This is a genomic window from Prevotella falsenii DSM 22864 = JCM 15124, from assembly GCF_000613945.1.
Classification (GTDB): domain Bacteria; phylum Bacteroidota; class Bacteroidia; order Bacteroidales; family Bacteroidaceae; genus Prevotella; species Prevotella falsenii.
Genome location: NZ_BAJY01000004.1, coordinates 57,672 through 115,342, shown reverse-complemented (window position 1 = coordinate 115,342; position 57,671 = coordinate 57,672). Strand labels below are relative to the sequence as shown.

39 protein-coding genes, 3 tRNA genes and 7 pseudogenes (2 of these 49 cut by a window edge) are annotated in these 57,671 nt (G+C 43.5%); 36 read left to right on the top strand and 13 right to left on the bottom strand.

Annotated features, from left to right (window positions below; all coding sequences use genetic code 11):
- Positions 1-23, top strand: the final stretch of a protein-coding gene (locus JCM15124_RS02935; RefSeq protein ID WP_024998224.1) for a helix-turn-helix transcriptional regulator. Its footprint begins 934 nt before the window's first position; only the last 23 of its 957 coding nucleotides appear in the window; its start codon lies beyond the left edge, outside the window; its stop codon occupies positions 21-23.
- A 73-nt stretch (positions 24-96) separates the two neighbouring features.
- Positions 97-708: a helix-turn-helix transcriptional regulator gene (locus JCM15124_RS02930; RefSeq protein ID WP_024998223.1), complete on the top strand. Its 612-nt coding sequence runs from the start codon at positions 97-99 to the stop codon at positions 706-708.
- 470 nt (positions 709-1,178) lie between these two features.
- Here JCM15124_RS02930 and JCM15124_RS12980 read toward each other — a convergent pair.
- From JCM15124_RS12980 to kdsA, 3 genes and pseudogenes are all read right to left on the bottom strand, one after another.
- Positions 1,179-2,422: pseudogene (locus JCM15124_RS12980) on the bottom strand (phospholipase D-like domain-containing protein).
- A 140-nt stretch (positions 2,423-2,562) separates the two neighbouring features.
- A complete protein-coding gene (locus tag JCM15124_RS02920; RefSeq protein ID WP_024998222.1) occupies positions 2,563-3,513 on the bottom strand; it encodes a KpsF/GutQ family sugar-phosphate isomerase in 951 nt (316 codons plus the stop codon).
- Between the two features lie 21 nt (positions 3,514-3,534).
- Positions 3,535-4,293 carry a 3-deoxy-8-phosphooctulonate synthase gene (gene kdsA, locus JCM15124_RS02915; protein ID WP_024998221.1) on the bottom strand — a complete coding sequence of 253 codons (759 nt, stop codon included), beginning with the start codon at positions 4,291-4,293 and terminating at the stop codon, positions 3,535-3,537.
- A gap of 643 nt (positions 4,294-4,936) precedes the next feature.
- Here kdsA and JCM15124_RS02910 point away from each other — a divergent pair.
- From JCM15124_RS02910 to JCM15124_RS02890, 5 genes are all read left to right on the top strand, one after another.
- Positions 4,937-5,809, top strand: coding sequence for an ATPase (locus JCM15124_RS02910; protein ID WP_024998220.1), 873 nt, complete (start codon positions 4,937-4,939; stop codon positions 5,807-5,809).
- Between the two features lie 206 nt (positions 5,810-6,015).
- Complete coding sequence (locus JCM15124_RS02905; RefSeq protein ID WP_024998219.1) at positions 6,016-6,858, top strand: MotA/TolQ/ExbB proton channel family protein; 843 nt, start codon at positions 6,016-6,018, stop codon at positions 6,856-6,858.
- A gap of 3 nt (positions 6,859-6,861) precedes the next feature.
- The gene (locus JCM15124_RS02900; RefSeq protein ID WP_024998218.1) at positions 6,862-7,371 is read left to right on the top strand and encodes a hypothetical protein; all 510 of its coding nucleotides are present in this window, start codon (positions 6,862-6,864) and stop codon (positions 7,369-7,371) included.
- Between the two features lie 8 nt (positions 7,372-7,379).
- Positions 7,380-7,919 carry an ExbD/TolR family protein gene (locus JCM15124_RS02895; protein WP_024998217.1) on the top strand — a complete coding sequence of 180 codons (540 nt, stop codon included), beginning with the start codon at positions 7,380-7,382 and terminating at the stop codon, positions 7,917-7,919.
- Entirely contained in the window at positions 7,916-8,380 is a 465-nt protein-coding gene (locus tag JCM15124_RS02890; RefSeq protein ID WP_024998216.1) for an ExbD/TolR family protein, read from the top strand. The genes JCM15124_RS02895 and JCM15124_RS02890 overlap by 4 nt, the downstream gene beginning before the upstream one ends.
- A gap of 313 nt (positions 8,381-8,693) precedes the next feature.
- Here JCM15124_RS02890 and JCM15124_RS02885 read toward each other — a convergent pair whose 3' ends face one another.
- Complete coding sequence (locus JCM15124_RS02885) at positions 8,694-9,092, bottom strand: DUF8479 domain-containing protein (RefSeq protein ID WP_024998215.1); 399 nt, start codon at positions 9,090-9,092, stop codon at positions 8,694-8,696.
- Positions 9,093-9,225: 133 nt separating this feature from the next.
- Between JCM15124_RS02885 and lepA the strand changes: the two genes are divergently transcribed.
- The 10 genes from lepA to csx28 all read left to right on the top strand — a co-directional run bounded on the left by lepA (position 9,226) and on the right by csx28 (position 23,101).
- On the top strand, positions 9,226-11,007 hold the full coding sequence (gene lepA, locus JCM15124_RS02880; RefSeq protein ID WP_024998214.1) for a translation elongation factor 4: 1,782 nt from the start codon (positions 9,226-9,228) through the stop codon (positions 11,005-11,007).
- Between the two features lie 21 nt (positions 11,008-11,028).
- Entirely contained in the window at positions 11,029-11,622 is a 594-nt protein-coding gene (locus JCM15124_RS02875; protein ID WP_024998213.1) for a Crp/Fnr family transcriptional regulator, read from the top strand.
- 44 nt (positions 11,623-11,666) lie between these two features.
- Complete coding sequence (locus JCM15124_RS02870) at positions 11,667-12,947, top strand: DUF3078 domain-containing protein (RefSeq protein WP_198019115.1); 1,281 nt, start codon at positions 11,667-11,669, stop codon at positions 12,945-12,947.
- A gap of 231 nt (positions 12,948-13,178) precedes the next feature.
- The gene (sppA, locus tag JCM15124_RS02865; RefSeq protein ID WP_024998211.1) at positions 13,179-14,948 is read left to right on the top strand and encodes a signal peptide peptidase SppA; all 1,770 of its coding nucleotides are present in this window, start codon (positions 13,179-13,181) and stop codon (positions 14,946-14,948) included.
- 50 nt (positions 14,949-14,998) lie between these two features.
- Complete coding sequence (gene lpxK / locus JCM15124_RS02860) at positions 14,999-16,186, top strand: tetraacyldisaccharide 4'-kinase (RefSeq protein ID WP_024998210.1); 1,188 nt, start codon at positions 14,999-15,001, stop codon at positions 16,184-16,186.
- The gene (locus JCM15124_RS02855) at positions 16,071-16,880 is read left to right on the top strand and encodes a purine-nucleoside phosphorylase (protein ID WP_084608823.1); all 810 of its coding nucleotides are present in this window, start codon (positions 16,071-16,073) and stop codon (positions 16,878-16,880) included. The genes lpxK and JCM15124_RS02855 overlap by 116 nt, the downstream gene beginning before the upstream one ends.
- Positions 16,881-16,977: 97 nt before the next feature.
- A complete protein-coding gene (locus tag JCM15124_RS02850; RefSeq protein WP_024998208.1) occupies positions 16,978-18,078 on the top strand; it encodes a thiamine-phosphate kinase in 1,101 nt (366 codons plus the stop codon).
- Between the two features lie 264 nt (positions 18,079-18,342).
- A tRNA-Phe gene (locus tag JCM15124_RS02845) sits at positions 18,343-18,415 on the top strand.
- A gap of 740 nt (positions 18,416-19,155) precedes the next feature.
- Positions 19,156-22,557 carry a type VI-B CRISPR-associated RNA-guided ribonuclease Cas13b gene (gene cas13b / locus JCM15124_RS02840; RefSeq protein ID WP_036884929.1) on the top strand — a complete coding sequence of 1,134 codons (3,402 nt, stop codon included), beginning with the start codon at positions 19,156-19,158 and terminating at the stop codon, positions 22,555-22,557.
- A 4-nt stretch (positions 22,558-22,561) separates the two neighbouring features.
- Complete coding sequence (gene csx28 / locus JCM15124_RS02835) at positions 22,562-23,101, top strand: type VI-B CRISPR accessory protein Csx28 (protein ID WP_024998206.1); 540 nt, start codon at positions 22,562-22,564, stop codon at positions 23,099-23,101.
- A 403-nt stretch (positions 23,102-23,504) separates the two neighbouring features.
- On the opposite strand, the gene JCM15124_RS17215 is transcribed toward csx28, so the two are convergent.
- From JCM15124_RS17215 to JCM15124_RS02820, 3 genes are all read right to left on the bottom strand, one after another.
- Positions 23,505-23,789 (bottom strand): hypothetical protein, encoded by a 285-nt coding sequence (locus JCM15124_RS17215; RefSeq protein ID WP_444543837.1) that lies wholly within the window; start codon positions 23,787-23,789, stop codon positions 23,505-23,507.
- An 886-nt stretch (positions 23,790-24,675) separates the two neighbouring features.
- Positions 24,676-24,924: a hypothetical protein gene (locus JCM15124_RS15720; protein ID WP_156930621.1), complete on the bottom strand. Its 249-nt coding sequence runs from the start codon at positions 24,922-24,924 to the stop codon at positions 24,676-24,678.
- A 196-nt stretch (positions 24,925-25,120) separates the two neighbouring features.
- The gene (locus tag JCM15124_RS02820) at positions 25,121-28,141 is read right to left on the bottom strand and encodes a T9SS type A sorting domain-containing protein (protein ID WP_024998204.1); all 3,021 of its coding nucleotides are present in this window, start codon (positions 28,139-28,141) and stop codon (positions 25,121-25,123) included.
- Positions 28,142-28,866: 725 nt separating this feature from the next.
- On the opposite strand from JCM15124_RS02820, the gene JCM15124_RS15715 reads away from it, so the two are divergent.
- Positions 28,867-29,064 carry a hypothetical protein gene (locus JCM15124_RS15715; RefSeq protein WP_156930619.1) on the top strand — a complete coding sequence of 66 codons (198 nt, stop codon included), beginning with the start codon at positions 28,867-28,869 and terminating at the stop codon, positions 29,062-29,064.
- A 4-nt stretch (positions 29,065-29,068) separates the two neighbouring features.
- Here JCM15124_RS15715 and JCM15124_RS02815 read toward each other — a convergent pair whose 3' ends face one another.
- Positions 29,069-30,586, bottom strand: a complete 1,518-nt coding sequence (locus JCM15124_RS02815) for a DUF4301 family protein (RefSeq protein WP_024998203.1) — start codon at positions 30,584-30,586, stop codon at positions 29,069-29,071.
- Between the two features lie 153 nt (positions 30,587-30,739).
- Between JCM15124_RS02815 and JCM15124_RS12975 the strand changes: the two are divergent.
- A pseudogene (locus JCM15124_RS12975) lies at positions 30,740-32,937 on the top strand (RelA/SpoT family protein).
- Between the two features lie 115 nt (positions 32,938-33,052).
- On the opposite strand, the gene JCM15124_RS17140 reads toward JCM15124_RS12975, so the two are convergent.
- Complete coding sequence (locus JCM15124_RS17140) at positions 33,053-33,370, bottom strand: hypothetical protein (protein ID WP_198019114.1); 318 nt, start codon at positions 33,368-33,370, stop codon at positions 33,053-33,055.
- A 42-nt stretch (positions 33,371-33,412) separates the two neighbouring features.
- Between JCM15124_RS17140 and JCM15124_RS02800 the strand changes: the two are divergent.
- Positions 33,413-33,619 (top strand): annotated as a pseudogene (locus JCM15124_RS02800) (KilA-N domain-containing protein); the annotation flags it as partial.
- A 606-nt stretch (positions 33,620-34,225) separates the two neighbouring features.
- On the opposite strand, the gene JCM15124_RS17085 reads toward JCM15124_RS02800, so the two are convergent.
- Together JCM15124_RS17085 and JCM15124_RS17080 are read right to left on the bottom strand one after the other, a co-directional pair.
- Entirely contained in the window at positions 34,226-34,498 is a 273-nt protein-coding gene (locus tag JCM15124_RS17085) for a hypothetical protein (RefSeq protein WP_306303128.1), read from the bottom strand.
- A gap of 70 nt (positions 34,499-34,568) precedes the next feature.
- Positions 34,569-34,844: a TetR/AcrR family transcriptional regulator gene (locus JCM15124_RS17080; RefSeq protein WP_306303127.1), complete on the bottom strand. Its 276-nt coding sequence runs from the start codon at positions 34,842-34,844 to the stop codon at positions 34,569-34,571.
- 136 nt (positions 34,845-34,980) lie between these two features.
- Between JCM15124_RS17080 and JCM15124_RS02790 the strand changes: the two genes are divergently transcribed.
- The 4 genes from JCM15124_RS02790 to JCM15124_RS02770 all read left to right on the top strand — a co-directional run bounded on the left by JCM15124_RS02790 (position 34,981) and on the right by JCM15124_RS02770 (position 38,969).
- Positions 34,981-37,269: an NADP-dependent malic enzyme gene (locus tag JCM15124_RS02790; protein WP_024998201.1), complete on the top strand. Its 2,289-nt coding sequence runs from the start codon at positions 34,981-34,983 to the stop codon at positions 37,267-37,269.
- 436 nt (positions 37,270-37,705) lie between these two features.
- Positions 37,706-37,778: transfer RNA gene (locus JCM15124_RS02785), tRNA-Thr, on the top strand.
- Between the two features lie 65 nt (positions 37,779-37,843).
- A tRNA-Gly gene (locus tag JCM15124_RS02780) sits at positions 37,844-37,914 on the top strand.
- Between the two features lie 500 nt (positions 37,915-38,414).
- Positions 38,415-38,969 carry a hypothetical protein gene (locus tag JCM15124_RS02770; protein ID WP_198019113.1) on the top strand — a complete coding sequence of 185 codons (555 nt, stop codon included), beginning with the start codon at positions 38,415-38,417 and terminating at the stop codon, positions 38,967-38,969.
- Positions 38,970-39,243: 274 nt separating this feature from the next.
- On the opposite strand, the gene cmk is transcribed toward JCM15124_RS02770, so the two are convergent.
- The gene (gene cmk, locus JCM15124_RS02765; protein ID WP_024998199.1) at positions 39,244-39,936 is read right to left on the bottom strand and encodes a (d)CMP kinase; all 693 of its coding nucleotides are present in this window, start codon (positions 39,934-39,936) and stop codon (positions 39,244-39,246) included.
- A gap of 36 nt (positions 39,937-39,972) precedes the next feature.
- On the bottom strand, positions 39,973-40,917 hold the full coding sequence (gene porQ, locus JCM15124_RS02760) for a type IX secretion system protein PorQ (protein WP_024998198.1): 945 nt from the start codon (positions 40,915-40,917) through the stop codon (positions 39,973-39,975).
- 150 nt (positions 40,918-41,067) lie between these two features.
- Here porQ and JCM15124_RS02755 point away from each other — a divergent pair, with 150 nt between their 5' ends.
- The 12 genes and pseudogenes from JCM15124_RS02755 to JCM15124_RS12945 form a co-directional block, all read left to right on the top strand.
- Entirely contained in the window at positions 41,068-41,862 is a 795-nt protein-coding gene (locus tag JCM15124_RS02755) for an energy transducer TonB (protein ID WP_024998197.1), read from the top strand.
- A gap of 63 nt (positions 41,863-41,925) precedes the next feature.
- Positions 41,926-42,899, top strand: a pseudogene (locus JCM15124_RS12960) (polyprenyl synthetase family protein).
- Between the two features lie 34 nt (positions 42,900-42,933).
- Complete coding sequence (locus JCM15124_RS02745; protein WP_024998196.1) at positions 42,934-43,629, top strand: hypothetical protein; 696 nt, start codon at positions 42,934-42,936, stop codon at positions 43,627-43,629.
- A 68-nt stretch (positions 43,630-43,697) separates the two neighbouring features.
- Positions 43,698-44,471, top strand: a complete 774-nt coding sequence (locus JCM15124_RS02740) for a TatD family hydrolase (protein WP_024998195.1) — start codon at positions 43,698-43,700, stop codon at positions 44,469-44,471.
- A gap of 696 nt (positions 44,472-45,167) precedes the next feature.
- Positions 45,168-46,040 (top strand): sigma-70 family RNA polymerase sigma factor, encoded by an 873-nt coding sequence (locus JCM15124_RS02735; RefSeq protein ID WP_024998194.1) that lies wholly within the window; start codon positions 45,168-45,170, stop codon positions 46,038-46,040.
- A gap of 349 nt (positions 46,041-46,389) precedes the next feature.
- Positions 46,390-47,883 (top strand): THUMP domain-containing class I SAM-dependent RNA methyltransferase, encoded by a 1,494-nt coding sequence (locus JCM15124_RS02725; RefSeq protein WP_024998193.1) that lies wholly within the window; start codon positions 46,390-46,392, stop codon positions 47,881-47,883.
- Positions 47,873-50,077, top strand: coding sequence for a S9 family peptidase (locus JCM15124_RS02720; protein WP_024998192.1), 2,205 nt, complete (start codon positions 47,873-47,875; stop codon positions 50,075-50,077). Before JCM15124_RS02725 ends, JCM15124_RS02720 begins: the two co-directional genes overlap by 11 nt.
- Positions 50,078-50,144: 67 nt before the next feature.
- Entirely contained in the window at positions 50,145-51,413 is a 1,269-nt protein-coding gene (gene purD, locus JCM15124_RS02715; RefSeq protein WP_024998191.1) for a phosphoribosylamine--glycine ligase, read from the top strand.
- A 268-nt stretch (positions 51,414-51,681) separates the two neighbouring features.
- A pseudogene (locus JCM15124_RS12955) lies at positions 51,682-52,616 on the top strand (hypothetical protein).
- A 397-nt stretch (positions 52,617-53,013) separates the two neighbouring features.
- On the top strand, positions 53,014-54,240 hold the full coding sequence (locus JCM15124_RS02705) for a spore maturation protein (RefSeq protein ID WP_024998190.1): 1,227 nt from the start codon (positions 53,014-53,016) through the stop codon (positions 54,238-54,240).
- A gap of 16 nt (positions 54,241-54,256) precedes the next feature.
- A pseudogene (locus JCM15124_RS12950) lies at positions 54,257-55,748 on the top strand (lipopolysaccharide biosynthesis protein).
- A 39-nt stretch (positions 55,749-55,787) separates the two neighbouring features.
- Positions 55,788-57,671: pseudogene (locus JCM15124_RS12945) on the top strand (S46 family peptidase); it runs 239 nt beyond the window's last position.

Here is a 57,671-nt window from a genome sequence, read left to right as displayed (position 1 = left end):
ATATAGGTGCCGTTAGCCTGTAATAGCATTTACGGATACCTAAAAAGTAGTAGTCTCCTTTCATCTCTTAAGAGAATACTTGTAAATTTGTCCGCTATGGATATGGGAAAAATGATGAACGGGCGACCGCGTGTTGCGGTTATCGACCCTAATATGCTCGCTATACTTGGATTGAAGAATATTCTTCAAAATGTAATGCCAATAATAGAAGTAGAAGCTTTCTCTACTTTCGATGACTTTTTTGCGGCTAATCCCGACTTGTTTTTTCATTTTTTTGCGGCTCAAACCATTGTTTTGGAGAATAGAGCATTCTTTACCGAACGCAGACAGAAAACAATATTGCTGACCATTTCCAAAGACCCGAACTCGCAATTGTCAGGTTTCCATAGCATCTGCGTTAATGTTAGCGAAGAAGAATTGGTGCGCAGCCTGCTTACGGTAGAGCAACACGGACATGCGGGAGGTAGGAATTTGCCCGAAATGCCGCAGGTTTTGAAGAATAAAATATTGAGCAATCGCGAAATAGAAGTATTGTCTTTAGTGGTACAAGGCTATATAAATAAGGAGGTTGCGATTAAGCTCGGCATTAGTTTAACCACTGTTATAACGCACCGAAAGAACATTATGGAAAAGCTGGGTATGAAGAGTGTCTCGGCTCTGACCATCTATGCCATTATGAACGGATATGTAGATATAAATAAAATCTGACTTTACGTGAGTTCGGTATAAGTATTATGCCCGCATATTCTTCATTAAGATACTTAAAGAAAGAAGTGATTATGCTTTAATGTGCTTATAATCAGAAAGAAATAAAATATCTTCGTCATCGAAATCTTACACCGAACCCACTTTATTTCATAAGCGAAAAGAAGACAATAAAAACGTAAACATTTTTCGCAATCGTAACTTTCACGTAACCATCTATCCTCCAGTGCATTACAAAACCTATTGTTTCGCGTTCCAAAACCGTAGGTTTTGCACGGTAAAAGCGTAGGTTTTACACTGCAAAACCTACGGTTTCGCAATGCCAAAGCGATTATATCACTTTTTAACAGAATTATCTTTACAAGATTAAACCGAAAAACTCACATTGTTTCATCAGCGGAACTTGTTTAAAAACATCTATGAGATAGCTTGCTTTACCTGCTTTCTTATGCCGAATTTACGTAACTTTACGATTATAGGAAAGGAGAGAGGAGGAAACCCAGCCAGCCTTTAAACCTTTGCCAAGGGGTTCTCCATTCTTTCCATTTCTCTTCCGTTAATTTAAAACACTCTCTCTTCTGACTTTCAAAAAGATTGTCTAATTTTTTCGTTGTCTCTTTATCTATAATCACAGCGTTTACTTCTCGGTCCCATCTTAAGCTGCGAGCATTCAGGTTTGCCGAACCTACGGTGCAGATTTTCCCATCTACAAGTATGATTTTTGTATGGTGAAAGCCCGGCTTGAACAACCAGATTGTACAACCGTTCTTCATCAGCTTATGTGCATTATAGTATCCGCAGTCGGGTGTCAGCGGAATATCGCTCTTGACACTCAGCATTATTTCTACCTTCACTCCACGTTTTGCAGCATTCTTTAACGCCCTTCTTAGCCTCGGATTGAGTGTGAAATAAGGGTTTATAATCTTTATGCTATCTTGTGCATCATCGATAGCTTTCTCATAGAAAGTTCTGATAATGTCTTTTGAAACATGAGGTTCTCGGTCGATAATGCCTACCATTTTATGGTTTGCAGAATGGCAAGTGTCCGATTTTAGTCCTTTTACATAGTCGGCATTGCTTATGCCTCGATAATATTTTGCGCCATGAATATTTTGCCCCGACACCTTATACCACATTTGCAAGAATATCTTTTGCAGTGTGTTTACGGCATCGCTTCTATCCTGCAATGCATATCGTGCCATTCTCCAACAGCTTTCGTTCCTTTAATATAGTAGTCGGCAACGTTCATACCGCCTGTATATGCTATCTTTCCGTCGATAACAACAATCTTGCGGTGGTCGCGATTGAACACATCGTGTATCCAAGGGAAAGCTATTGGCTTAAATTCGTATATTTCAATGCCCTTCTTTCTGATTTCTTTTAAATGCCTTTTACGCATCGGACGATTATTACTGGCATTGCCAAACCCATCGAATATCGCCCTGACCTCTACTCCTTCTTGTACTTTCTTCGCAAGACGAGTAATCAGTTCGTTATTAATCGAGTCGTTTCTGAAGTTGAAATACTCTAAGTGAATGCTTGAATGAGCCTGCTCAATGGCTTTAAACAGGTCGTCGAATTTCTCTTGACCACTTGCCAATAGTATTACCGAATTGTTGTTGCTGAACTGTATGCCTTTCTTTTTCAGCTGTTGCACAAGCAAAGAATCGGAGCTTGTTTGCAGAGAATGCTGCTTGTCGGTTGCAGAACTTGCCATTATAGGCTGCCAAATAGCAGCAAACCATAGTAATAACAAGGTAAATAAAGGTGATTTTCTTTCTGTTTTCTTCACACTATTCGCCTTTTGTGTTCTTTTTTATTAGTCTTTTGTATTCTTCTTTGCTTTGAAACGCACCGTTAAATCATACAACTGTAATGGTCTACAACGCCCAATAGCCTTTGTTCTTTATCGCAAACCAACACCGTATGCACTTTGTATTTTTGCATAATACTTTGAATTTCGGTGATTTTGGTATTAGGAAGAACGGTCTTAGGCGTTCTTGTCATGATGTCTTCCACAGTGTGATCGAAAAATTCAGCTTGCCATTTCTCCATCGCACGGCGTATGTCGCCATCGGTAATAAGTCCGATAATCTTGTCGTTTTCAATGGAAACGCCTAATCCCAACTTACCGTTGCTGACGTGAATGATGGCTTCTCCCAAGTGCATTTCTTTGGGAATGATAGGCAAATCCTCTGAACGCATAACGTCTTGTGCAGTCGTTAGCAAGCGTTTGCCTAATTCTCCGCCGGGGTGGAACTGTGCAAAGTCTTTCGGACGGAACTTTCTGACTTCCATTAGGGCAATGGCAAGAGCGTCTCCCATTACGAGTGCGGCTGTCGTAGAGCTTGTTGGAGCTAAATTCAGTGGGCATGCTTCTTTCTCCACCCATACCTTTATATGTGTTGTAGAGTATTTTGCCAATAACGAATTAGGGTTGGCACTCATGCCAATGATAGGAATGTTCATGTGCAACACCATCGGAATAAAGCGCAGAAGTTCGTCGGTCTGCCCCGAATTAGAGAGTGCCAACACGACATCGTCCTTTGTCATGGCACCCAAATCGCCGTGGAAGACATCTAACGGGTTAGCAAAGAAGGCAGGAGTGCCCGTCGATGACAGTGTGGCAGCTATCTTGGCACCTATGTTTCCGCTTTTGCCAACCCCCGTAACAATAACTTTTCCTTTGCAGTTGTACATCAAGTCCACTGCCTTATCGAAGTTTTCGTCCAACTGTTCTATTAAAGCTAATGTGGCTTTGGCTTCGTCTTTTATACATTGTATGGCGTAATCTCTAACACTTTCCATCTTGCTTTTCTCCCTTTCGCTTTATTGTAGTTGTACGATTAGACTTTCAAGGTTGGCTAATTCCAGCATATTGGCAGCATCGCTGAGCCCTTTGTCCGGGTCGGGGTGTACTTCAAAGAAGTAGCCGTCCGCCCCAAACGCCTTGGCAGCCAATGCCATTGAAGGTACAAACTTGCGGTCGCCGACAGTCTTTCCATTGCCTGCGCTCGGACGCTGAACGCTGTGTGTGCAGTCCATAATTACGGTTTGGCTAAATTCCTGCATATCGGGAATGTTCCTAAAGTCCACAACAAGATTGTTATAACCAAAGCTGTTCCCGCGTTCTGTAAGCCAAACCTCTTTCGCACCGCTTTCTTTGCATTTTTCAACCGGGTATTTCATATCCTTTCCGCTAAGGAATTGTGCTTTTTTAATGTTCACAATCTTTCCCGTTTTGGCAGCTGCAACCAGCAAATCGGTTTGTCTGCACAGGAAAGCAGGTATCTGAACGACATCTACAACTTTGCCTACTGCTTCTGCTTGATAGCTTTCGTGAATGTCGGTGAGTAGCCGTAAGCCGTATTTGTCTTTTATTTCTTGCAGCATTTCAAGCCCTTTTGCCATTCCCGGTCCACGGAAAGAGTTCAGACTGGTGCGGTTTGCCTTATCGAAACTGGCTTTAAAAATTATGTCTATGCCATATTTATTATTCAAGCGCACCAATTCGGCAGCGACAGTGTTCAGGAGTTCTTGGCTTTCAATGACGCAAGGACCTGCGATATAGATGTTTTTACTATTCATTTGCGGAACAATATGAAGTATAGAATGTTGAGAAAGTAGCTTCCCCAAAGCTGTTTAATAATGCAAAGGTATATATAATAAGGTGAATATGCAAGCTATCCGCATAAGTTTATTAATACTTTATTATGTGATTTCGATATAATAATTATGCGGGTATATTATTTATAAGATGCTTAAAGAAAGAACCGGTCGCGATTTAATATGCTTATAATCAAAAAGAAATGGAGTTTCTTCGTCCAATTCTTACACCAAAATCACGTTATTTAATGAACGAAAAGAAGGTAATATATATGTAAATATTTTTCGCAAGCGTAGCTATTGCATAACTATCTCTGCATCAATGCATTACAAAACCTATTGTTTTGCGTTCCAAAACCGTAGGTTTTGCACGGTAAAAGCGTAGGTTTTACATCGCAAAACCTACGGTTTCGCAACGCCAAAACGATTATATCACTTTTTAACAGAATTATCTTTACAAAATGAAACGGAAAGAAATGCTCTCTATTGCATTATCGAGGCTTGCCGGAAAATACCTGCGAGATGGTCTGCTTTAAATGCTTTTTATACCGAACTAACGTTTTATAATACTATGAAAGTATTTTATTTTGAAGTTTTTTGTACTTTTGCAAGCAAAACAAAGCGTATGATACTGATAGCGGATAGTGGCAGTACAAAAACCGATTGGATAGTTTCGGGCGGAGAAGCAAACAACGATAAAGTGATTTCAACGCAGGGAATTAATCCTTTTCATCAATCAGACAGCGAGATAGAACTTATTTTAAAGAACGAAGTACTACCTCGGTTAATATCTGTTTTAGCGGATACCGATGCAGCAAACCTGATTAAATCGGTTGCATTCTATGGGGCAGGGTGTACGGAAAGCGTGCAACCCAAGATGAAAAATTGCTTGTCTGAAACCTTTGTAGAAGCGAAAGTGGAAGTTGCCGGCGACTTGCTGGGCGCAGCCAGAGCCTTGTGTGGCAGCACATCGGGCATCGTTTGCATATTGGGAACAGGCTCGAACAGTTGTTTTTACGATGGAAAAACGATAGTAAAAAATGTTCCGCCGTTGGGTTATATCTTAGGTGACGAAGGCAGTGGGGCTGCTTTAGGGAAGCTCTTTATAAACGGAATGTTTAAAGGCGGACTGCCCGAGGCTATCCGAGAGTTATACCTTCGCGAAGAAAATCTTACCTATCAGGACATCATTGAAAACGTTTATCGCAAACCATTGGCAAACAGATACTTGGCTTCTACCGCAAAATTCATAAACCGACATTTTGATTTGCCCGAATTGGAAGCATTGGTACGGCAAAACTTTGAGCTTTTCTTTGAGCGCAATGTCTGCGAATATGCCTCGTATGGAGCGAAGAACGTGTCGGCGATAGGCAGCATAGCCTACCACTTCCGCAGTACTTTTGAGAAGGCAGCTGCAAAGTTTGGCTTTGAAGCAGATAGGGTAGAGCAGTCTCCCATTCGTGGAATGCTGGCTTATCATCACTCCAAGCAGGCATAGAAATGTAGCTTTGACGATGAATGTATTCTGCCGAAATGCTGTTATAGAAGATATTCTGCCAATCGTTTGGCGGTTATTCATAAAATTAGTACTTTTGAATTTCAAAAATATAAGGGCTGTATCGTAGGGTAAAAGAACATTGTTTCGATACTTCAAACAAGCTCTTTCGGCATTAAATAATAAGACTTTAGAAAAGGAATATCAGTATGAAAAGAATATTTGCTTGTCTTGCAATCTTCGCAATCATCTTGTTTTCCTGTCCGATGGGCAGTATTGCGCAAAACGCTGATGCAGCGCAGCCGAAACCAAATGTGGAGGCTAATGCGGTCGGAGGTGTACAAAGCAGCGATGCACTCGACGAGCTCGAAATGGAAGAAAATGCTCCGAAGGTACAAAAAGCATCGACAGAAAGTGTTGGTTTCCACCAATCGCTAAAGCGAAAGTTCATCGACGGCAATGCAGGTTTTATGTCGCTTGTTGCCTTGGCTTTGGTGTTGGGTTTGGCTTTCTGTATAGAGCGCATTATCTATCTAAGCCTTTCGGAGATTGATGCAAAGCGATTTATGGGGAAACTGACCGACCTGATAGTTGCAAAAGACATAGAAAAGGCGAAAGAACTCAGCAGAAACACCCGTGGTCCTGTAGCTTCTATATGCTATCAAGGGCTTCTGCGCATCGACAGTTCTATTGAAGACATAGAGCGAAGCGTGGCTTCTTACGGCAGTGTGCAAAGTGCAAACTTGGAAAAAGGCTGCTCGTGGGTAACGCTCTTTATTGCTATGGCACCGTCGTTGGGTTTCCTCGGCACGGTCATAGGTATGGTAATGGCTTTCGACCAAATACAAATTGCGGGCGACATCAGTCCTACCATTGTGGCTTCGGGTATGAAAGTGGCTTTGATAACCACCATTTTCGGTATCATTGTGGCTTTGGTCTTGCAAGTATTCTACAACTATATACTTTCCAAGATAGAGCATCTGACGGCTCAGATGGAAGAGTCGGCAATCTCGTTGTTGGACGCTATTATGGTGTATAAACTGAAACGATAGGTTATGAAGTTAAAGAATAGGTTTGCAAACTTGGCAGAAGAACGAATATCGCAGCGCGTCTTGTACGTGCTGACAGGCATTGCTGCCCTTATTTTTGTTTTGTTCTTTTCCGTTGGCTTCTATGTTCCGCTTGCCGAAAATCCGGCTTTCAATGCGCCTTTGCTTACCGATGCCCTTATTGTTTTTATGTGGATACTCTTTGGTCTGACAGTTCTTGTCATGCTGTTGTCTGTGTTTCATACAGTGAAAACAATCTCCGTGAAGCAGAGAGTGGTGAATGGAATTCCTACTTATAGAATAACGACAGTCGTTTTTGGTACTACTTTCGTGTGCCTTGTGCTGTCGTTTGTATTCGGTTCTTCCGATTCGATGGTCATAAACGGTGCAACCTACGCCGATAAATTTTGGCTGAAGGCTTCCGATATGTTCGTTACCTCGTCGCTTGTGTTGCTGCTTGCTGCCATTGGAGTAACTGTTTTTGGTGCAACACGCTATTATAGGAAGAGAAAATAAACAGGCTTATGTTTAGACGTGCCAAACGAAAAGTTCCGGGACTGAACACTTCTTCAACAGCCGATATATCGTTTATGCTGTTGATACTCTTCCTTGTTACCACCTCGATGGAGGTGGACGAAGGCTTGGAACGACAACTTCCACCTATGGAAAAGGAAAAAACGGAAACTCAGTCGATAGTCGATGAACGCTTGGTGCTGAAGTTCCGGATACTTGCCGATAATGAATTGATGCTGAACGATAAACCGATAGCCTTGCAAAATGTAAGGCAAACGGTGGGGAACTTTGTTGCATCGAAAGGGAAAAAGCACATCATTCAAATTCAGGCGGATAGAAAAGCAGCTTACAACACTTATTTTTCGTTGCAAAACGAGATAGTTGCCGCCTACAACAACTTGCGAAACAAGCGAGCCGAACAGCTATATGGAAAGCAATATCTGCTTTGTACTGCCGAAGAGAAAATGCAGATAGCCGAAGAAATACCGCAGCGCATTTCGGAAGTCTACGAAGTAAGACGCCCTGACGGCGGGGAAGGAGGCGCACGATGAGCATTTACCGACGACGCAAGCGAGGTATTCCCGAACTGAATACGGCTTCTTTGCCCGACCTTATTTTTACGATTTTGTTTTTCTTTATGCTTGTTACCCACATGCGTAAAACCACTGTTAAGGTGAAGTATCAAGTGCCGCAGGGAACCGAACTCACCAAGTTGGTAAAGAAATCAGCCATATCCTATATATATATAGGTGAACCCATGACTGCCACAGACGCAGTTTCGGGCGACAGCCTATGCGTGCAACTCAATGACAAGATAGTGGACTTGAAAGATGTAAAAGGCTATTTGTCTAAGGAACGCCATACAATGTCGGCAGCCGATAGGAAGCAAATGAGCGTCAGTGTGCGTGCCGACAAAGCCACGCCGATGGGTACAATCAACGACTTAAAGCAAAGTTTGCGCGAAAGCAACGTGCTGAAAGTAAACTTTGCAGCTACTCATAAAAAGCAATAAACAGTTGTTTTTCTTTGTGCAACCCTATCTATAATCAGCAGGAATTTAAGTGCAAACAACTTGTTTTCCGGGCGAAGACCGGGTGGTAAAAGTGTAAATGTTTTTCATAAGCATAGCTATCATGTAACTATCTTATTGTCAATGTATTATAAAACAGGCTCTTTCGCAATGCAAAAGAGCCTGTTTTGCACGGTAAAACCGTAGGTTTGACATTGCAAAACCTACGCTTTTGCAATGCCAAATCGATTATATCGTTTTTTAACAGAATTTTCTTTACAAGATAAGGGCGTTTTCAGCGTCTTTTGCGACAGTCTTAATATTCGCCTTTCTTGTAAGTCTGGTCGAACAGAACCGTTTGTGGAGCTTTGCCCGAATGGTAAGTGTAGCGGAAGTTGAAGCCGGCTTCTTTATATATCTTTGTGCCCATATCCTTCTTTACCGCTGCAAGCAGTGTTTGGCGGAGCTCCTGTTCGTGTGCAGCAATGATGTCTTTGTTGTCGGCTTTGTTGAAAAACGAGTGATAGTAGTGTATGGTGCGCGTGTCGGCTTCGTACACCATGCTGTCCATTCGCGTGTTTTCTACAATCGGCGTAGGGCATTTTTTCAGCGTGTAATCTTTGCATTCCTTCGCTGCACGTTCTTCCAAACTCTCGTGGCAGCCCACAAGTGGAACACAAACAATTGATATAAAAAGAGCTTTGTTTAGTTTCATTTTCTTGCCTGATAATGTGCTATCTTTACCTAATATGATGCAAAGGTAAGCCTTTTTGTGTAATTTTATGATTGGTTCTTTTGTTTTTCTCGCTTTTATTGTTAATTTTGCATATTAAAAGACGAAAATTTTAATGAACCAAATAAGAAATTTCTGCATCATAGCGCATATAGACCACGGTAAGTCTACACTTGCCGACCGACTGTTGGAATATACCAAGACCATTCAAGTTACAAGTGGACAAATGCTTGACGACATGGACTTGGAGCGCGAACGTGGCATAACCATCAAAAGCCACGCCATACAGATGGAGTACGAACAAGACGGACAAAAGTACATTCTTAATCTTATAGATACTCCGGGGCACGTAGACTTTTCTTACGAGGTATCAAGAAGCATTGCAGCGTGCGAAGGAGCGTTGCTCATAGTAGACTCTACGCAGGGCGTACAGGCACAAACCATATCTAATCTCTATATGGCAATCGACAACGACCTTGAGATTATACCCGTAATCAACAAGATTGACATGCCGAACGCTATGCCCGAAGAAGTGGAAGACGAAATTATCGACCTTATCGGCTGCGAACGAAGCGATATAATTCGTGCCAGCGGAAAAACAGGCGAAGGCGTGCCGGAAATCCTGCGGGCTATCGTTGAACGTGTGCCCACTCCGAAAGGCGACAAGAACGCCCCCCTGCAAGCACTTATTTTCGACTCTATTTTCAATTCGTTCCGGGGCATTATAACCTTATGTAAGGTAACGAACGGCACCATTCGCAAGGGCGATAAGGTGAAATTCGTGCAGACCGGAATGGAATACGATGCCGATGAAGTAGGCGTTTTGAAAATGGAAATGAAGCCTAAAAACGAACTATCGACAGGCGAAGTGGGCTACATTATATCGGGAATAAAGAATGCGCGCGAAGTTAAAGTGGGCGATACGGTTACCCACATAGACCGCCCTTGCGAGAAAGCCATAGAAGGTTTTCAGCTGGTAAAGCCGATGGTGTTTGCCGGAGTTTATCCTATCGACCCTAACGACTACGAAAACCTGCGGGCATCGCTCGAAAAGCTCCAACTAAACGATGCTTCGCTCACCTTCTCGCCCGAGAGTTCGCAAGCCTTGGGCTTCGGTTTCCGTTGCGGTTTCTTAGGTTTGCTGCACATGGAGATTATCCAAGAGCGACTCGACCGTGAGTTCAATATGGACGTTATTACCACCGTGCCGAACGTTAGCTACATGGTGTACGACAAATTGGGCGAAAGCAAGGAAGTGCACAACCCCTCAGGGCTGCCCGAACCAACAATGATTGAGCACATCGAAGAACCTTATATAAAGGCATCAATCATTACATCGAGCGACTATATCGGTCCGATAATGACACTTTGCCTTGATAAACGTGGCGAGCTTGTTAGTCAAAACTACGTCAGCGGCAACCGTTTGGAGCTTATTTTCATGATTCCGTTAGGCGAAATAGTTATCGACTTCTACGATAAACTAAAGAGCATTTCCAAAGGATATGCCTCTTTCGACTATCACATCGATTCGTTCCGCCCGTCTAAATTGGCAAAGTTGGACATTCTTTTGAACGGTGAACCGGTAGACGCACTTTCTACTTTGACCCACGAAAGCAATGCCGTAACATTTGGCAGACGTATGTGCGAGAAGCTGAAAGAACTGATACCACGTCAGCAATTCGACATTGCCATACAGGCAGCCATTGGCGGAAAGATTGTAGCACGCGAAACAGTGAAGCAGGTTCGTAAAGATGTTACCGCAAAATGTTACGGCGGCGACGTCAGCCGTAAACGCAAACTGTTGGAGAAACAAAAGAAAGGCAAGAAGCGTATGAAGCAAGTGGGCAATGTGCAAGTACCGCAAAAAGCATTCTTGGCAGTATTAAAGTTAGATTAAACCCAATAAGGAGGCATAGATATGAAAGAAACCTTTGAAACCAGAGACATAGCACGCGAGTTGGCTCGGAAGTACAGCACCATGACCCACGAGGAACTTGATGTGATCGAAAGCATTCTCGTACCTATGAAATATGCAAAAGGCGAGATGATTTTGAGAGAAGGAGAGGTATGCGAGAATATCTATTATATAGAACACGGGCTGATTCGCCAGTTCTATTTTAAGAATGGAAAGCAGATAACGGAACATTTGGGCGAAGACCGAACCATTTTTATGTGCATCGAAAGTCTGTTCCGCGAAGAGCCTACCAAGTTGCAGGTAGAAGCGATAGAACCTACAACAGTGTATGCATTGCCCAAGCAGCGACTTGAACAAGTGGCACTGCACAATGTGAATATACAAATTCTCTATCGCAAGATATTGGAAGAAAGTCTCATTATCTCGCAAGTACATGCCGACCTTGTGCGCTTTGAAACTGCACAAGACCGTTATAAGAAGATGTGTAAACTGAGTCCGCAGGTTATTTTGCGTGCACCGTTGGTTTATATTGCCAGCTATTTGCAAATGACACCGGAGACGTTGAGCCGTGTCCGTGCTGCTACATTGTTAGATTAAATGTGTACTTTGTAAAGAGGAAAATAGCAAGGCTACAATTTAAAATGATGCGTAAAATTTACTTGTTTTTATTTGCAATAAATTTCACGTTGGCAGTTTCTGCGCAAGTGAATGGCTCCTTGTCTGTAAAGCAAATGAATAATGATGGTTCGAACGGCTTGATTCGGACTTATATGGACTCTTTGTCTTCGGCAAAAAATAAAATCTTTAGCGAGGCGGGCAGGAAAAGAGCGGCTTATAAAGGCGACATTTTCCGGCTTGCCCGATTGTTTTTGCCCACCACCTATTATAAAGATATTGTAAGCAATGCGTTTGCTTTGAAGGAGAACGATGCTTATAATAAGCAGCTTTTAGATATTTATCTGCACCGCCCATCGCTGGTAAGAGTTACCGATGACGAACTTCGGGGAAGCCAAACGGCAACGGTAGACGTGGAAATGCCTATACAGCAGGATGTGGAAATTGTAGATAAAGTTGCACCTTCGCCCGTAGAATCTACCTTTTCGCCCATTGAAGTGCTCATAAGGAAGCCCGACTTCTGGACTTATAAGGGCGATTACTCTTTGCAGTTGTTACAGAATTATGTTTCCGGAAACTGGTATAAAGGTGGCGAAAGCAACTATTCGGTGTTATCATCGGCATTATTGGAAGCCAATTATAACAATAAACAGAAGGTGAAATGGGACAACCGTTTGGAACTAAAGTTTGGTATTCAGAGTAGCAAATCTGATTCGTTGCATAGTTTTAAAACTACGGAAGACTTGATACGCCTTACTTCCAAATTCGGTTTACAGGCTACCAAGAGATGGTACTATTCGGTTCAGTTCGTTGGTTATACGCAGTTTACCCATTCTTACCGCTCCAACGACCCTGCGTTGTATTCGGATATTCTCGCTCCATTGAACATTAACCTGTCGTTGGGTATGGATTATACCATCGACTGGTTAGACCATAAGTTGAAAGGAAATATACATTTAGCTCCTTTGGCTTACAATATAAAATATACTCGCTTAAAGAATTTGGCAGGCAGATTGGGCATAGAGGAAGGTAAACATGCCCGGCACGATTTCGGTTCTGAATTTACGGTAGACTTTGAGTGGAAGTTGATGGAAGCCCTTACTTGGAAAACGCGTCTTTATGCTTATGCTACTTACAAACGAACCGAATTTGAATGGGAGAATACATTTAAGTTACAGTTTAATCGATATATAGGCGCACAGCTCTTTATCTATCCAAGGTTTGACGATGGCGTAACACGAGATGGGCGTCGCGGCTATTGGCAGCTGAGAGAATTTGCCTCTATTGGATTTCAATACAGCTTTTAAGTTGAATATATTGAGAATTAGCACATTGTCGTATAGCAAGAGATGTTCGTTCTTGGTGTCTTGTTTTTGTGAATAAAGCTTTCAAAAAGTAAAGAATTATCCTAAAATTTGGAATATTAGCTATTTATGCTTATCTTTGCATAAGATAATGTTTACACGGTGAAATAGTAAAAAGAGAAGTTTTACCGAATTTACAATACTTTAAATAGAAACATATAAATACTTGTCTTTATGAAGGACTTTTTTAAGAATGTCTTTGCCACCTTTGTTGGCGTATTCCTTTTTGGTTTGGTAACGTTGCTGATTGGTTTCGCTTGTATATTCGGAATGATATTATCAAGCGATGAAACAGCGGAAATAAAAGATAATTCTGTATTGGTAATAGACTTGTCAGGACCACTGAGCGAACGCTCCGAAGAAGATTTTCTGGCTAAATTTACAGGCAGAGTAGCAGGTGGAGTAGCCTTGGAAGATGTACTTTCAGGGTTGAAGAAAGCCAAAACCGATGATAAAATTAAAGGTATCTATCTTGAAGCGGGTGCTTTTGCGCCGAGTTCTTATGCGTCGTTACAAGAAATAAGAGATGCTTTGGTAGATTTTAAGAAAAGTAATAAATGGATAGTTGCTTATGGCGACACCTACACACAGAGTGCTTACTATTTGGCTTCGGTAGCCGATAAGATTTATCTGAACCCACAAGGAATGTTGGATTGGCACGGTTTGGCATCGCAACACGTATATCTGAAAGATATGTTGGCTAAGTTTGGTGTAAAAATGCAAGTATCTAAGGTGGGTAGATACAAGAGTGCTACCGAAACTTTTACCGAAGAAAAGATGAGCGATGCAGACAGACTGCAAACTACCGCATACTTGAATGGCATTTGGAAACATTTGACAAAGGCAGTCAGCGAAAGTAGAAACGTGCCGGTTGCAAAACTCAATGAGTATGCCGATAGCTTGATAACGCTTGATGCGCCAAGCGACTATGTTAAGATGAAACTCGTAGACCGGCTTCTTTATACCAACCAAGTGAAAGGTGAAATAAAGAAACGATTGGGTCTTGATGACGATGACGAAATCCGTCAGGTATCGCTTGCCGACCTGAGTACGATAGATGAGGAAAAGAAAGGCGAAGAAATTGCAGTTTACTATGCGTATGGCGATATTGTTGATGCACAGGTATCAGGAGCTTTCTCTAATAAAGCTGTCATCGTCGGAAAGGACGTTTGCAAAGATATAGAGAAACTGATGAAGGACGATGATGTAAAAGCTGTTGTCATTAGGGTTAATTCCGGTGGTGGCTCTGCTTTTGCTTCAGAACAAATGTGGCATCAAATTATGGAACTGAAAAAAGTTAAACCGGTTGTTGTAAGTATGGGCGGCTATGCTGCATCGGGTGGTTACTATATGTCTGCACCTGCCAATTGGATTGTTGCTGAACCAACAACGATAACAGGTTCAATAGGTATCTTTGGCATGTTCCCTGACTTTAGCGGTTTGGCTTCAGAGAAGTTAGGCATTAAATTCGACGAAGTAAAGACCAACAAGAACGCAACTTTTGGCTCAACTGTACGTCCTTATAGTGCAGAAGAGTTGAGAATGTTGCAAACTTATATAGACCGTGGCTATGCAACCTTTAAGAACAGAGTTGCTCAAGGCAGAAAACTGACAATGCAACAAGTAGAAGCGATTGCTCAGGGACACGTTTATACGGGTGAAGATGCGCTGAAAATAAAGTTAGTAGACGAACTTGGCGGATTGGACAAGGCTCTTGCGAAGGCTGCACAGTTGGCTAAGATAGAGAAATATCATCAAGTAAGCTATCCTGCTCCTGTAAGTTGGATAGACCAAATATTGGATAGCGATGTGCAAAGCAATTATCTTAACGACCAACTACGCACTTCGTTGGGTATGCTTTATGAACCATTCTCAATGTTGAGAACCATTAATCAGCAGTCTGCAATCCAAGCAAGAATACCTTATTATATTTATATAAATTAATAAGCACGACAGTATTGGCAACGCCATATTACTGTTTGTTGTAAGCACAAATGGAAGGCGACTTTATAAAAATACACAAAGGGCTGTTACCTCTAAGCTGGATTTATGGCTTAGGGGTAATGGTTCGTAATGAACTTTTTGAACTTGGTGTATTAAAAAGCCGTAGCTTCGATGTGCCTGTAATATCAGTTGGCAACATTACGGTTGGTGGTTCGGGTAAGACACCGCATGTGGAATATCTTGTGCGCTTACTGAAAGATGTATCGCAAGTGGCAGTGTTGTCGCGCGGATACAAACGTAAAAGCAAGGGATACGTGTTGGCTGAGACGGACACGCCGGTGGAAATGATTGGCGATGAGCCTTTCCAAATGAAGCAAAAGTATCCAAATGTTTATGTTGCCGTAGACAAGAAGCGTTGCGAAGGTATTGATAATCTAACGCAAAACGAGCAAACAAAAGACACCGATGTGGTGTTGCTCGACGATGCTTTCCAACATCGGTATGTGAAACCGGGTATCAACATTTTGCTGGTAGATTATCATCGTCTTATTATTTATGATAAATTGTTGCCTGCCGGACGCTTGCGCGAACCACTATCGGGAAAAAATCGTGCCGATATAGTGATTGTTACGAAGTGCCCCAAAGAGCTGAATCCTATTGATTACCGCGTATTGAGCAAGGCAATGAACTTATATCCTTTCCAAGAATTGTTCTTTACAACGTTGGAATATTGCGACCTTGTACCGGTATTCGACAATGTGGCTACCGAAAAAACAATCCCGCTGACCGACATACACAATAGAAATGTTTTGCTGCTTACAGGTATCGCATTGCCAAAGCAGTTGGAAGTAGATTTAAGTCAGTATGTGGAGGCTTCACGTGTGCAATCGCTGGCATTCCCGGACCATCATTCTTTTAAAGCCAAAGATGTGGTACTCATCAATGAAACCTTTGCAGCGATGGACAATCCAAAGATAATCATTACCACAGAGAAAGATAAAGCACGACTATTGAACTTAGAAGGGCTGGACGAAGAGGTGCGGAAAAATATATATGCACTGCCAATACAAGTTAAGTTTATGCTCGATAAAGAAGAAAAGTTTAACGAAAAAATATTATCCTATGTACGAAAAAATTCAAGAAACAGCATCTTGGCTAAAGGAAAGAATGAAAACAAGTCCGAAAACGGCAATCATTCTCGGAACAGGTCTCGGACAATTAGCTTCAGAGATAACTGACAGTTACGAATTTTCATATAAAGATATACCTAATTTCCCTGTATCAACAGTAGAAGGACACGCAGGTTGCCTTATCTTCGGAAAGCTTGGCGGTAAGGACATTATGGCGATGAAAGGTCGTTTCCATTACTACGAAGGCTACCATATGCAGGAAGTTACGTTCCCAATCCGTGTCATGCACGAGTTGGGTATTCAGACTTTATTTGTTTCCAATGCTTCGGGCGGTATGAATCCGGAGTTCAAAATCGGCGATTTAATGATTATTACCGACCACATAAACTTCTTCCCGGAACACCCGTTGCATGGTCCTAACTTCCCAACCGGACCTCGTTTCCCTGATATGCACGAAGCATACGACCACACACTCATAGAAAAAGCAGACGAGATTGCAAAGGAAAAGGGCATCAGAGTAATGCACGGGGTTTATACAGGCGTACAAGGTCCTACCTTTGAAACTCCTGCAGAATACAAAATGTACCGTATTTTAGGTGGCGATGCTGTGGGTATGAGCACTGTTCCAGAAGTTATAGTTGCACGCCATTCCGGCATAAAGGTGTTCGGTGTTAGTGTAATCACCGACTTAGGCGGTTTCGACGTACCTGTCGAAGTAAGCCACGAAGAGGTTCAGGAGGCTGCCAACAAGGCACAGCCTTTGATGACCGAAATTATGCGCGAAATGATAAAGCGTGCTTAACATATTTATAAGCAGGTTCTAAGAATACCATTTAACGATAAATTTATTGTGGCGTGGTTTTTTAGAACATGCTTATACTTAATCCTATAAAAGCAATATGGAAATAAAAGAATTGGGCGAATTCAAACTGATAGAACGTCTGACGAAGGATATTAAACCTACCAACCCTTCAACAATCATGGGTGTTGGCGACGATGCGGCAGTGCTTCGTTATGCCGATAAGGAAACACTTGTGTCTTCTCATTTATTTATGGAGGGCATACAGTTCGACCTTACCTACATCGATATGGAGCATCTGGCATACAAATGTGCAATGGTTGCCATGAGCAATATATTCGCAATGAACGGGCAACCACGCCAAATGGTAGTTTCGATAGCCTTGGGAAAGCGCATCAATGTAACTAATCTCGACCAATTCTACGTTGGATTGAAAGCTGCTTGTGCCAAATGGAATGTCGATATAGTAGGGGGCGACACCACATCTTCCTATACAGGACTTGCCATAAACATTACCTGCATCGGAGAAATTGCCAAAGAAGATATTGTTTATAGAAAGGGATCACAGCCAACCGATATTATATGTGTATCGGGCGACCTTGGTGCGGCTTACATGGGCTTGCAGGTCTTGGAACGTGAAAAGGTGGTTTACTATCAGCAAGTAGAAGAATTTAACAAGAAACTGAAAGAAGCACAGGCAGAAAACAATAAGGTGAAGCTCGAAGCACTGAAAGTTGAACGCGATGCGATAGAAAGTTTCCAACCCGATTTTGCAGGTAAAGAATACCTCATAGACCGACAGTTGAAGCCCGAAGCTCCCGGCGAAGTGTTGAAACAACTTCGTGAAGCAGGCATACGACCTACTGCGATGATTGATATTTCTGATGGTCTTTCGAGCGATTTGAAGCATCTTTGCAAGGAGAGCAATGTGGGTTGCAGAATTTATGAGGATAAAATACCTATCGACTATCAAACGGCTGCAACCTGTGAGGAGTTCAATATGAACCTTACAACAGCTGCGCTGAACGGTGGGGAAGACTACGAACTCCTGTTCACCATACCTATTAGCGACCACGCAAAGATAGAATCTATCAAGAATATTCGACAAATAGGTTATATTACCGAAGCTAAATTGGGCGAATATCTTGTTGCAAGAGACGGCAACGAGTTCCAACTGACCGCACAAGGGTGGGTAGATTAAGTACTTTACCTGATTTTTTGAGTTTTAAACCCCAATCTGTCATTAGCGTCCTAATGGCTGATTGGGGTTAAATATATTGGTAGTAAAACTTAGGAATTATTGTATTTCAGTCGGTTAAGTATAGTATCGCCATATTTTGTTAATGTGAACGAAAGTTAAGCCTTAAAATATCCTACAGAATATTTGCGGGAATGGGGGAAAATAACTACCTTTGCACTCGCAATTCAGAAATGATATTAATTCATTCGGAAAAAGCAATAAAATGGTACCATAGCTCAGTTGGTAGAGCAAAGGACTGAAAATCCTTGTGTCCCCGGTTCGATTCCTGGTGGTACCACTCCTCCTTTCATTAGAGCGGTTCTCGTTTGGGACTGCTTTTTTTTGTGTCTGTTTCTCTCCTATAATCGTAGTCTGAAGTTGGAATAAGTTTTTAAGAAGCAACAAAAACTTATTGTGAATAACTTGTTTTTTATATGGAAATAAGGCGGTAAAACTGTAAATATATTTCACAAGGAAAGCTGTTGTGTAACCATCTTGTTATCAACGTATTACAAAACCTATTGTTTCGCATTCCAAAACCGTAGGTTTTGCACGGTAAAACCTACGGTTTAACAACGCAAAACCTACGGTTTCGCAACGCCAAAGCGATTATATCACTTTTTAACAGAATTATCTTTACAATATTAAACCGAAAAACGCTCACTGTTTCATCGCGGATTTGCTTAAAAAACATCTACAAAATTACTTTACTTAACCTGCTTTCTTATGCCGGACGCACATTAAAATAATCGCTCTCTATACATTCTTTAAGGCGGATAAAAGTGCATAGCCGATTGCAGGGGCTGACTGTATTTTCAAACTTCTCCATACTTAATAGTATTCTTACAAAAAGTTTTTGCTTCTCGAAATTTATTTGTATCTTTGCCATACTTGGTTGTATAATTCGCCGTTTTACATCGCAACACCACGACAAGCGGATTTTACAATGGGGCAAGAACCTAAGCAATTTATTGTTGCTAAAGCGTTTATAGGATATTAAAATTAAAACAATACTATAAAATTATACACATAGTGAAAATGAAAAACGATAATAACTCTACAAAATCAACTGACTATACGTTAGGTGATAAGCATTTTTGGGCGGCATTCCTTAATTTGGCACGCCACAATGTCTATATTACAGTGAACCATATTAACAAGGTGCTGGAGCTAAAAAACAAGAAAGACCAAGAAATAATTATTGATAATGACCAAGACATATTAGCCATTAAAACTCTTTGGGGAAAAGTTGATACAGATATTAATAAGAAAGACCGATTAAGAGAACTGATAATGAAACATTTCCCTTTCTTGGAAGCTGCGACATATCAACAGAGTTCTACCAATAATACAAAACAAAAAGAAGAAGAACAAGCCAAAGCCCAATCGTTTGAAAGTCTGAAGGATTGTTTATTTCTCTTTTTAGAGAAACTTCGGGAAGCAAGAAACTATTATTCTCATTACAAGCATTCTAAATCTTTAGAAGAACCAAAGTTGGAGGAAAAATTACTGGAAAATATGTATAATATCTTTGATACCAATGTTCAATTAGTGATAAAAGATTACGAACATAACAAAGATATAAACCCTGAAGAAGACTTTAAGCATCTTGGCAGAGCAGAAGGAGAATTCAATTATTATTTTACAAGAAATAAAAAAGGAAACATAACCGAAAGCGGTTTGCTCTTCTTTGTATCCTTATTCCTTGAAAAGAAAGATGCAATATGGGCACAGACAAAGATTAAAGGCTTTAAAGACAATAGGGAAAACAAACAGAAAATGACCCATGAGGTATTTTGCAGGAGCCGAATGCTCTTGCCAAAACTGCGATTGGAAAGCACGCAAACACAAGACTGGATATTGCTCGATATGCTCAACGAGCTGATACGTTGCCCCAAATCGTTGTACAAACGCCTGCAAGGAGAGAAGAGAGAAAAGTTCAGAGTCCCCTTCGATCCTGCAGACGAGGACTACGATGCCGAACAAGAGCCTTTCAAAAACACATTGGTAAGGCACCAAGACCGTTTCCCTTACTTTGCATTGCGCTATTTCGACTATAACGAGATATTCACAAATCTTCGTTTCCAAATAGACTTGGGCACCTATCACTTCTCCATTTATAAGAAACAAATCGGTGATAAGAAGGAAGACCGCCATCTTACACATAAGCTATATGGTTTTGAACGCATACAAGAATTTGCCAAAGAGAATCGACCCGATGAGTGGAAAGCACTTGTAAAGGATTTAGATACCTTTGAAGAATCAAACGAACCGTATATCTCGGAAACCACACCGCATTATCATTTGGAGAACCAAAAGATAGGCATTAGAAATAAGAATAAGAAAAAGAAAAAAACTATTTGGCCATCACTTGAAACAAAAACAACGGTCAATGAAAGAAGTAAGTACAATCTTGGTAAATCATTCAAGGCAGAGGCATTCCTAAGCGTACACGAGCTATTGCCAATGATGTTCTATTATCTGTTGTTAAATAAAGAAGAACCTAACAATGGAAAGATAAATGCAAGTAAAGTGGAAGGTATCATTGAGAAAAAAATAAGAGATATATATAAACTCTATGGTGCTTTTGCCAATGAAGAGATAAACAACGAAGAAGAATTAAAAGAATACTGTGAGGGCAAAGATATTGCAATACGACATCTGCCCAAACAAATGATTGCCATATTGAAAAACGAGTATAAAGATATGGCAAAAAAGGCAGAAGACAAGCAAAAGAAAATGATAAAGGACACCAAGAAGCGTCTTGCAGCTCTTGATAAACAAGTAAAGGGAGAGGTAGAAGATGGTGGACGAAATATCAAACCGTTGAAATCAGGTAGGATTGCCAGTTGGTTGGTAAATGATATGATGCGTTTCCAACCTGTACAAAGAGATAGAGACGGTTATCCACTGAACAACAGTAAAGCCAACAGCACAGAATATCAGCTGTTGCAGCGCACGCTTGCACTCTTCGGCAGCGAACGTGAACGCCTTGCTCCTTACTTCAGACAAATGAATCTCATAGGAAAAGACAACCCACACCCATTCTTGAAAGATACCAAGTGGAAGGAACATAACAATATCTTGTCTTTCTATCGCAGCTATTTGGAAGCAAAGAAAAACTTTCTCGGAAGTCTAAAGCCCGAAGATTGGAAGAAGAACCAATATTTCCTTAAGCTTAAAGAGCCAAAGACCAATCGCGAAACATTGGTGCAAGGGTGGAAAAACGGCTTTAATCTGCCACGTGGAATCTTTACAGAGCCTATCAGAGAATGGTTTATAAGGCATCAGAATGAATCAGAGGAATACAAGAAAGTTAAAGACTTCGATAGAATTGGCTTGGTTGCAAAAGTAATTCCCTTGTTCTTCAAAGAAGATTACCAAAAAGAAATAGAAGACTATGTACAGCCATTTTATGGCTATCCTTTCAACGTGGGCAATATACACAACTCCCAAGAAGGTACATTCTTGAATAAAAAGGAACGTGAAGAACTGTGGAAAGGAAATAAAACCAAGTTCAAAGATTATAAAACCAAAGAGAAAAACAAGGAAAAGACGAATAAGGATAAGTTCAAGAAGAAGACAGATGAGGAAAAGGAAGAGTTCCGTTCTTATCTTGATTTTCAATCTTGGAAAAAGTTTGAGCGGGAACTACGACTTGTACGAAACCAAGACATCGTAACGTGGCTGTTGTGTATGGAACTGATTGATAAGCTGAAAATAGACGAACTCAATATCGAAGAACTGCAAAAGTTGCGCTTAAAGGATATTGATACAGATACAGCAAAAAAAGAAAAGAATAATATTCTGAACAGAATAATGCCGATGGAACTGCCTGTTACGGTGTACGAAACTGACGATTCCAACAATATAATAAAGGATAAACCTTTGCATACCATTTATATAAAAGAGGCTGAAACCAAGCTTTTAAAACAAGGAAACTTTAAGGCATTGGTAAAAGACCGCAGGCTCAATGGGCTGTTCTCGTTCGTTGAAACTTCTTCTGAAGCAGAATTGAAGAGTAAACCTATCAGCAAATCGCTTGTAGAATATGAACTCGGAGAGTATCAAAGGGCAAGAGTCGAAATTATCAAAGATATGTTGAGATTAGAAGAAACGCTGATAGGCAACGATGAGAAGTTACCAACCAACAAGTTCAGACAAATGCTTGATAAGTGGTTGGAGCACAAGAAAGAAACGGACGATACAGATTTGAAGAATGACGTAAAACTCCTTACTGAGGTGCGGAATGCCTTTTCGCACAATCAATACCCAATGCGCGATAGAATAGCATTCGCAAATATTAAACCATTCAGCCTTTCTTCTGCTAATACTTCCAACGAGGAGGGACTTGGTATTGCCAAGAAACTGAAGGATAAAACCAAAGAAACAATAGACAGAATAATAGAAATAGAAGAACAAACAGCAACTAAAAGATAAGATTATGGACTGTACATTAATTCCAAAAGAGCTGATTATTGCATTGATTCCTGCCTTGATTAACTCAGCAGCAATCATTGTTGTAGTCTATCTAACGTATTTCTACGCTGTCAAGAAACTGCGTGAAGAAAGTTTTGAGAATATCGAACGTGCAAAGTATGAAGCCATACTGAAGGCACACCAAAGCGTTTATAAATTGCTTAGGTTTATCACAGATACGGAAAACGACGACTGCATATTGGTGTGGGAGGAGCCTAAGGGCGGCGGAGAGAAAGCTTATTATTTCAGACAAGCCAATATACGCAAGTTTATAAGAGAGCTGACCGAAGAGATATACAACAAAGGCAATGGCATTTTTCTATCAAAAAAGACAATGTCGCTGATATTTGAATATCGAACTCTTGTCTATGGGCTGTTGCTTACTGCCAAAGACAACCCTGCCGAGGCGATAGAAATAACGAATAAGAAACTGGCAAAGAGAATGATAGAAATTCATCAGAGCCTCTCAATACAAATCAGAAAAGATAGAAATTTACAACAATGAGATTTACATTTCGATTAATCGAAAAGGAAAGAATTACCCTTGAAGAAGAAAGGCAAAGCATCTTAGAAATAGGCATTTAAGCCAATTTCGTTGCATCTGCCTCCTTTTTGCAAGGTACAAACAACTTGCCTACTGTACACGCAACAACCAGACGGGTTGCATCTGCCTCCTTTTTGCAAGGTACAAACAACCAGTTATTTGTTCTTTATTTTCTTCTATATGTTGCATCTGCCTCCTTTTTGCAAGGCACAAACAACATATCTACAATTAAGTTTTGACTTTTTGGTGTTGCATCTGCCTCCTTTTTGCAAGGCACAAACAACCCATATTCGCTGCTTATCTTGTCATAGATAGTTGCATCTGCCTCCTTTTTGCAAGGCACAAACAACACACACATCCCAACTTACAAATTCTTGTAAGTTGCATCTGCCTCCTTTTTGCAAGGCACAAACAACTCATAAGGAGTAGCGTAAAAAGTGCCATCGTTGCATCTGCCTCCTTTTTGCAAGGCATAAACAACTCGTATTTGGCGCGGTATTTTAGCCTCGTCGTTGCATCTGCCTCCTTTTTGCAAGGCATAAACAACACCATTGAACGCGAAACGCCGAGTGCCATTGTTGCATCTGCCTCCTTTTTGAAGGGCACAAACAACATCATACAGAATTTGCGTTCCATTTTTTAGTTGCATCTGCCTTCTTTTTGCAAGGCACAGACAACACCTTTATGTGCATTTACCTGCCGTACATAGTTGCATCTGCCTTCTTTTTGCAAGGCACAAACAACGCTTTAGAAAACAAGTGAATGAAGTAGGGGGAGTAGAAAATGTAATGGGGAACAAGCCTTTTTATGGGCGGAAAAAGGCGATAAATATGTAAATGTTTTTCGCAAGCAATGCTGTTGTGTAACTATCTGTTTATCAGCGCATTCAGAAACCTATTGTTTTGCGTTCCAAAACCGTAGGTTTTGCACGGTAAAACCGTATGTTTTACAACGCAAAACCTACGGTTTCGCAACGCCAAAGCGATTATATCACTTTTTAACAGAATTATCTTTACAAACTCGGGGCGGTTTCTTTGTGCCGGAGTAAGGGGTTATTGGGACTTTAAAAAGAATGGAAATGCCGTGCGAAGTGTTTTTCTTTCCTCTGCTTTCTTGAGCTATAGTGGCTTTAAAAAGAAATGAAATGCCATGCGAAGTGGGTTTCTTTCCTCTGCTTTCATAGGTTATAGGAGTTTTAAAAAGAAATGAAATATCGTGCGAAGTGGTTTTCTTTTCTCTGCTTTCCTATGTTATAGGGACTTTTAAAAGAATGGAAATGCCGTGCGAAGCGGCTTTTGGGAGAGGGTAGGAACGTGTTGTTTCACGTCCTTACCTTGCCTATGCGGATTATGAAAACGATGGTTGGGGGTATTGAAGCCGGTTTCGGCGATTGTCGGAAACAATGTTCAGCCATTGCCGAAAACAAAAAAGGGGAAAACAATTCCCTTAAAATATCGACAGCTCGATAAAACAATTGACTTTAATTATGGCGAAACAGCCATAATTAAAAGTCAATTTGCAAGTGGAATATGTGCTTAATAAGAAAGTCCGAACGAAAAGGAGGAAAGAGAGAAACGAGGGGTGGAGGTTGGTATAACAACTCCCTGACGCTCAAAATATGTTCTTTTCTCGCCATGAGAATGCTCAAACACGCTTGGCTTGTGCCCATTTGGCTCAACGAAAGCGTTTTTCCCATATCTCGAAAAGTGCATTTTCTCGCCATGAGAATACTCAAGCACGCTTGGCATTGTGCCCATTTGGCTTAACGAAAGCGTTTTTCCCATATCTCGAAAAGTGCGTATTCTCGCCATGAGAATGCTTAAACGCATTTGGCATTGCGCCCACGTGGCTTAACGAAAGCGTTTTTCCCATATCTTGAAAAGTGCGTTTTCTCGCCATGCGAATACTCAAACACGTTTGGCATTGTGCCCACGCGGCTTAGCGAAAACGCCTTCCTCTCGTTCCTCTTTTCGCTTTTTCTTATTTGTTTATGATAATCTTTTGGGTAAACCGTTGATTGTTATATTCAACCAATACGATGTAGATGCCCGAAGGAATGCCTCCTAACGGAATGATGTTCTTGCTACTCTTGGCAACAAAATGCCCATCAACAGCGTAGAGGCGCAGCGTTCCTTTGGCATTCAACTTTATTGCCGACTTGTCTATCGATAAGACAGATTTGTCTACCAACGGAGCTATTGAGTTGGTTAAATCGAGTATATACGGTGTTGAAGCCAAAGATTCCCTTCCGTCATTATAGTATGCCACGACGGTATATTCCGCCTTGTCGAGCGGTTGCTTGTCGATATAGCGCGTCGCTTCAAAAGGAATGCAGACGTTGTTCAGCTGCACACCGTTGCGGAAGATGTTGTAGCCGATAAGGCTTTTGTCCTCTTCCACGGTCTCATCGTCGGGCTTTTCGGTTATGTTGCCTGTAATTCTCCAGCAGCATGTGCCCATTTGGGCGTCGCCCTCGTAGAAGTCCCACACGGTTTTCCAAGTTTTTCCGTTGTCTTCAGAGTACAGGTCGCTCTTGCCGGTTACGTACGATTGTGAGCTTTCGTAGGTTAAAGGAATCTGCCCGGTGTCATAATCGTGAACCTTAATGCCCACAATCAGTTCCTTTCCGCTGTCAATCTTGATGGGCTGCTTTAGCTTTTGGGTTGTATTCTCGTTGTACTTAATGCCTTCCATCTCTTGTTCGCAAACGAGTTTTCCATTCTCGAACACCACCACAGTTGCACGAATGCCCTTTCCTTCGTCAGCTTCTTCGTAATAATTGATGTAGCCTGTTACCGAAGTAAGATATTTGCCGTGGTATGGAGCAAGCTCGCTTTGCGTGAATTTGTTGGCTCCGATAAGTTCCTTTCCTTCATTTCCGATGGTATATCCCGGTGCTTCCGGCTCAGAAAGATAGTTGAGCGAATAGCCGTTCCTGCTGTTCTTCCACATCAAAAAGAGTTGGTTGTCCGTAACTTTGCCTGTAAATCCCTTGGGCGCATCGACGTTGTCGCCACTTCCAATCATAATGTTGTCGAGGTAGAAATAATAGCCCACTGTGCCCAGTCCGTGTCTGCGGAACCTTATTTGGAAGACTTTGCCGGCAACGTGCTTCGTTAAATCAACCGTCAAGATGCCTTCCAGCTTCGGCAGTTGTTCAACCGTCCACTCTTTAGCTACCTGCCACGACTTTCCGCCATCTACGGTATATTCCACGCTAAGCGTGTCTTTGGTTAAGTCAATCTCTTTGCCTTCTTTTGCATCCTCTTCGACACAAAGAAGCAAGAACGAACACTTCACCTTGCTTGCGTTGGCAGCATCGAGCGGCCGACTTACCATACTTGTTGCGTAAGGCTTGAATGTAGACGCGCCAGTATATACTCCGATTGTGTTGTTATGCCCTATTTCGGCTGCTACCACCCACTCCGTATCGACGTCGTCGCCATACTCTTTGTTCTTCGTCCAGTAGTTGGTGTTCAGTGAACCCTTCTCGAAATCGTCGAAAAGCGGGAACGCATAGTCTTCAGGAACGACAATAACTTCAGGGTTTGAGCGTGGCGAAAGCATCTCTTTCCCTTGTTTATCGGTGTATATCGCTTCGATTGCAAACTTGCAATAGCCTGCACCGACATCTTTCACCGTAGCCGTCATCTCGTCTTTCAATTCGTTTAAGGTTGCAACCTTTTTACCGTCGCAATACACGTTGTAGCCTTTCAGCGTCAATGAATTGTAGTTTGTCTTGTCTATCTTCCACGAAAGCTGAACTTGGTGCAGCCCTGTCGATTTTCCTTTTGCCTTATCGGGGGTGGCAGGAATTTCGATTTCTTTCTTGTTTACATTCAGTACCCATGCCTTGGGAGTTTGCCCCAACGCCGTGTTAGTGTCTTTATTGCCGGTGATAACATTGCCGTTTGCCGACACAGCAGCAGGGAATGCCTGTGCCCCGTCTTCATAATTCAATGGGAACGATACATTCAGTTGCGGATTGAACAAATAGAGATAATAGGTGAAATCGAAAATTCTGCCTGAAGAATATTGGTACCAGAAGTTTCTGTAGTACATTCCGCCCACGCCTTCAGCGTCGTAAATAACCGCCCCGAACACGTCGCCATTGTCCGCAACAGTAGGTATGCGTATTTGTTCTTTGCTATCGAAGGTAGACAACGTGCGGTATGTGCCTTTCTCTACATCGAAAATTCGGTAGTCGGACCTGCTTGAAAACGAGAAGATAAAGTATTTTCCGTTATGGCTCATATCAATCATGCGCATCTGTTTCATCTTCGCCAATTCTGCATCTTCGTCTTTGTAGTTCACTGTTTTGCATTTCCCGTCAATCCAGTAACACACAATCGATTTCCCTTTGTCCACTGCCAGCCCCGTAATGGTGCGTCCGTCAGCCGACACATTCACAGCCAGACCGTATTCGTAGCCCTCGGGCAAGGGCAGAATTTCCATCTTCCATTCGTTGTTTGCACCGCGAGTCCACTTGCAAGGATAGCTGAATGCGAAATTAGAACATTTGCAATATCCTGCCACCACTTTGCCGTCGTTAGACAGCGATGCTGCAAAAGTTCCGTCTTCGTGCTGTTTTATCTTGTTCATATCCAGCTCCCCATAAGGCAGTTTTACTATTTTTCCGTTCTCAAATATGGCTGCAACATTGGTGGGAGCGTTCGTTCCGTAGAAGTCTACATAATGGTTCAAGTCTTTTACCGAGCCGCATAGCGTGCCTGCATCGTTCACGTCCCTGAACATTCCGTAGGTTTCCCAATTCTCAGAGTTGTCTGTCGTTACCCATTTGAGGCTTCCGCTGCTGACATCGTATAGGAAACTCTCCGTTCCGACTTCCGATTTGACTTTGGTCGGGTTGTATCCCACAAGATACTTGCCGTTTGGCGATATTGCCAAAGAAAAGGTGTTTTCCTCTAAAATCTTTACTTCGTCTGCCTGCATAGCGCAGAAGAAGAACAGAAACAGGAACAATAAAGATAGTTTTTTCATAATAATGATGTTTTTAGTTTTTTAATTTAGCAGTCTTGTAACTCTTCGAAAAAGCAAGCAATAAAATGGTAAAAAGGTTAATTAATGCTTGCATATACCAATATCTCATTTACTTCCGCACTGCTTACAACGCAAATAAATAAACTTTTGATACTTTGCAAAGGTAAGCATAAAATCTGAAAGAAAATTCTTTTTAACAGATTTTATTTTACAAAAAATGTTTCTTCATATTGTCAGACATTATAATGAGCACCTTGTCAGTTCGTCGGATATGGTTCTAAACCCAATGCAAAAGCACACTATACACACCGTAAAGCGAACATCTTGTAATGCAGAAGAGATAGCCATACAGCAAGTTGGCTATCCATGAATTTAGGAAGAAACAGCCGAAAAATATGTAAAGAAATTTTGCAAGCGATTGTCTTGCATAATCATCTATGTATCAACACTTTGCAAAACCTATGTTTTGACGTTGCAAAAGCGTAGGTTTTGCACGGTAAAAGCGGCTGTTTTGCATCGCAAAACCTACGGTTTCGCAACGCCAAATTGAAATTATCGTTTTTCTTCAGAATAATATTTACACAGCAGGAGTAAAGTACGCACCATTTAGTATCAGATGTAATTGCCTTGCAAACAAAAATACGGGACTGCCCATTGAAAGGCAATCCCGTAAATATTGCTGTTCTTTAACCCCAATCGGTTCATTAGGACGCATTTGCTTATCTTTGTTATTACCGTCATGCTTCCTTACTGCTTTGGTTCGCTTGCCGGCATCTGCACCGCCATTCCATCTCGCCGTAGCCCGCTACGCCTTCGATGAAATGGCGGCACATCTGCTCAACAATCGAACAAAATCAGCAAGGACGCTAATAACCGATTGGGGTTTAAAAAATCGTTTGAGCAGCAATAAAGGGTTGAATTAACTGCTTACTGGTGCTGCTCGCGCAACAAGTCGTTTACGGTCTTTACAGGATTGAAAGTTATTGCAGGCACTTCCACGAACACAGTGTTCCAGTTGCTCATTGCTCCGTTCCAAAGACCGGGCAGCTCCAATGCTTTCAGCTCTTTTCCGTTCTTCGACTTGCTGCTGATGAAACCTGTGGCAGGGTCTACGAATTTCGGCAAATCGAACGGCTTTCCTGCATAGTCCTTTGTTGCACAAACCAAGTCTACGGGGTTGAAGTGGGTGCCCTCTTTGAACATTCTCACCGATTCGGCGTTGTTGCTGTCTATCTGCGAACTTTCAAGTATCTGCAAACTGACGGTGTTGTCGGCATTATAAGCATAGAACGGACCGCCACCGGGCTCGCCACTGTTCCTTACCATTCCGCAAACACGCATAGGACGGTTGAACTTTTCGAGCAGATAGGCTGCCAGTTCGTCGTTGTTCAGTCGGTCGATGTCGTTGCGTCGGCAATGCAAATCGTTCTCCAAGAAGTGCTTCATACGTTGCAAGTCGGCTGTCGTATAGTCGGCAGCTTTCAGTTTCCTGACGTATTGGAAAGTCTTTTCCTGCAACGTTACCAATACGCCCGCTATTACCTTCTTCCACGTTACCGTTTCGGCTTTCAGTCGGTCGGGCGTTACGTTGTCGATATTCTTTATGAATACGACATCGGCATCTATGTCGTTAAGGTTCTGAATGAGTGCGCCGTGCCCGCCGGGGCGGAACAAAAGCGAGCCGTCGTCGTTGCGGAAAGGCGTGTTGTCGGGGTTTGCGCCTACCGTATCGGTGCTTGGCTTCTGCTCGGAGAATGTAATGAAGAAGCGTGTGCGGTAGTTTTGCTCGTACATAGGTTGCTTTTCGGCAGCTTTCGCCTTGAAAAGTTCAAGATGTTCGTGCGATACCGTGAAGTGAACGTGTGCCTCCGCACCGCACGCTGCGTATTGGGCAGCCTCGACAAGATGCTCTTCCATTGCCGTGCGGTTGCCTTCGGCATACTTGTGGAATAGCAGTAATCCCTTTGGCAACTGCCCGTAGTTAAGTCCGTCGGTGTGCAAGAGTGTTGCCACAACGGCTTTATGGTTGCCTGCTTCCACGAGTTGCGCAATGTCTTTTCCGTGCACAGCCCTGCACTTTTCGTTCAGTTCGTTGTAGAAAGCGAAGTGTTTCAGATTGTCGAAAAAGAACTTTTCAAAGTCAGTCGTAGGCACATCGTACGCTGCTTCGAGGAAAGCGAAAAGGTCTTTGAACATTCTGCTGGCTGCTCCGGAGGCAGGAACAAACTTCACCACCTTGTGTTTTTCAGCTTTGTAGCTGTCCCAAGCTGCCGTAAATTCCTTGATTTCGTTTTCCTTTAAACGCACAACTCCATTGCCAACCGTGGCTGCGCGCTCTATTTTAAGGAAAGGGAAACCGTTTCTAAAGTCGGCAAGTTGCTTCTCAAAATCGGAAAGCGTAATGCCTTTTGAGCTCAATAATAGTTCGTCTTGCTTTGATAACATAACAGTATAAGTTTTTATGTACTAAGATGCAGCAACGAAACAGGGGTGCCGCAATTGTTGTCTCTTTCGCAAAATTACTTACTTTTTCTTAATTTAGAGAACATTTAGCCGTTTTTTTGTACCTTTGTAGTGTTATTATTAAAGGCGACGAATATGATTTTTACAGACGATGAACTGAAAAGCTTTCACGCTCTTACCGAGGAGTTAAACGAAGAGTTGGAAAACGATGTAACGGAACAAGACAAGGAAAAGCTGGCTTCCTACATTAAGCTAATGGAAGAAAAGGGAGCCATGGAACGCAATGTCTTCGGTCTGAGCGAACTGCTTTGTGCCATGCAGACATCGCTGATAGCTGTTCGCAACATCGGTTTGAAGCGCGATTCGGTACTTGCCACCGTGCTGTATGCAGGCTATGAGAATGGTGCATTGGACATAAAGCAAATAGAAACCGACTTCGGAAAGAGTGTGGCGCAGATTATTCAGGGCTTGGCACGCATTCAAAATCTGTATAAGAAAAATCCTATCATCGAAAGCGAGAACTTTCGCAACCTCTTGCTTTCGTTTGCAGAAGACATGCGCGTCATACTGATTATGATTGCCGACCGTGTTAATCTGATGCGGCAAATACGCGACACCGACAACAAAGAGGCACAACGACAGGTCGCAGAGGAAGCAAACTATCTGTATGCGCCGCTCGCACACAAGTTAGGACTATATCAGCTGAAGAGCGAACTCGAAGATTTGTCGCTGAAATACTTGGAACACGATGCCTATTACCACATAAAAGAGAAGCTGAACGAAACGAAAAAGGCACGCGATGCCTACATAAAAGGTTCATAGAACCTGTCAGCAAGGAACTTCAGAATGCAGGACTGCGCTTTCATATAAAGGGCAGAACGAAGTCGATACACTCCATCTGGCAGAAAATGAAGAAGCAGAAGTGTGCGTTTGAGGGCATATACGACCTCTTTGCCATAAGAATCATCTTGGATTCGCCGACCCAAAAGGAGAAAATGCAGTGCTGGCAGGCGTACTCTATCGTAACAGACATGTACCAACCCAACCCCAAACGCTTACGCGATTGGATTTCCGTGCCCAAATCGAACGGCTACGAATGCCTCCACATTACGGTTTTAGGTCCTGATACTAAATGGGTGGAGGTGCAAATCCGTACCGAACGCATGGACGAAGTTGCCGAACACGGCTTGGCAGCGCATTGGCGATACAAGGGAATACAGGCAGAAGAGGGAATGGATACGTGGCTGGCGTCTATCAGAACAGCGTTGGAGGCGGGCGACAACTTGGAAGTGATGACGCAATTCAAGCGCGACCTGTACGACAAAGAGATTTACGTGTTCACACCGAAAGGCGATTTGCTGAAGTTCCCGAAAGGTGCTACCTTGCTTGACTTTGCCTATCACATTCATTCAAAGCTTGGAAACCAATGCGTTGGTGGGAAGATAAACAACAAGAATGCCTCTATAAGAACCGAACTGCACAGCGGCGATACGGTGGAAGTTACGACCTCAGCCACGCAAAAGCCGAAACAAGAATGGCTGAACATCGCTAAATCGGCTCGGGCGAAGTCGAAAATACGCCTTGCACTGAAGGAAACGCAGGTGAAAGAAGGCGTATATGCAAAGGAAATGCTCGAAAGAAGGTTCAAGAACAAGAAGATAGAAATAGAGGAACAAACGCTTTTCCACCTTATAAAGCATCTTGGTTTCAAGGAAATTTCGGAGTTTTACAAGCAAATAGCCGACGAAAAGCTCGATGTAAACAACGTGATAGAAACGTATCAGCAGCTTTACAATCAGACACACAACCTGAATGCGCCGAAAGAAACCGAAAGTGCGGAGAAGTTCGAGCTTGCCGACGAAACGGCTGAACTGCTGAAAAACAACGAAGATGTACTCGTAATCGACCGGAATTTAAAGGGCATCGACTTCTCGTTGTCGAAGTGTTGCAACCCTATTTATGGCGACCCCATCTTCGGTTTCGTTACCGTTAACGGCGGAATAAAGATACACCGGGACGACTGTCCCAATGCGCCCGAACTGCGCAAACGCTTCGGCTACCGTATAGTAAAAGCTAAATGGAGCGGCAAAGGTGGGGCAAGCTACAGCATAACGCTGCGCATAATAGGGCACGACGATATTGGAATAGTGAACAACATTACCAATGTGTTGTCGAAAGAAGAAAAGGTTGTGATGCGTTCTATCAACATTGACTCGCACGACGGTTTGTTTTCGGGAAACCTCGTTGTGCTGATAGAAGACACATCGAAGCTGAATGCGCTCATAAAGAAACTGAAAAATATAAAGGGAGTAAAACAAATAGCAAGACTATAACGCCGTTATGGTCTTGCTGCTCCTATTATATAATGTGGGTTCGGCAGAAGAATTGCGCGTTATATTATTTATTAAGAAACCTAAAGAAAGGGTTGATGATGATTTAATAGGTTTATTATATGGAAAAATAAATAATAGAAAAATGGTGAAAATCAATGTACAGAATACTGCTGTCAATATTGTCAGACACAACGATGAAGACTATATCAGCCTGACGGATATGGCTCGAAGCCAAATGCAAGAACATATTATTTTCCGTTGGCTGAGCCTTAAACCCCAATCGTTCATTAGCGTCCTTTACTGATTTAGTTCGGTTGTTGAGCAGATGTGCCGGCATTTCATCGAAGGCGTAGCGGGCTACGTCGAGATGTAATGGCTGCGCAGATGCCGGCAAGCGGACGAAAGCAGTAAGGAAGCATGACGGTAATAACAAAGATAAGCAAATGCGGCCTAATGACAGATTGGGGTTTAAGGCACCATTGAATATTTAGGCGAATGGGAAATGCTGTATAACCCGGACTTTAATTGTACCGAATTCGGTGCAATTAGAAATGCTGCAGGAAGCAACAACTTTGTACTTTCAGTAAAAACTTGGATAGAACATACCCATGCTATCGGCATCTATTCCAAGGCCGGACGATATGGCGGAACGTATGCTCACCGCGATATAGCATATCATTTCAAAGAAATAATAAGGTGCTGAATACTTTTTAACGTGAGTTCGGTATAAGAATTACGCCGATACATTATTCATTACGATGCTTAAAGAAAGAATTGGTTATGATTTAATAGGCTTATAATCGAAGAGAAGTAAAGTATCTTCGCCCTCCAATTCCTACACCGAACTCACGTTGTTTATGAACGTTTTCGTTTAGCCAAATGCGCAATGCCAACTTTATTTGAGCATTGTCATGGCGAGAAAACGCACCTTTCAAGGAACGAGAAAATAACGGAAAGAAGGTGATAAAAACGTAAATATTTTTCGCAAGCGTAGCTGTCGTGTAACTGTTTATCCGCCAGCGCATTACAAAACCTATTGTTTTGCATTCCAAAACCGTAGGTTTTGCACGGTAAAACCTACGGTTTAACAACGCAAAACCTACGGTTTCGCAACGCCAAAGCGATTATATCACTTTTTAACAGAATTATTTTTACAAGATTAAACCGAAAAACGCTCACTGTTTCATTAGCGGAATTGCTTGAAAACATCTGCGCCATTGCCTGTTCAATCTGCTTTCTTATGTCGTGCTCACATATTATATAAAGGTGTCCAATCGGACGAATAGCCTTAAAATCCCTTCATCTCTTCGTCGAGCAACCTTATGCCTTTCTCGGTGCATACACCTCTTATATGTAGCAAGACAAAGGTTTTGAATATCTCTTTGATGTTGTATTTCTTGTAGAGATTGTTGCTCATGATGTAGTGTCCCGAAGCATCGGCAAGCGTGTTCAGTATTTCTATGTTTACATCGGGCAGGAAACACCCCTCGCTGATACCGCGCTCAATGAACGCCACCATCTGTTTTCTCTTGCGTTTCCGCTTGTTTTTAACGTATTCCATTAATTTTGGAAACTTCCCAATGTCCTCCAAGAAAACGGGATTTATCCTGCTCAGCTCTTCGGTTTGCAGCTTAAAAAAAGTGCATTGTTATATTGATGACATTGACTCCGGGCTTGTCGAACTCCTCAAGTTTCTCTAAACCGCGCTTGTCGTTCAACACAACAACCTCGTAAAGCAAGTCTTCTTTGTTCTGATATATTTCGTAAAGGGTTCGCTTTGAAATCTTCAAATGCGCAGCAATATCGTCCATTTTAACCTTACGAATTCCATTTTGGAAAAACATTGTAGTGGCTGATTGAAGTATTTTAGCCTTCACTTCTTTCTTGTAATCGTTCTCTATAACCATTGGTGAAGTATTTTATTTATTCGCAAAATTACAAAAATAATATCATTTATACAATCCTTTTATTGTTTTTATTTAGTATCTTTGCACTTATACATGGTTTTTTGCAGTGAATTAAAGTCAGTATTAAACTCATATTATGGTAAAAATAACAAAAGAGGCGGCTCTCGAGTATCACCGGAATGGCCGCCCGGGAAAGATAGAAGTAATTCCAACAAAATCTTATAGCACACAAACCGACTTGAGTCTTGCCTATTCGCCCGGCGTTGCATATCCTTGTTTGGAAATCCAAGAAAACCCCGACAATGCTTATAAATACACCGATAAGGGAAACCTCGTGGCGGTTATAACCAACGGAACAGCCGTTCTCGGACTTGGCAACATCGGTGCGATGAGCGGAAAACCGGTAATGGAGGGCAAAGGACTGCTGTTCAAGATTTACGGCGGCATCGATGTGTTCGACATAGAGATAAACGAAACCGACCCCGACAAGTTCTGCGAAACGGTCGAAAAGATAGCCCCGACGTTTGGCGGCATTAATCTTGAGGACATAAAGGCACCCGAATGCTTTGCAATAGAAGAACGACTGAAACGCACGTTAGACATTCCCGTGATGCACGACGACCAGCACGGCACAGCCATCATATCTGCCGCAGGTCTTAAAAACGCACTCGAAGTGGCCGGAAAAGACATTGCAAAAGTGCGATTGGTGGTGAACGGAGCCGGCGCAGCTGCCATTTCGTGCACGAAACTATACATGGCGTTAGGCTTAAAGAAAGAAAACATACTGATGTTGGACTCTCACGGCGTCATCACAACCGACCGACCGAACCTTACAGAGCAAAAGAAAATCTTTGCAACCGAACGCAATGACGTGCACACATTGGAGGAAGCAATGAAAGGGGCTGACGTTTTCGTAGGACTCTCAAAGGGCAATATCCTCTCGAAAGAGATGATTCAGTCGATGAACGACAATCCTATCGTGTTCGCATTGGCAAATCCCGTACCCGAAATTTCGTACGAAGACGCAATAGCAGCGCGCCCCGACGTGCTTATGTCCACCGGTCGTTCAGACTATCCGAACCAGATTAACAACGTCATAGGCTTTCCTTACATCTTCCGCGGTGCGCTCGACGTACACGCAAAAGCCATCAACGAAGAAATGAAACTTGCAGCCGTGCACGCCATAGCCGAATTGGCAAAGCAGCCGGTGCCCGATATTGTGAACAAGGTTTACCACGTGAACGAGCTTACATTCGGTCAGAAATACTTTATTCCCAAGCCCGTAGACCCACGACTGATAACGGTTGTGAGCGCAGCGGTGGCAAAAGCGGCAATGGACAGTGGCGTGGCAAGAACACCGATAGACGACTTCGAGGCATACAAAGACAAGCTCATGCAGTTGCTTGGACAGGAAACGAAATTCACACGCTACCTGCACGCCACTGCGGCACGCCACCCACAGCGGGTAGTATTTGCCGAAGGAGTGCACCAAAACATGCTGAAGGCTGCCGTGCAAGCCAAGCAAGAAGGCATCTGCCAACCGATATTGCTGGGGCACCCCGACCGTATAAAGCGTGTAGCCAACCGATTGAAGCTCGACCTGACAGGCATAGAACTCATTGACATGCGTGCCGACAAAGAGCAGGGACGCAGAGCCACATACGCAAAACACCTTGCCGAGAAGCGCGCACGCGAGGGCTACACCTTCGACGAGGCTTACGACAAGATGTACGAACGCAACTATTTCGGTATGTCGATGGTGGAAAACGGAGATGCCGACGCCATGGTAACAGGACTGTACACCAAATACAGCGACACCATAAAAATGGCAAAAGACGTTATCGGCATTCGTCCCGAATACAAACACTTCGGCACAATGCACATCTTGAACACCAAACGGGGCATTTACTACATTGCCGACACACTGATAAACCGTATGCCGAACACCGAAACGCTTGTCGATATAACACGACTTGCCCACCATTCCGTGAAGTTCTTCAACGACAATCCCGTTATGGCGATGGTGTCGTTCTCCAACTTCGGCAGCGACGAGGGAGGCTCGCCACAGCAGGTTCGCGAGGCGTTGGCTAAGACACAGGCAGAGCACCCCGACTGGCTGATAGACGGAGAAATGCAGATAAACTTTGCATTGGACAAGAAGCTGCGCGACGAGAAGTACCCTTTCACCCGCCTAAAAGGCAAAGACGTGAATACGCTTATATTCCCCAACCTTGCCTCTGCCAACAGTGCATACAAGCTGTTGCAAGGCTTCAGTCCCGAAACGGAGGTGATTGGTCCTATCCAAATGGGACTGAACAAGCCTATCCACTTCACCGACTTCGAGTGTTCTGTACGCGACATTGTAAACATCACGGCGGTTGCAGCAATCGATGCCTATATAGAAAAGATTAAGAACAAGCAATAGGCAAGTGTTTTAGCGGTTTTATTATAATGTAAAAGTCCCTTTCTGATAAGCAGTAAAGGGACTTTTTGTTTCGTTAAGAAGCAATAAAAACTTAGCAGGATAGTGCTGATGACTAAATAAAAAAATATGCTTTTCCCGACCATATATTTGTCAGCATTTTACAAAACCCCATTTTTTTGCATTGCGAAAGCGGCTGTTTTGCGATGCAAAACCTACGCTTTTATCGTGCAAAACAATAGGTTTTGCGATGCGTTGATAACAAGCAAGTTAAGCAATAGATACTCCTATGAAAACATTTTACATGTTTTCGTCCTCTTTCCTCGACTTTTATAATAGGTTTGTGCCGTATTTTTAATTTTAGCAGACAGCAACTATAAAATATCAGCAATAAATTTGGGATATTCCATTTTTTGTATGTACCTTTGCATTCGCTTTTGCCGATATGGCTCAGTTGGTAGAGCAACGCATTCGTAATGCGTAGGTCCCCGGTTCGAGTCCGGGTATCGGCTCTTCGTTGAAGAAGGGTTTCTGCAAAAGCAAAAATACAGACTTCAACCCAAATCAAAGTCTACAAGCGGAATTAGCACATCGGTAGTGCACGGGCTTCCCAAGCCTGTGAGGCGGGTTCGACTCCCGTATTCCGCTCTTCTTCCCACCTTTTCATTCGCTTACTATATACATTTCTGTAAATGATAGTTGGACTTTACCATCAGAAATGTTTTCAAACTTTTTTTCTTTTTCTTATCCTTTTATTCTAAAACTTTTATACCTTTGCATATGAAAATTAACAATTAAAACTTAAATTATGAATAGTTACGACCAAAAAATCTTAAATGAAATTGAACAAGCAGCTAAAAAGTTCAACAATTATTTAGTAAATCATCTAAACCGCAAAAAACCAAATAACCATAGCAATATTGCAGATTATCAGAAAATATTTTTGATGAATTGAAAAAACAGTTCCCTATTACTCATGGAGCATTGAGTATAAAGTTACTCCATTAGCACAAGATAGAATTGACATCTATGGAAAACCATCTGATAACAAAGGTAAGCAGATAGTTATAGAGATTGATGCCAGTCGTAAAGATCAGATTGCAACTAAATTTATATCGCGATTGAGTCTTGTCGGATTAAATGAACCATTGCTTTATGTAGCCTTGTTATACCCAGATACTCAAAGAGACATAAATACCTGCCAAAAATATATTAAATATGCCAATAACATTGCAAAAAAAATCAATAACAAATCTTCTGCAATAGGTGTGTTTGTAGATGTTAATAAAGAAATGGAGAGTCCTCAAACGAAAGGTTATATTGAGGAGTGGGATTATGAAAAGAACTATAACTTCTATATAAGTTCTGCATCTAATAATATTCTCAAAGGTATGACAGAATGTGCTGCAGAAGCCATTAAGGAATATATCAAATCGAAGCAGAAATCGTTAAATAAAAAGAATAAAAAATTTTATTACGAAGAACTTGAAGCCGAATTTAATTCTCACTCAAGTATTATTGCTAATAGTGCAGGTAAGAACAGATATTACGACACAGGTGTTAAACTCCCAACAAAGGCTGGCATTGATGCTACTGTATTCACCTATAAAGAATGGCGCCAAACAGAAATGTCGTGGAACAACTTTCTTACTCTTTGTGAAAAGAAGGGCATAAAGATAAATCAAGTATGGAAAAGAATATGATAACAATAATCCTTAAAAGATATTACACTTACAGGAATTGTTCAAAAAAGTTATTATTATGAAATTCTTGTAGTTTAAGTTTACAAATTGGAATAATTCTTTTACCTTTCATTCACATAGCGAACTACGCAAATGAAAGATACAAGAAACAATTCTCTCAACTAAAAGATAAAAACTACAAAGATATTTTCTATAATCTACTTATAATAAAAAAAGCCGAAAAGAACGGTTTTCTTTTCGGCTTTAATCGTTTCTTCCGAATATACGGCAAGCATTATTCGCCGCACACTCGTTTATATTGCTCTATGAGCCATTGCTTCTGTTCGGCTATGCTGATGTGGCTATTATCCAACTCGATGGCATCATCGGCTTTGCGCATAGGCGACACTTCGCGATGCGAATCGATATAATCGCGTTGCTTAACGTTCTCCAATATCTCCTCAAAGTCGGCTTCCATGCCCTTTGCCTTCAATTCATCGTAACGCCGTTGCGCTCTTACTTCGGGCGATGCCGTTACAAAAATCTTCAATTCTGCATTCGGAAAGACCACCGTGCCAACATCGCGACCGTCCATTACAATACCTTTGTCTTCGCCCATCTTTTGCTGTTGCGCCACAAGTGCTGCACGAACAAACGGAACGGCTGCAATAGGACTGACATGCGACGATACTTCCATCGTGCGAATTTCGCTCTCTACATTCTCATTATTAAGATAGGTGTCCGGGCGACCCGTTTCTTTGTTGAGCTTGAAACTGATGTTTATGTTCGGAATTTCGGCTTCCAGCCGGGGCAGGTTTATTGAGCCGTCTGCATGAAACAGTCCGTGTCGCAAGGCATAAAGCGTTACACAACGATACATTGCCCCCGTGTCTACGTAAACATAGCCCAATTCTCGTGCCAAATCCTTTGCCATTGTGCTCTTTCCACACGAAGAAAAGCCGTCAATGGCAATTGTTATTTTCTTCATCTAATATCTGTTCTTTTGTTTCTTATTCTTATAGTATTAAAGTGCGTAGGCAAAATTCAGCATGATGGAATTGCTTGATGCGTGGTACTTGCCATACGATACATTCAGCTTGAAGCGTTCGAGATTGATTCCGCCACCAACGCTGAAACCTGCTCCGTGGCTGCTTTCATCGTCGCCAACTCCCACTTTCATATCGTTTCCTCTGCGGAAATTGTAGCCACCGCCTATCCATAAACTTTCTGAAAGCAGAATCTCGGCACCCAAATTCAAATGGTTTATAAATCGGTAATCGTAATGCGTAAGGTCTACAAGCGTAGCCGACACACGTACAGGAAGCGCAGCAAACGTTTTGCTGACACCTATTTGCAGGTCGAAAGGCATTTTTCCGAAATTGTCATCATACGCCTTCACCTGTCCGCCAAGGTTCTTTGCAACAGCCGACACCGACCATTCGAGTTCCGGGTCGTACCAATTCAAGCCCAAATCCACGCCAACAGCTATGCTGTTATAGCTACCAATATACGACGTAATGAACTTTCCTGTGATACCACCGACCAAGTTGCGTGCCAATTCATAGGCGAAAACAGCCTCAACGGCAATCTCGCTTGCACTGAATTCGCCCGTCTGCACATTGTTCTCGTCTACTTCTTTCATCTTTCCGTAGTTCATGTACTGAATGCCACCGGCAAGCGTAGCCTTATCGTTCATTACTCTCGTGAAAGAAGCCCCCATATAGTTTGCCCCCTTCATATAATTCATATAGCTAAGCCCAAGTGTCATATCGCTGACCGATGCCGCCAAGGCAGGGTTTGAAAACATAAGCGAAGGGTCGTCCTCGATAATAGAAATGTTATTGCCGCCCAATGCAGCAGCACGCGCACTGACAGGTAAACGCAAGAAGTTGTATTCTGTTTGACTTTCCTGTGCTTGCGCTATGGTTGAGAATAACCCAAGAAAAAGGGCGAAAACAAGCTTTTTCATTTAATGTACTTTAATTTATTTGGCAAAGATACATCTTTTTCCGAATATCTTATTAATTTTGTCTGTCGATTATGCAGCGGGCATTTAAAACTCTTGTTATTGCCCCGCATATAGCATATAACGTTGTATAATGGGATTTAGTGTTTAGATGTGGAAACAAAGAAATCAAATAATGCAGATTTAGAGAACAAGCGTTGGATAAGATTTGTGCTTGGTCTGACAGTGGCATTGTCTGTTTTCTTTGTTGCAATAGAGTATTCCACACAAGGGGACGAGGACAAACAAGCGAATACGAACCTACTGAAAGACCTGAAATTACATGACCAAGAGATGCTGCCCGCTATCGACCAAGAGAGTCTGGCGAAAGAGAAAGACGATAAAGAACCTACTCTGGAGGACATGCTGAACGTTAAACGAAGCGAGACTCCGCAAAAGGTTACACCGCACGAAGTGGGCAATACAGAATCGAACGACGACAGAACGGCTGCGCCAAACATCAGCGACACGCCGATACTGACACAGCAGGAGAGCAACCTGCCTGACCCTACCAAGGTGGAAGAGGTGGATAAAAAGGAAACCAACAAGTTTACAGACGACGATGCCGATAAAAGAATAGAACGCTACGACGACAAAGTCAGCAAGCGCATTCTGTCTGAAACGCCTACTCCGCCGGGCGGTTGGAGCTTCTTTATGACGTGGCTCACCAAGAATATAAAGTACCCCGACACTGCCAAACAAGCAAAACAGCAGGGCACAGTAAACGTTACCTTCATTGTAAACACTGACGGAACAGTGGGCGACATCAAGATAAAAGAAGCAAAGAATACCGATTTTGAGCAAGAAGTATTGAAAGTTGTGCGCACAATGGGCAAATGGAAGCCCGGCATACAAAATAATAAACCTTGCAAATCGTTATTAGAAATACCCATCGTGTTTAGTTTGTAAGCAGCAATTACTTGCTTACAAGACAATAAAAAAATAATTCAGATAGTAAAAAAACATTTCGATATGTACACATCTAAGGAACTTTTGGAAGTTGTAAACCATTATTTAGACAGCCTTGCCTACGACCGTAAGCCGGCCGGCCTATACGAACCCATTAAATATGTATTGCGTTTAGGCGGCAAGCGCATACGTCCTACCCTTATGTTGTTGAGTTACAACCTGTACAAAGATAATCCGAAAGATATTCTGTCGGCAGCCTGTGCATTGGAAACCTATCATACTATACGCTTTTGCACGACGACCTCATGGACAAAGCTCCGTTAAGACGCGGACAACAAACCGTGCACAAGAAGTGGAACGACAATCAAGCCGTTCTCTCGGGCGACTCTATGTTGGTCTTGGCTTACGAACGATTGGCTAAATGCGACACGAAACATCTTGAAGCAGTCCTACATCTCTTCACCGAAACGGCATTGCAGATAGGCGAAGGGCAGCAATACGACATGGAATTTGAGATGCGCAACGATGTAACAGTAGAAGAATACATCGAAATGATACGCCTTAAAACCAGCGTGTTGCTTGCTTGTGCTACAAAGATGGGGGCTATTTTGGCCGATGCAAGCAAGGAAGATGCAGAGAACCTGTATAAGTTTGGCGAACAAATAGGACTGGCTTTCCAGCTCCAAGACGATTATCTCGATGTGTACGGCGACGTCAAAGTGTTCGGAAAGAAGATAGGAGGCGACATAACATCGAACAAAAAGACTTATATGCTCATCACTGCTTTCAACCAAGCAAACACCGAACAGAGAGCCGAACTCGAAAAATGGATAAACAAGAGCGACTTCGACACCGAAGAAAAAATTGCTGCCGTAACACGATTGTACAATGAAATAGGTGTAGATAAACTTGCAAAAGAGAAGATGGACTTCTATTACGAGCAGGGAAAGAAGTTTCTCGATGCGGTAAAACTGCCCGACGAACGCAAGGAAGCATTGGCAGCATACGCCGCAGAAATGATGAAACGTCAAAGATAACTTCTGTCTTACCTTTAATCACCGTTCCTTATATATGCCGTACAGACGTTTACCGAAGACCGATGCAGCCCGACTGAAAGCACTGAAGACGTTATTGGACAACAATGATATTTACACCGTAAGAAACAAATTCATTGATTGGAAACTGATAAATAGTGCTCAGCCGCTTCACGACCGTTTGCTTACAGCCACCGAACAATATAGAATATCGATGTCGGCACAAGTCAGGAATGCAAAGAAGATGGACGGTTTGCAGTATCGTGCCGGTATGTATCTCAGCCATTTCATACAAGTTCTGCTGATGTCGGTAGAGCGTGGAGAAATAAAACGGAAGCAACTGACACTCTACGGACTAAGCGAAGATGCAACATCGCTGCCCAATATAAAGTCTGCCGATGGGCTGTTGCTATGGGGACCTAAGATTGTTGCAGGCGAAAAAGCAAGGGTAAAGCAAGGAGGAAAGCCCATTTACAACCCTTCGATAGGAATGGTGGCAACGCATTTCGATATTTACAACGAAGCCTATACGGCACAACGGAAATTGCAAGAGCGCACCGGCAAAGACAATCAGGTAATGGTAAAGCTGCGTCCGACTATCGACGACCTGATTTTAGAGCTGTGGAACGTTATAGAAACCCACTTTGCAGACCTGCCTCCTAAAGAACGATACGACCAATGCCGTAAGTTTGGTGTCATATATTATTATAGAAGGAACGAGCAAAAACTGTAACAAACGAAGACGGTAGAAACAGCAAGCGACTATAAAAACAAAGATAAAACATAGCAATTGATAAGAATATGATAATAGATACACACACTCACTTAGACGGAACAGAATTTAAAGAGGACATTCAAGAGGTGGTGGAAAGAGCCAAAAGCGTTGGTGTTTCAAAGGTTTTTGTGCCTGCAATCGACTTAAACTCTATCGAATCGATAGGCAATATCTGCAAACTGTTTCCCGGTTTCGCTTATCCGATGTTGGGCTTGCACCCCGAAGAAGTGAAAGCCGACTATCGGGAAGTGCTCGAAAAGATGAAACCGGTGCTGCTTGCAAGCAACGACTACATTGCTGTCGGGGAAGTCGGATTAGACTTTTATTGGAGCAGGGAGTTTGAAAAAGAGCAGTTGGAGGCTTTTGAAGAGCAGGTAAAATGGTCGGTCGAAACACGTTTGCCATTGATGATACATTGCAGAAAAGCGCAAAACGAAATGGTTAAAATACTCAGAAAGTATCAAGACCGGTTGCCGGGAGGCGTTTTCCACTGCTTTACGGGGAACGAAAAGGAGGCGGCAGAGTTGCTGACATTCAGCAATTTCGTGTTGGGAATAGGCGGAGTACTTACTTTCAAGAAGGCAAATCTTCCCGAAACATTAAAGTCTGTTCCGCTCCAACGCATCGTTCTCGAAACCGATTCACCCTACATGGCACCCGTTCCATTGCGTGGAAAGCGCAACGAAAGTTCGTTCTTGGTGCATGTTGTAGCTAAATTGGCAGAAGTTTATAACACAACAGAAGACGAAATCGGCATACAAACGAACAAGAACGTAGAACGGATATTCGGCTTCTGCTAAGTTCGGAATGCGCCATAACTTTACATCTATACTTGCTTATGGTTGCTCATTTCCACCTAAAAGGCATTTTATAGATAGCCTTTGCCAATGCTGTAATACAAGCAAAAGCTATTCAAAAGAACTCTATACCGCATTGAGCCTTTGCCGTAAATGCAATGAAAAGTACAGTTATCGCCTTAGAAAGAAGCCAACGTAAATACTAAAAAAATATTCGTTCGGCATAGGAAAGCCGGTTAAGCAACCTATCTCATAGATGTATTCCAAGTAAGTTCACCACTGAAACCGCGAGAGCTTTTCGTTTTAATATTGTAAAGATAATTCTGTTAAAAAGTGATATAATCGCTTTTGCGTTGCGAAACCGTAGGTTTTGCGTTGTTAAACCGTAGGTTTTACCGTGCAAACCTACGGTTTTGGAATGCAAAACAATAGGTTTTGTAATGCGTTGATGGCGAGGTAGTTACGTAACAGATATTCTTGCGAAAAATGTTTACACTTTTATTGCCTGTTTTTCGTCCATTTAATAAGTTGTTACTCGCAATATTCTGTTTGTTTCTAAATTTGATATAAGATGTTAATGGCAGAATGTTTATGCTTGTAAATTTTGCAATATCATATTTTTTTCGTACCTTTGCACAGAATTTCGTCTATCCTGACGGAGTTTGATACCATATTAATTTTGGAGGTATATTTTATCTAATGAGACAACTTAAGATTTCAAAAAGTATTACCAACCGTTCCAGCGAGGCACTCGACAAGTACTTGGTGGAGATTGGACGTGAACCAATGATTACCGTTGATGAAGAGATTGAGCTTGCTCAGGAAATTCATAAAGGCGGCAAAAAGGGCGAGCGGGCAAAGGAGAAGCTCATTAAGGCGAACTTGCGCTTTGTGGTTTCCGTTGCCAAGCAATACCAACATCAAGGTCTCTCGCTTACCGACCTTATCGACGAAGGCAACATCGGGCTTGTCAAAGCTGCCGAGAAGTTCGACGAGACACGCGGGTTTAAGTTCATCTCATACGCAGTTTGGTGGATTAGACAAAGCATTTTGCAGGCCATTGCCGAACAAAGTCGTATTGTACGCTTGCCGCTGAACCAAGTAGGAGCAATCTCAAAGATAAACCAAGTTACCAACGAGTTCATTCAGAAACACAACCGTCGTCCTTCTATTCATGAGTTGGCAGATATGACCGGCATAGACGAGGCACGCATTCGCCAAAGTCAGAGCGCGGACAATCACCACATGAGCATTGACGCTCCATTCAGCGACGACGATGATAACTCTATGAGCGATATGTTGGCATCGGGCGACGACTCGCGAACCGACCGCGGTGTAGACTTCGAATCAATGTCCGACGACCTTAAGTCGGTGTTGCAGAACACGTTGAAAGACCGTGAACGCAAAATCGTAGTCGAATGTTTCGGTATTGGTTGTCAAGAGAAAGGGTTGGAAGAGATAGGCACGGAGATGCAGCTTACACGCGAACGTGTGCGCCAAATTCGTGAAAAGGCAATCGAAAAAATCCGCTTGAGCGGTAATGCACGGGTGCTGATGAAGTATCTCGGTTAAACTTAAAATTTATCGGATAGCCCTCGTCGAAGGGCTGAACATTCGGAAATAAACCCCATCGCTTGTACGGCGGTGGGGTTTTCAGTTATGGAAAAGTCTGTTTTTATCGTTAGTTTTTTGTGCTACTTTCTTGTTCTTTCACTGAAAATCACTATCTTTGCAACAGTTATTACCGTTGTGCAGTACTCGTGCAGCGGTAACGACACGACGGAACGGCTGTAACAACGTTCGCGAAACAACAAACGGAAAAGCAAAAATAACAATCATAAACAAATAGAAAAGCATCTCGTCTGCAACGTCGCAAACCATGTTGAAGCGCAGAAAGATGAAACTTTTAACAAACAGATTAATGGAAGAATTTGAACTCATTGCCAAAACCTTTATGGGACTTGAGGAGGTTTTGGCTCAAGAGCTCACCCAACTGGGTGCTAACAACGTGCAGATTGGACGACGAATGGTGTCGTTCACGGGAAACAAGGAAATGATGTACCGCGCTAACTTCCAGTTGCACACCGCAATAAGAGTGCTGAAGCCAATCGCACACTTCAAGGCAAAGAGTGCTGAAGATATGTACGATGAAGTGAAAAAGATAGATTGGAGCAAGTACATTCTGCAGGGAAAGACATTCTCGGTAGACTCGGTGGTCTACTCGGAAGAGTTCAAGAACTCACGTTTTGTTACCTATAAGGTGAAAGACGCCATTGTAGACCAATTCCGTGAAAACACCGGCACACGCCCGAACATCTCTGTCAGCAACCCCGACATTCGTCTGAACATACACGTTGCCGAAGACAATGCAACCCTGTCGCTCGACTCAAGCGGCGAATCGCTGCACCGACGTGGCTACCGACAGGAAAGTGTGGAAGCACCATTGAACGAAGTGCTCGCAGCAGGTATGATACTGATGACCGGCTGGAAGGGCGAAACCGACTTCATCGACCCTATGTGTGGTTCGGGCACGTTGCCCATCGAGGCTGCACTCATCGCACGCAACATCTCTCCGGGCATCTTCCGCAAAGAGTTTGCGTTCGAGAAATGGCCCGATTTCGACCAAGAACTCTTCGATATGATATACAATGACGATTCTCAGGAGCGAGAATTTGAACACCATATCTACGGTTACGACATTGAAATGAAGGCTGTGAACACGGCAAAAATGAATGTAGCGGCAGCAGGATTTACAAAATACGTTACCATAGAGCATAAAGACTTCAAGAATTTCACGCAGCCCGAGCAAAAGAGCATCATCGTGATGAACCCTCCTTACGGCGAACGCATCTCTACACCGAACCTCTTGGGCACCTACAAAATGATTGGCGAACGTCTGAAACACCAGTTTATGGGAAACGAAGCGTGGATTTTGTCTTACCACGAGGAGTGTTTCCGCGAAATCGGACTGAAGCCAAGCATCAAGATACCTGTGTATAACGGTTCGTTGGAATGCGAGTTCCGCCGCTATCAGATGTTCGACGGCAAGCTGAACGACTACCGTGCAGAAGGCGGCATCGTGAAAACAGAAGACGAAAAGCGCGAAATGGCGCAGAAACACCGCTTCAAGAAGAACCGCGAATTTAAGAAACGACTCGACGAAACCGAAGAAAACGAAGAGGGCGACATACGCTCTTTCACCTTCCACAGCTTTGAACACAACATCTCGATAGGTGGGAAGAAGTTTGAAGACGGCAAGCGTGGCGGACGCAAAAACTTCCGCAACGACGACCGATTTGGCGACGAGCGTGGCTCATTCCGTGGAAAGAAGAAGTTCGACGGTAAACGATTTGACAAAGGAAACAAAGGCGGAAAGTTCCGTAAAAAAAGTAATTATAATACAGATGAAGACTAAAAACCTAATCGTAAGTGCAGGATTGGTAGCAGCTACTTTAGGTCTTGCATTGCCTACCAACGTTATGGCACAGAAAAAATTCACACTCGAAGAACTCAACTTCGGCGGTAAAAACTTCCAAAAGATGCGAGCAGAAACCCGCTACACCACGTGGTGGGGCGACAGGCTTGTGCGTTTGGACAAAGACCGTTGCACAATCGTAAACCCAAAGACGCTGAAAGAAACCACGCTCTTTACGCTCGAAGATATAAACGCAATGGTGGCACAGGGCAATGACGACAGCAAAGTGCGCTCGCTCTTCCACGTTTCTTTCCCATACGCCGACCGTCCGGTGGCTCAAATCGCAGCGGGAAAGGAAATAATAATGCTTAATTTCAAGACCAAAAAGATTGAAAGCACAATGAAGAGTGTTGCCGGCGTTCAGGCACAAGACTATAATAAGGTGTCAGGAGCAATGGCATACGTGCTGAAAGACCAACTATACGTTACCGATAAGAACGGAACGACAAAGCAACTCACCACCGACGGCTCACGCAACATCGTCTACGGGCAAGCTGTTCACCGCGATGAGTTTGGTATCAAAGGCGGTTTGTATTGGAGTCCGTCAGGCAATCGCTTGGCATTCTACCGTATGGATCAAAGCATGGTAACCGATTTCCCGCTCTTTCACATTCAGGAAGTAGACTGGAAACCTGCAAACGGCGAGTCGCGCATTGCAACTCCCGAACCTACAAAATACCCTATGGCAGGCGAAACATCGCACAAGGTAACCGTAGGAGTGTATGACCTCAACACAGGAAAAACTGTTTATCTTGACGCAGGCGACCCTACCGACCGCTATTTCACCAACATACAGTGGAGTCCGGACAGCAAAACCATCTATATGTTCGAGCTTAACCGCGACCAGAACGACTGTCGCTTGGTGTCTTACAATGCCGAAACCGGCGGCAAGATGGCAGAATTGTATCGCGAAACCGATGCAAAATATGTGGAACCTTCGCATCCTATACTCTTTTTGCCTTGGAATGCCGACGAGTTTGTTATGCAATCGCAGAAAGACGGCTACAATCACTTCTACCTATTTAATAAGGAAGGCAAGCAGCTGAAGCAGATTACGAAAGGCAATTGGGTAGTTATGGACGTGCTTGGCTTCAACAAAGACGCAAAATCCATTATCTATGTGTCTAACGAATGTAGCCCGATACAGCGCAATACATGGAGCGTGAACGTTGAAAACGGCAAGCGCACCCTCTTGGACAATGGGCGTGGCTACCACTACGCAACGCTCAGCGGTGGCGGTAAGTACTTGGTAGACAACTATACAGAACCTACTGTGCCACGAAAGATAGACATTACCACCATCGGAACAAAGCCGACGATTAAGAATTGGCTTACTGCGAAGAACCCATGGGACGGTTACAACGTACCGGAGTTTACCTCCGGCTCGCTGAAAGCCGACGACGGCACCACCGACCTCTATTGGCGTATGGTGAAACCTATCGGTTTCGACCCGTCAAAGAAGTATCCAACCGTGGTTTATGTGTATGGCGGACCACACGCCCACAACGTCGATGCGAGCTGGAACTACGGTTCGCGTTCGTGGGAAACCTATATGGCGCAGAAGGGTTACTTGCTTTTCATCATCGACAACCGTGGTAGCGAGAACCGTGGCAAGGAGTTCGAGCAAGCTACTTTCCGCCAACTCGGACAGGTAGAAATGCGCGACCAGATGCAGGGCGTGAAGTTTTTGAAGTCGCTGCCATACGTTGATGCCGACCGTATCGGCGTTCACGGCTGGTCGTTCGGTGGTTTCATGACTATCTCGCTGCTCACCAATTACCCCGAAACCTTTAAGGTGGGTGTTGCCGGCGGCCCTGTTATCGACTGGAAGTGGTATGAAGCCATGTACGGCGAACGCTATATGGACACACCGCAAACCAATCCGGAAGGCTATGCAAAGACTTCACTCCTACCAAAGGCAAAAGATTTGAAGGGCAAATTGCAGATTATCACAGGTCTGAACGACCCTGTTGTATTGCCACAGCATTGCTACACCTTCCTCAAGGCGTGCATAGCAGCAGGAACTCAACCCGATTTCTTCGTGTATCCGGGCGAGCCTCACAACATGCGTGGACACCAAAGTGTTCACTTGCACGAAAGAATTACACAGTATTTTGAGGACTATTTGAAGTAAGTTTTTGAACAAACGAAACATAAAACATAAACAGAAACCCTTCTGATAAGGGGGAAAAGAAGTGCTTATGAGAATATTACTGTTAGGTAGCGGAGGGCGTGAACACGCCTTGGCTTGGAAGATTGCACAGAGCAAGAAGTGCGAAAAACTGTTCATTGCGCCGGGCAATGCAGGTACAACCGACTGTGGCGAGAACGTAGCCATCGGTGTGAAAGAGTTTGAAAAGCTCAAGACGTTTGCCGTGGACAACGCTATCGATATGGTAGTAGTAGGTCCTGAAGACCCATTGGTGCGTGGCATATACGACGAATTTAAGCACGACGCCCGCACTGCCCACATTTCTGTCATCGGACCGTCGAAGGCTGGGGCGGTGCTCGAGGGCAGTAAGGACTTTGCCAAAGGCTTTATGCAACGCCATGCCATTCCTACGGCAGCCTACGCAACATTCGACGGCACAACCGTAGAGGCAGGACTGAAATTCCTCGAAACGCTGAAAGCTCCCTATGTGCTAAAGGCTGACGGCTTGGCAGCAGGCAAAGGCGTGCTCATACTGCCCACTTTAGACGAGGCAAAGCACGAATTCAGGCAGATGCTCGGCGGTATGTTCGGCAACGCATCGGCTAAAGTGGTCATCGAAGAGTTCCTTTCCGGCATCGAATGTTCGGTGTTTGTACTCACCGATGGCACGAACTATAAGCTGCTTCCCGAAGCAAAAGACTATAAACGCATCGGCGAGGGCGACACAGGACTCAACACCGGCGGTATGGGAAGTGTGTCGCCGGTGCCTTTTGCCACTGCGGAATGGTTGCAGAAGGTGGAGAACCGCATCATAAAACCTACCGTCGATGGCTTGAAAGCCGAAGGTATCGACTACAAAGGCTTCATTTTCTTCGGACTTATCAACGTAGATGGCGAGCCGATGGTGATAGAATACAACTGCCGTATGGGCGACCCGGAAACCGAAACCGTGATGTTGCGCCTGAAGAGCGACATTGTAGACTTGTTTGAAGGCGTTGCCAACGGCACACTCGATAGCTGTAAAGTGGAGTTCGACGACCGTGCTGCCGTTTGCGTTATGTTAGTCAGCGGTGGCTATCCCGGTGCTTACACAAGAGGTTACACCATCAGCGGGCTCGACAGCGTAACCGATTCGGTGGTTTTCCACAGCGGAACAGCCTTGAAAGACGGGCAGATTGTAACCGATGGGGGGCGTGTTATAGCCGTGTCGTCTTACGGAACAAACAAGGAAGAAGCCCTTCTCAAGAGTTTCACCGATGCTAAAAAGATAAAGTTTATAGGCAAAAACTTCCGTAGGGACATCGGTCAGGATTTATAAAAACTACATTGGCAAGTAGTGTTTATACTCAATTGCCACAATATTTGAGTCTGTTTTTCAGTCAGTATGCCGGCTTTGGGAAATGATGAAAGATGCCGAAACAACAAGAAAGCGGCGTAAATATAGTGGTAAAAACAAGAATGAGGCAATAGGATAATGCGTAGGTGTTTACCCCAAAGAAGCATAACGGTAATAACAAATATAAGCAAATGCGTCCTAATGACTGATTGGGGTTTAATTTAGAATACCTACTTAAAACAGAAAAGCGGTGCGCAAACGACTACAAAACACAATTGCTGAAAGCCGATGGACACTCACCGTAGTGTCTGTCCTTACGACTGCTGTGTGGGCAGTAGTGTGTTTTAACAACTTGTCGGTTATTGCGCCCTTCCTCTGCATGCTCTTTTCCACCTTTCTAATGATGGAACTGAACAACGCCAACGCCCTCATACGCATCTACAGCCGTATGGTGTCGTGTTGCTATATGGTGCTTACCACGATGCTACTTTCCAGTTTGTGTCGATGCGTGCTGCCAGTGTGGTGCTCTGCATGGTAGGTTTCTACACTTGCATTTTCCGTTGCTATCAAGACAAACGCTCGCCGGGGTGGGTATTCTACGCCTTTCTCTGTATGGGTTTCAGCAGCATTGTGTGGGTGCAAACCCTTTATTTTGTGCCCATTGTGTGGGTGTTGCTTACCACAAAGCTGTTAGCTCCCGGTGTCCGCAACTATGTTTCATCGCTTTTCGGACTACTTTTGCCCAATCTTGTGGCATTCGGCATCTTGCTTTATCGTGGCGAATGGCAAATGGCAGTGCAGCATTTTGTCGAACTCACCAATTTCGGCAGCATTGCCAACTATTTGTTGCTATCGGTCAATCAGATAGTAACAGCATCGTGGGTAATACTCTGTGCCATCATCGGCACGGTGCACTATCTGCGCAAAAAGCGTTCCGACAGCATTCGTAATCGCATGCTTTACAGCTTTTTCATCAACCTGAACACCGTTTCCATTGTTTTTCTATGCCTGCAACCGCAGCATTTCGATGCCCTCCTCGGCATGGTTATCGCATCAACTTCGCCTCTGATAGGGCACTTCTTTGCGCTGACCCACACCAAATTCACCAATTTTACTTTCAAGTTTCTTACCTTTGGCACCCTTGTCATCACGCTTTACAACCTCTTTCCTTATCTTCTTCGATAAGGCGCAGCCGTGTTTATGGCACAAAACAGCCTTCCCGATACCACGTTTTTTCGCTCTGCCGTTGCAGAGGTGTGGTTTTCGCGTATAGAAATTATAGGCTTTTCTAGATATTCTAGAGTTCCTAGAGATTTCTAGGATTTCTATTATAAGATTAAACACTATCCTTGATTTTGTAAAAATAACTTCCTTTAAAAAACGACAATTTCGCTTTGGCGTTGCGAAAGCGGCTGTTTTGCGATGCGCATGTGTGCAGTAAGGCAGCAGAGTAGGGGAGGCTCGGCTTGTAAAACACAAAAATTTGCAAAAGAGGGGCATAATTAATCGCTTCTTTTGGGTGTATCGTTAAATTGTCGTACTTTTGTATCTTGAATATCAATTCTGTGCAGACAACAAACGTATGGTATTAAATTATATTTGGATAGCGTTCTTTCTGATTGCTTTTGCCTTCGGAATTGTAGGCTTGATGATGGGCGACACCACGCTGTTTCAGAAGATGGTGGACGCCACTTTCGACTCGTCGAAGACGGCGTTCGAGGTATCGCTCGGACTGACGGGGGTGCTTGCGCTGTGGCTCGGCATCATGAAGATTGGCGAAAAGGCAGGCATCGTGAACCTGTTGGCGCGACTGTTGAGTCCTATTTTCACTAAGCTGTTCCCCGATATTCCTAAGAACCACCCCGTTATGGGTTCTATCTTCATGAACATAGCTTCCAATATGCTTGGGCTTGACAATGCCGCTACGCCGACAGGACTGAAGGCAATGGCGCAGATGCAAGAACTAAACACGAAGAAAGACACCGCTACCAACCCCATGATAATGTTTCTTGTGCTGAACACAAGTGGACTTACCATAATTCCAACTAGCATTTTGGCGTTCCGAAGTGCGAACGGTGCAGCACAGCCCACCGATGTTTTCATTCCTATTTTGCTTGCCACGTCGGTTGCTACGATTACCGGAATCATCGTTACCTCGCTTTGGCAGCGCATCAATCTGTTGCATCCTGTGTTGCTTGCCACTATTTTCGGACTTGTCGGTTCGGTGGGATTGGTGATTTGGGGCTTCGGTCAGATGGACGAAAGCACCATGAACACGGTAACATCGGTGGCTTCCAACCTTATATTGATGTCGATAATCGTTATTTTTATCGGTGCCGGACTGCTTCGGAAAATCAATGTTTACGATGCTTTCATCGAAGGAGCGAAAGACGGTTTCGCCACTGCCGTGCGCATTATCCCTTATCTTGTTGCCATACTCGTAGGCGTAGGCGTGTTCCGTGCTTCGGGTGCGATGGATATGTGCATAGGCGGCATACAGTGGGCGTTGGAACAATGCCACGTGAATACCGACTTTGTGGGTGCTCTGCCAACTGCGCTGATGAAACCATTGTCGGGCAGCGGTGCACGCGGACTGATGCTCGAGGCGATGCAAAACTATGGTGCCGACTCGTTTGTGGGCAGGTTGAGTTGCATCTTCCAAGGTTCTACGGACACCACATTCTATATACTTGCTGTTTATTTCGGCAGCGTCAGCATACGATATACACGCCATGCCGTTGTTTGCGGCTTGCTTGCAGACCTTGCCGGCGTGATTGCGGCAATCGGAATATGCTATATTTTCTTCTAAACAGAAACGAAACAAAATGGCAAACTTAAAATCATTGGCAAAAGACACGGCTATTTATGGACTCAGCAGCATTGCTGCACGCTTCATAAACTATCTTTTAGTGCCGATACAAACAGCCAAATTCAATGCTGCCGGCGGACAGTACGGCATCATAACAAACGTATATGCCTACGTGGCACTGCTGATAGTGTTGCTTACCTACGGCATGGAAACCACCTTTTTTCGGTTCATGAGCAAGGAGGGAGAGAACCCCGACAAGGTGTATGCCACCACGTTGAAGATGGTGGGAGCTACTTCGCTGCTGTTCATGGCGGTAGTGATACTTTTCAATCAGCCCTTGCGGCACTCTTGGCTATGCCGACCACCCCGAATACATTATGATAATGTATGTTACGGTGGCGATAGATGCCTTTGCAGCCATACCTTTTGCCTATCTGCGGTGCAAGCACCGACCCATAAAGTTTGCGGTGCTGAAGATGCTCAACATCACTTTCAACATCGTGTTGAACTTGCTTTACTTGGTGGTATTGCCTTACTTCAAGCTCAATCCGTTCGGTATATACGATGCAAACTTCACGCTCGACGTGGTGTGGGTGTTCTATATAAACTTCTTCTGCACCGTTGCCACCTTGCTTTTGCTTTGGAAAGAACTGTCAGGCATACGCCACAGCTTCGATATGGGCACGTGCAGGCGTATGCTGGGCTACACTTTCCCGCTTCTGATAATGGGTTTGGCAGGACAGCTGAACCAGTGTGCATCGCAAATAATCTTCCCTTACGCTTTCGATGGCACAGCCGAAGAGGCACGAACTCAGCTCGGCATCTACGGCGCATGTATAAAAATAGCCATGATAATGGTTATGATAACGCAGGCTTTCCGCTACGCCTACGAGCCGTTTGTGTTCGGAAAGTCGAAAGACAAGGACAATAAGGACACCTATGCAAAGGCTATGAAGTTCTATATTATCTTCACTCTGCTGGCTTTCCTTGCCGTTGTGGGCTATATGGACGTGCTTCGCTATGTGGTGGGGCGCAGCTATTGGGAAGGCTTGGAGATAGTACCGATTGTCATGGCAGCCGAAATAATGTTCGGAATTTTCTTTAACCTCAGCTTCTGGTACAAACTTACCGACCGCACAATATGGGGTGCGTACTTCTCCGGCATCGGTGCTGTGGTGCTCATCGTCATGAATATTCTGCTCATACCGCATTTCAGCTATTGGGCTTGTGCGTGGGCAGGCTTCGTTTCCTACGCCGTGAGCATGGTCGTAAGCTACTATTTCGGACAGAAGTATTACCCTATTGCCTATCCGATGAAGGAAATTCTGTTCTATATAGCGGTGGCTTTGGTGCTGTTTGCAGCCATTACGGCTTCCAACAAGTACTTGCCTACGTTGTTCGCACTCGCTGCCAACACGGCTTTGATACTTGTTTTCCTTGCTATTATCGTCAAGCGCGATTTCCCGTTAAGCAAACTTCCCGTCATCGGAAAACGGTTTAAGAAATAAGAAAACACTAAAATTTATTTATCAATTATATAATTAATTATGAAAAAATCAACATTGCTCCTTGCCGGACTGCTCGCTGTGAACACGGCTTCTAAGGCAGATGAAGGTATGTGGACACTTTACAACTTGCCTGAAGCGGTTTATACGCAGATGGTAGATTATGGTTTTTCGTTGCCTTGCGACATGCTTTACAACAATCCGGACGCTATCAGCAACTACGTTGTAAACTTCTCAGGCTTCTGTTCGGGGGTTGTCGTATCGCCCGATGGCTTGGTTTTCACCAACCACCACTGTGGCTTCGGTGCCATCAACGCCCATTCAACGGTTGAGCACGACTACATGCGCGACGGCTTCTATGCCAAGAGCTTTGCCGAAGAACTGCCAAACGAAAACACCTTTGTTTCGTTTATGCGCGGTCAGCAGGACATTACCAACCGCATTGCACCGCTTATTGCGAACAAATCGTTGAAGGAACAAGGTGCGGTTATCGACTCTGTGGAGAACGTTCTGAACGATTCAATCAAGAAAATCGACAAGACTTTGCACATTGAAGTGGCTCCGTTCTACGAAGGAAACAAATATTACGCTACCACTTACCAAGATTTCACCGACGTGCGCCTTGTGTTTACCGTGCCGAAAAGTATGGGTAAGTTCGGTGGCGATACCGATAACTGGATGTGGCCGCGCCAAACTTGCGACTTCTCGGTGTTCCGTATATATGCCGATCCTAAGACGAACGGACCTGCTGCCTACTCAAAGGACAACGTACCTTATCACCCTGAACACTACGCACCGGTGAGTTTGCAAGGCTATAAGGACAAAGACTTCGCCATGACTATTGGTTATCCGGGCAGCACCAACCGCTACCTCTCTTCGTACGGCATTCAGCAGCGTCGCGATATTGAAAATACCACACGTGTGCAGAGCCGCGACATAAAGCTCGCAATTATGAAGAAGTACATGGACGCTTACCAAAACGTGCGCATTCAGTACGAGTCTAAGTATGCAAGTTCTGCCAATTACTGGAAAAATTCAATGGGTATGAACAAGTGTATCGACTCTATCGGACTCATCAGACAGAAGGCTGAATACGAAGGAAAGATTAAGAACTGGTTGAGCAAGCAGCCTACAAAGAACCCTGCAATAGATGTGAACTTCAACGAACTGGAACAGCTCTACGCGCAAAACCGCCCGTTGGTACAGGCTTTGAGCTATTGGTCGGAATCGTTCAGACGCACAACAGAGTTCTTTACACGTGCCATGAACATGAATATGAAGATGCCGTTGAAAGGCTCGGCAGCCAATCCGAAGGCACAATACTTCGAGTTTAAGGATAATAGCAGCGAATGGAACTACGAGCTTGATAAGGAATTGACAGCCGCAATGATGCAGAACTATGCCAAGATGATGCCTGCTGAATATCACCCGGCATTCTTCCAAACCGTAAACAAGAAGTTTGGAGGCGACTTCTACAAGTACACCGACTGGCTTTACAAGACGAGCAAGATACTGAAGAAGGGCGAAAAGTTCTATCCGAACGACACCAAGAAGTTCATGAAAGACCCTGCCGTTCAGGTAGGAAAAGACCTCTTGGAAGTTTATCAGCAAGTCGGACAGAAGTCAATGCAAGTAACAGAAGCCATCAAGCGCAGGAAAAGAAACTCACCGAAGCCAAACTGCAAATGGAAATGGACCTCCCGCACTATAGCGATGCCAACTTTACAATGCGCCTAAGCTACGGTCAGGTGGGCGGTTATATGATTGGCGGTTTCAACAGCGGCTACTATACAACAGCCGAAAGCATCGTAGAGAAGTTCAAACAAGCCGACAAAATAGCCGACTACAAGGCAGAACCAATCATGATAAGTCTGCTTTCTTCTAACAATTTCGGCAAGTATGCCGACAAGACATCGGGCAAGATGC

Bases quoted from the DNA above. Each gene is read 5' to 3' on its own strand.
- JCM15124_RS02930 (WP_024998223.1), top strand. From the start codon at position 97: ATGGATATGGGAAAAATGATGAACGGGCGACCGCGTGTTGCGGTTATC.
- JCM15124_RS02920 (WP_024998222.1), bottom strand. From the start codon at position 3,513: ATGGAAAGTGTTAGAGATTACGCCATACAATGTATAAAAGACGAAGCC.
- kdsA (WP_024998221.1), bottom strand. From the start codon at position 4,293: ATGAATAGTAAAAACATCTATATCGCAGGTCCTTGCGTCATTGAAAGC.
- JCM15124_RS02910 (WP_024998220.1), top strand. From the start codon at position 4,937: ATGATACTGATAGCGGATAGTGGCAGTACAAAAACCGATTGGATAGTT.
- JCM15124_RS02905 (WP_024998219.1), top strand. From the start codon at position 6,016: ATGAAAAGAATATTTGCTTGTCTTGCAATCTTCGCAATCATCTTGTTT.
- JCM15124_RS02900 (WP_024998218.1), top strand. From the start codon at position 6,862: ATGAAGTTAAAGAATAGGTTTGCAAACTTGGCAGAAGAACGAATATCG.
- JCM15124_RS02895 (WP_024998217.1), top strand. From the start codon at position 7,380: ATGTTTAGACGTGCCAAACGAAAAGTTCCGGGACTGAACACTTCTTCA.
- JCM15124_RS02890 (WP_024998216.1), top strand. From the start codon at position 7,916: ATGAGCATTTACCGACGACGCAAGCGAGGTATTCCCGAACTGAATACG.
- JCM15124_RS02885 (WP_024998215.1), bottom strand. From the start codon at position 9,092: ATGAAACTAAACAAAGCTCTTTTTATATCAATTGTTTGTGTTCCACTT.
- lepA (WP_024998214.1), top strand. From the start codon at position 9,226: ATGAACCAAATAAGAAATTTCTGCATCATAGCGCATATAGACCACGGT.
- JCM15124_RS02875 (WP_024998213.1), top strand. From the start codon at position 11,029: ATGAAAGAAACCTTTGAAACCAGAGACATAGCACGCGAGTTGGCTCGG.
- JCM15124_RS02870 (WP_198019115.1), top strand. From the start codon at position 11,667: ATGATGCGTAAAATTTACTTGTTTTTATTTGCAATAAATTTCACGTTG.
- sppA (WP_024998211.1), top strand. From the start codon at position 13,179: ATGAAGGACTTTTTTAAGAATGTCTTTGCCACCTTTGTTGGCGTATTC.
- lpxK (WP_024998210.1), top strand. From the start codon at position 14,999: ATGGAAGGCGACTTTATAAAAATACACAAAGGGCTGTTACCTCTAAGC.
- JCM15124_RS02855 (WP_084608823.1), top strand. From the start codon at position 16,071: ATGTACGAAAAAATTCAAGAAACAGCATCTTGGCTAAAGGAAAGAATG.
- JCM15124_RS02850 (WP_024998208.1), top strand. From the start codon at position 16,978: ATGGAAATAAAAGAATTGGGCGAATTCAAACTGATAGAACGTCTGACG.
- cas13b (WP_036884929.1), top strand. From the start codon at position 19,156: ATGAAAAACGATAATAACTCTACAAAATCAACTGACTATACGTTAGGT.
- csx28 (WP_024998206.1), top strand. From the start codon at position 22,562: ATGGACTGTACATTAATTCCAAAAGAGCTGATTATTGCATTGATTCCT.
- JCM15124_RS17215 (WP_444543837.1), bottom strand. From the start codon at position 23,789: ATGCAACTAAAAAATGGAACGCAAATTCTGTATGATGTTGTTTGTGCC.
- JCM15124_RS15720 (WP_156930621.1), bottom strand. From the start codon at position 24,924: ATGGGAAAAACGCTTTCGTTAAGCCAAATGGGCACAATGCCAAGCGTG.
- JCM15124_RS02820 (WP_024998204.1), bottom strand. From the start codon at position 28,141: ATGAAAAAACTATCTTTATTGTTCCTGTTTCTGTTCTTCTTCTGCGCT.
- JCM15124_RS02815 (WP_024998203.1), bottom strand. From the start codon at position 30,586: ATGTTATCAAAGCAAGACGAACTATTATTGAGCTCAAAAGGCATTACG.
- JCM15124_RS17085 (WP_306303128.1), bottom strand. From the start codon at position 34,498: ATGGAATACGTTAAAAACAAGCGGAAACGCAAGAGAAAACAGATGGTG.
- JCM15124_RS17080 (WP_306303127.1), bottom strand. From the start codon at position 34,844: ATGGTTATAGAGAACGATTACAAGAAAGAAGTGAAGGCTAAAATACTT.
- JCM15124_RS02790 (WP_024998201.1), top strand. From the start codon at position 34,981: ATGGTAAAAATAACAAAAGAGGCGGCTCTCGAGTATCACCGGAATGGC.
- cmk (WP_024998199.1), bottom strand. From the start codon at position 39,936: ATGAAGAAAATAACAATTGCCATTGACGGCTTTTCTTCGTGTGGAAAG.
- porQ (WP_024998198.1), bottom strand. From the start codon at position 40,917: ATGAAAAAGCTTGTTTTCGCCCTTTTTCTTGGGTTATTCTCAACCATA.
- JCM15124_RS02745 (WP_024998196.1), top strand. From the start codon at position 42,934: ATGCCGTACAGACGTTTACCGAAGACCGATGCAGCCCGACTGAAAGCA.
- JCM15124_RS02740 (WP_024998195.1), top strand. From the start codon at position 43,698: ATGATAATAGATACACACACTCACTTAGACGGAACAGAATTTAAAGAG.
- JCM15124_RS02735 (WP_024998194.1), top strand. From the start codon at position 45,168: ATGAGACAACTTAAGATTTCAAAAAGTATTACCAACCGTTCCAGCGAG.
- JCM15124_RS02725 (WP_024998193.1), top strand. From the start codon at position 46,390: ATGGAAGAATTTGAACTCATTGCCAAAACCTTTATGGGACTTGAGGAG.
- JCM15124_RS02720 (WP_024998192.1), top strand. From the start codon at position 47,873: ATGAAGACTAAAAACCTAATCGTAAGTGCAGGATTGGTAGCAGCTACT.
- purD (WP_024998191.1), top strand. From the start codon at position 50,145: ATGAGAATATTACTGTTAGGTAGCGGAGGGCGTGAACACGCCTTGGCT.
- JCM15124_RS02705 (WP_024998190.1), top strand. From the start codon at position 53,014: ATGGTATTAAATTATATTTGGATAGCGTTCTTTCTGATTGCTTTTGCC.